Source organism: Paenibacillus sp. FSL R10-2782, assembly GCF_038592985.1.
Classification (GTDB): Bacteria; Bacillota; Bacilli; order Paenibacillales; family Paenibacillaceae; genus Paenibacillus; species Paenibacillus terrae_C.
The window spans coordinates 2,652,050-2,709,720 of record NZ_CP151951.1; the positions used below are offsets into that span (position 1 = coordinate 2,652,050).

The window sequence follows — 57,671 nt, forward strand, 5'->3', positions numbered from 1 at the left end:
GCTATGCAAATGAAAGCGCAATCAAAAAAGAAACACATAAGGGGGATATAAACCAATGAAAAAAACTTACAAACGTTGAAGTGCAGTATTGCTAGTGCTTACCATGTCCGTTGGATTGGCCGCTTGTGGCTGGGATAACTCAAACTCCTCTGAAGCGAAGGCGGGAGACGGAACGATCAAATTGAAGGTATATGCGCAGCATTTCGATGACAATACCGCAAAGCCGTTCGATTATGCAGTGGAAGAGCTCAAAAAGGAAATGCCAAATGTCGAGATTGAACTGGATTCTGCTGTTCAGGACGGATACCAGAAGCTGAAGACTTATGCAGCAACGGGAAATATGCCGGATATCTATTTCACGGATTGGCCGACCCAAAGGTAGCAGCCTTCCTTGCAACAAAATCAGCCGAGTACAGATATACCCAACTTGGAAGTCCAATCATTTCGCCTAAGGTCGATAAGCAAATTGCCTCCAATGTTCCAGCAATGATGCAGCGGGTCGCCAAAGAGTTGCTGCCAAACGCCCAAAAATATGCTCAACTTCTGAGCAATACAAAAATTCAGAACGTAATTAATGACAATACCCAGAATCTGATGGTGAACAACTTCTCGGCAGAGGATTTTGTGAACAATTTGAACGGTTCATTGGAGAAGGAAAACTGATAATCCAGGGACAAGGCAACCCTTGGCGGCTTAAGTCGCTAGGGGAGGCTGTTCCGAAGATAAGGGATGGAAGCAAGACATGAAAATATTTGGGGAACAAACCGGCGCTGGCACTGTTTCTGCTCCCTGCTTTGATCCTGTACAGTGTGATCCTGATTTATCCGGTTCTGCAGACCGTTCTTCGTAGCTTTTATGATTGGGATGGCCTTAGTACGCCGACCTTTTTCGGGATTGAGTAACTACCGGGAGCTGTTCTCCGATCCTCTACTTGCCAATTCGCTTCAGAACGGATTGATCTTTGCAATTGTGCTGGCGGTCTTTCAGATCGGCTTGGGAACTCTATTGGCGCTGATCTGTGCGGACCCGCGTACACGCGGGCGGAAAATACTGAAAACAGCTTATTTTATCCCGGTGGTTCTATCCGTGACCGTGGTATGCCAACTGTGGATTGCAATCTACGACCCGACCAACGGACTGATCAACCGGCTGTTCGATCTCTTGAATATCCCATATCAGCAAAATTGGCTGAGCTCTCCGACAGCTTCAATCATTGCCATCGCCTTCGTTAACGTCTGGCAGTTTATGGGGTATCAATTCTCGCTGCTATATGCAGGGGTAAAACCAGTACCCGAGGACTACTTTGAAGCCGCGACGATTGACGGCTGCAGCAAGTGGAGGGCGCACCTGCATGTCACGCTTCCTTTGATGAGGGAAACGTACAAATTCTGCTTTATTATTGCGATTACCTCTGGAATTGGTGCCTTTGTGCAGATGCTAATTATGACAAACGGAGGACCTGGTACTATAAACTATACATTGACATTCATGATTTATCGTTATGCCTTTATGGAGAGCAACTATGGCTATGCATGTGCTGTATCCGTGTTGCTTGTGCTGATCTCGCTGTGGCTGTATCTGATTGTTTCCGTCTATCCGTTGTTCTGGATGGTTTCCTACTCGTTGAAGAACAATGATGTGATTTTCGTCACCAACCCATTCGGATTACCAATGCATTTTCGTTACGAAAATTATATCAATGCCTGGACGCAATTGAATGTTCCCCGTTATTTTCTGAACAGTCTTGTCGTATCGATGATCTCGACTCTGTTCATCCTTTTGCTGGCTCTGATGTTTGCCTTTGCAGTTGCTCGCATGAGGTGGAGGTTTCGTTCTGCCATACGGACATATATGATCATAGGAATGTTTATGCCGCTACAGGTTATTATGATACCACTGGCCATTTCTGGTTCGAGATTTTCACCTTACGAATACATATGGAGCTCTTATTCTTCCCTATATCGCAATTGGACTTCCTTTCTCGTCAATGGTTTTCTTTGGTTTTCTTGTAGGAATCCCTAAGGAGATCGAAGAGGCGGCATGCATAGATGGAGCTAGTATTTATAGCCTGTTCCTGAAGATCATTTTGCCGCTTGCCTTGCCTGCAATTGCGACTGTAGCCATTTTTCAGTTCTTGAACAACTGGAATGAGTTCACTTTGGCCTATATTCTGATTTCTGATGAGAATATGAAGACCTTGCCGTTAGGTTTGCTTTTCTTCCAAGGCTCCTACAGCACGGATTGGGGGGCCATGGGGGCTGTTATGACTATAGCTTCCCTGCCGATGGTACTTGTCTATCTATTCTTGAGTGAACAAGTGGAGCGGGCGATGACAGTAGGTTCCACCGCGAAAGGATAAAAGGAATCAGGTTGAAAGCCCTTAGGAATCCGCTTGTACAACCGTCGAATTCATGTGGCCTGTCAGTCGTTGTGGCGGGAAAACCGTTTGCACCGGTGCAATGATAATAGCAGCGAACAAGACTTTGATCAGATCTCCGATAACATAAGGATAGAAACCCTGAATCATGGCTTCGGAGAACGACATTTTATAGGCAAAGGCAAGCCAGGGCACACCTGAAACATAGATCAGCATTGAACCAAACAGCTCCAATACGATAAAAGCCAGGAAGTAACCGAAGAAGCCTTTCAGTTTGATTCGAGCGAGTAGCCATCCAATCAGGAGAGCGGATATGGGCCACATCATGACGTATCCTCCTGTAGGACCCAGTAGAACGGCCAGCCCTCCGGTTCCATGCAAAAGAGGGAAGCCAAGTGCAGTCAAAATTACGACCAGAGCAATGCTTAGAAAACCGTACAATGGGCCCAGCAATCCTCCAGCCAGCATCACGGCAAGAGTTTGCAATGTAATCGGGACAGGCGAGAAACCGATCGGAATGCTTATGTATCCGAAAAGGACCAGTATGGCCGCCATGAGTGCGCTAAATACAGTACCTCGCAAAGATAATTTCATGTTTGAACACTCCTTTCGATTTTGGTAGTCTTATTGTTAACCAAATAAATATAATTTGGTTAACGATTTGGATCGTACCACAAATGAATCAAAAGGGAAAGGACCCATTTGCGATGCAAAACGTTATACCATTAATCACGCTGGAGAATGCTCGTGTTCATTATGAGTCAGAGTCTGGACGTGTTCGTAAGGCGGTTGATGGAGTTTCCCTGAAATTGCATGCCGGAGAATGGATGAGTGTAGTAGGAGCCAATGGAAGCGGCAAAAGTACGTTGGCCGGGCTGTTGATTGGGTTCACTCCGTTATCCGGTGGAGCAAGGCAGGCTTCTCCAAAACTTGTCGTTCGTGGAGTCCTGCAGCAGCCTGATGCGCAGATATTCGGTGACACCATTGAAGAGGAATTTCACTTTGCCCTGTCGCCATTGCTTGGATCCGTAGACGAACAATTACGGCGTAGAGAACACGCATTACATACCGTAGGGCTTGACTTTTCGCCGGGTGCGGCAATCTCACAGCTTTCTGGAGGGCAAAAACAATTGCTCAACATTGCGGTAGCGCTGGCAGCCAAACCGGACGTACTCATTCTGGACGAGCCAACAGCCATGCTGGATACCGGTGCGAGAGAACGAATGGAAGCCATTGTGCATGCTGTTGTCCGCGAGGGGACGGCGGTAATCTGGATTACGCATCATCTGGAAGAAGCCACCTTTTGTGATCGAATCATTGCTATGGAGCGAGGACGTTGTGTGTATGACGGAGTGCCTTCGTCCTTCTTTTATGGGCGTGAGAAGGAGGTGATCCTTGCCAAAGAAGATGAGCAGCGATCACCTTGTGAGCGACTTGGGCTTGATCCACCTTTTACTGTGCAAACGGCGCTCCTGCTGAAGCAGCAAGGCATGCTCCGTCATGCCACTCCACTGCGACCTGAGCAGCTGGTTAAGGAGGTAGCCTGTTGCATATCGAATTGAATCATTTAAGTGTAGCAGCGCCGGAACCCCATAAACGTGCACTGCTTCAGGATGTGTCCGTTACAATGAACAGTGGGGAAATCACCCTGCTGGTGGGTTGCACAGGGTCGGGTAAAACTACGCTGCTGCAAACGATAGCTGGCCTAAAACCACCAAATGCAGGGAGTATTCTGCTGGATGATGAGCCCTTCTGGCAAAACGGAAAAGTGCCGCAGTCTATTCTTTTGCGGATGGGGCTGGTATTTCAATTCCCGGAGCAACAACTGTTTGCCCGCAGCGTTCAGCGTGAATTCGCGTATTCTCTGCGTCCATATCGATTTACCGAGGAGCAAAAGAAACGCCAAATTTCCAGTGCCCTTGAACAGTGGGACCCGCCAGCAGGCAAAGAGTCGGAGCGGCAGTTCAATCTGGACAGATCGCCATTTGCACTAAGCGGAGGGGAACGAAGAAGACTTGGTCTTGCATTGGGAACCGCTGTCGAGCCGCATTGGCTGCTTCTGGATGAACCCAGCGTCGGATTGGAAGCGCAAAGTGTAGTGCTTCTGCTCAAAGCGCTGGATCAGCATCGGCATGCAGGTGGGGGAGCCGTTGTGGCTACGCACGACTTGGATACGTTTTTGCCGCGTGCGGATCGGGTTCTTTTGCTTCGAGAAGGGTGTCTGATCGCTGATCTGACACCCAAAGAAATCCATTCACGGCCAGACCTGCTGCAGCAGGCTGGGCTTGGGCTGCCACCTTCCATGCGACTGGCACAGCAATTCGCTGTGGCAGGTATTGAGCTGCCTTTTACCGCATTGACGCCGGAGGAGATGGCTGAACATATTGTTTTTTTCAGGTTACATGGATGGGATATGGTGCAGGAGCTCAAGCCGGATGATGAGCTGCGTGCAGCAGAAAAGATGGAACAGGAAAAGGTGCATACCAATGAATCGGCAACTTCTGCACTGGCTCAAGGTAATGTAGCCGCAGAAATTATTAATCTGGCATCAGCGGACAGCCAGGCAGTTTCAAGCATCGGATTGTACGGTGCCATCGACCCGCGTCTCAAATGGATTTTGTATATTTTGCTCGTAACTGCGTCGATGCTTCAACATCGCTGGCTGGGACTGTCATTCACATTGGTGCCAGTAGCGCTGGCACTAGCTGCTCTGCCTCGACAAGCTCTGGCTGGCTGCGTGAAGTTAATGAAGCCGTTATTGTTGTTTTTTCTCATATCCACGGTTTTGTCAGGAACAACTCTTTCAACAGAAAGGGGCAGTCTCCAGTTCGGTTTCTCCCTGATACAGGCGGAGGCTACTTTGCTGAATGTGTACCGCTTGTTAATTGTTACCTTGGCCAGTCTCTGGTTTTCGCTGACTACGCCATATGGACGCATGGTGGAAGGATTGAACTGGGTGCTTGGTGTTGGCAAAAGATTGAGGCTTCCCGTTACCTCGTTTGCACTTGCCGTATCGTTAATCTTTCGGTTCATTCCGATGATCTGGAATGAATGGCAGCGATTTTCGCTGATTGTCCGGGCACGCGGCAAAGCTGCACTACGACCAAACACGGTGCGGGTGCGGGATCTTGGACCGATGGTGATTCCCTTGCTGATGTCGCTGTTTCAGCGTGCGGAGGACATGACGATCGGGATGGAAATGCGGAAAGTTAAAGAGCATTCCCTGCTAGGAACACGTTCCGTCTTGCTGGTATGGTCCAAGCGGGATACGATGATCTGTATCACAGGCCTTATTGTTTTTGCATTATTTATATCCATTCGGAATCTCTGAAGAAGAAAATTATTGCGACAGAACCAAACCTGAATCAGAGCCTGAAACGCAGTGCTTTTCAAACATCATGCATAAATAAATTCGTTTTTGCTCAAAATAGGCTTGCTTTGATCATCTCAAAGCGGATAGGGAGGGGCAACGATGAAGGATAAATTTTTGCAGGAAGAAAAGCAAGAATATACGGATGTATCTACGGTGGAGTCACAGCGAAATGATCTGGTTCTCGAAGAGTTCCCTGAAGGTCCTTACGGTTCAGCTCTGATGTCTGAATCTCTTGGAAAAAGCTCGCCGTGGCGAGTAGATCAGAGAACCGCGCATCGTTTTGATTATGAAAATCATGAGTTGCATGAGGAGGAAGTTCGGGATTATCCCGGCCAGGACGTTTATGACGAATCAGTTCCCAATAACGTGATCAAACCTTAATACCCACAATGATTAGTCATGATATGATGTTATAAAATAGATGATAGCCTCCGGCAGGATAATCTTGCCTGGGGCTATTTTCAGTTATACTGCTCGAAAACAAACTTTTGCAAATTCCACAATATGGGGTATCATAAGCGTAACCAAAGACGAGTTTATTGAAAAGGAGAGGCTTTCATGAATCCCATTTTAAATCAAATTGGTACTGTGTTTATCCCTGTCAATGACATTGAAAAAGCGCGCGATTGGTACTGCGAGATATTGGGATTGCCTGCGGATGGAGAGATTTTATTTGGACATTTGTACATCGTTCCGATGAATGGAACACGTATTGTGCTGGACAGCAAAATCTATGCCAAGAACCATACGTTTAAAACGCCGGCATTTCATTTTGATACTCATAATATTGAAGAAGCCTATGCATTTATGCAATCTAAACATGTAAATATAACGACAACCATAGAGCATGACCAATGGTTTAACTTTCAGGATCCTGACGGAAATCTGTTGATGATATGCAAGTGTTAAATGAATAAATGGTAAGCCCTCCTAGTATACAATAATTGAAGTATTGTATCGTTTGTTAGCCAGTCAGAGTCTCTAAACTTCTTGCCGACGTACTATCAAACAGATCTTCATATGACTGCAAAAAAAACAGGTGCAATCACCAAATTCAGTCTTCTTGGATAGTGTGAGCCAGACAGAGGCCTAATAACAATAATTATGCAATCGCTTACATTTCTATAAAATTCCGTTCTTTAAAAGGAGGGTATGTCATATGATCACATGTTAGAATCTCAGGAAGTGAAGTGTTGGAAACCAAAGCTGGCCATCATCTAGCGTAAAGGAGAGAGCTATATGTGTACCTTTATGAAAGAACGCACATGGTTATTGAAAGCATGCGAGTCGGTATTCATCGTGTTTCTTACAGCAATGATTCTGTGCGGCATTCTAAGCCCAAATACAGCGAGTGCAGCAACAAGTGTTTATACCATCTCGGCTTTTACCAATAGTAGCGAGTCCAATCTGTATATCTACCAATCCTATAATGCCACGAATTATGGCCTCCTTAAAGACTCTGCATACACCCCACCGGAGGGCCTAATCCGCGATCCCAGCATCATAAAGCACACGGATGGCCTGTATTACGTGGTCTACACCACGAACTGGTCCGGCAATACGATCGGCATAGCGTCAAGCCCGGATAAGGTGAACTGGAATTTTGTCCGCAACATCCCATTATCCTTGCCTAGCGGAATCGCCCACACCTGGGCTCCCGAATGGTTCGTGGACAATAATGGCAGCTTGAATGTCATCGTGTCTCTATCGCCGGGTAACTATCAAAACTTCAGACCTTATGCCATTACGGCAGCAAACAGCAATCTTGCTTCTACGGCCTGGTCGGCTCCGGTCGAGCTTGCAGGCATTGCCCCAAATTACATCGACACTTTCATCGTTAAGACCGGATCAACTTATCATGCGTTTACAAAGAACGAAACAACCAAATACATCGAATATGCCATAGCGCCCTCTCTAACTGGCCCTTATACTTTCCAGGGCACCGGAGACTGGGCAAACTGGGGGGCTTGGGTAGAAGGTCCTGCACTGGTCCAGCTAGACAACGGAACATGGCGCATCTATTTTGACGGTTATTCCACGCAAAAATATTACTACAGCGACTCTTCTGATGGGTTCAAGACATGGACTGTGAAAAAGGAACTCCCAGGTTTGACCGGATTAGTCCGACACATGACCGTGTTAAAAGAAACCGGGCAGCCGGGTGATGTCCGAGCGCTGGAGTCTTACAATATGCAGGGCAATTATATCCGACATTACAACTATCAGGCACGAATTGATGAGAACGTCAGCCCTGTGGAAGATTCGAAATTTAGAATCGTTCCAGGCCTTGCGGATACTTCTGCCATCTCATTCGAGTCTGTCAACTTCCCAGGATATTATCTACGCCATAAAAACGATCTGATCTACCTAGAAAAAAATGATGGTAGCCGGGCCTTCACAACGGATGCCACGTTTCGACGCAAGGATGGGCTTGCTAATTCGGCCTGGACGTCGTACGCATCATACAATTATCCTGACCGATACCTGAGACATTACGATAAGCTGCTCCGCTTGGACCCGATCGTTACGACGATCGACAAATCGGATGCTACTTTCAAGGAGACCGCGGAATAATGGGGCAGGCACAGTCTTGTACACCATTGAAGTTGTAAGGGGAGCATGTACCCCCATTTACTTTATACCTATTTCAAATTTATAAAGGAGTGAACGCAATGAATTGGTTCAAGCGAATAATTGCCTTGCTGATGGCAGGCAGTCTGGTTCTGAGCATCCTCGGGACGAAAACGTCCGCCGCAGGGTCTGATACAGCCGTGGTTGATCCCTCACAGCAGTATCAGACCATTGAAGGCTGGGGGACTTCGCTTGCGTGGTGGGGGAAGGTGGTAGGCTCATATTCCAATCGGGATGAGTATGTGGAAAAAATGTTCAGCCCAACGAATGGACTCGGCTTGAACGTCATCCGTTATAACATTGGAGGGGGAGAAAATCCGTCATCCCAATACCTGGAGTACCGAAAGGCTGTTCCGGGCTATCAGCCTTCGCAAGGGGGATATGACTGGAATGCAGACGCCAACCAAAGATACATGCTTCAGGCAGCCAAATCCTACGGGGTCAACGTCTTCGAAGCGTTTGCGAACTCGGCTCCCTACTGGATGACGATCAGCGGTAGTGTATCGGGAGCTGCGAATGGCGTTAACAATCTCAAGCCGGAATATTATGATGATTTTGCCGATTATCTCACAGAGGTCGTTAAGCACTTTCACGACGAATGGGGGATATCTTTTGATACATTGACTCCGCTTAATGAACCGATCTCGACATGGTGGAAGCTCGGTAATGACCAGGAGGGAATGCATTTTGATCGAGCAGAGCAGAATGCTATACTGGGCCAAGTACAATCTTCTCTCACGGCCAAAGGGTTATCTACCAGGCTGAGTGCACCGGAGGAATACAATCTGGAGGACTCAACCAGTTCCTTTGCCGGATACAGCCCGGCTGTGAAGTCGGCCATCGCGCAGATCAATACCCATACGTATGGGGGGAGCAACCGAACGGCCCTTCGCAATGCGGCCACCTCGGACAATAAACATCTATGGACTTCCGAGTACGGGGACGGGGACGCCAGTGGATTGACGATGTCGCGGACGATCCTGAAGGACATACGCAATATGGGAGCAAGTGCCTGGGTTTACTGGCAGGCAGTTGACAGTGCTGAGGGATGGGGATTTTTCAAGAACGTACTTAATGACACACAGACGATCAGCTACACTGTGAATCAGAAATATTATGTGATGGGCAATTACAGTAAGTTCATTCGCCCGGGGTACAAAATCATCGGTATGAGTGACGCTAATACGCTTGCCGCTTACGATGCAGCTTCAGGCAAGCTAGTTCTGGTAGCCACCAATTCGGAATCCACAGATACGACCGTTACGTATGATCTGAGCCGCTTTACTTCGACAGGCACGTCTGCCCAGGTGTTCCGAACATCCTCCAGCGAGAATCTCAAGACACTGGCGAACATCGCGGTACAGGACAAAAAGTTAACGGTCACAGCAAAAGCGGGTTCGGTTACCACCTACGTTATATCCGGCATGGCTTACACAGGTAGCAAAGGATATGACTCCAGTGTCATCTATAAACTGGTCAACCGCAAGAGCGGTCTTGCATTGGATGTGAACGGAGCTTCGACCACGGACGGCGCATCGATCGTCCAGTGGAATGATAACGGAGGAACCAACCAGCAATGGAAGCTGGAAGCGACAGGAAAAGGTTTTTACAAGCTTCGGAACGTCGGCAGTGGCTTGCTGCTGGATGTGAACCAAAGCTCCACTCAAGGGGGCGCCTCCCTGATCCAGTGGCAGGATAACGGAAATTATAACCAGCAGTGGATGCCTGTGGACGTCGGGGGCTATCTTGTTCTGGTTAACCGCAATAGTGGTCTGACGATGGATGTGAATCAGGGGGCTGTAACCGCAGGTGCGGCAGTCATTCAATGGGCCGATAATGGGGGCTCCAATCAGCAATGGAATCTCGTGAAAATAAATTAGCATTCATCAAGTGTCGAGTTCACTTTTTTACGGTATATGTGCATTATACTAATTTTGTCAGCCAAAAATATGAACCTGGAGATCAAAAGATGTTGTCAGGGGATATGAACACGTACGCATAAGAAGTCGCCATATTGGCGGCTTTTTGTTTTCAAAATTTACTTCCTTATTATTATATCATTTTGCAATAATATTATATTTATAGGCGAAACTCATGCGAGTATAATGACATTATATTTATATATAAGAAGTGTTTATTGTGTACTAGTATTTGATTTACATAATAATTCCAATTTATTTAAATGGAGGGGAATTTATATGAATAATAATTTATTTCAACCAAATGTAAGGGGAAAATTAAGATGGATGAATGAACCTGAGCACTGGGAGTACACCGAAGAAGATAGATTGATCATTGATGCACCGGCTAAGGTTGATTTTTTCAAGGATCCTGGGGGAACACATGTAGCCCATTCGGCTCCTTTTCTACATCTTCAGGTTGATTCATCATTTCAGCTTACGACACAGCTTCAGGTAGACATGCGTCATCTTTATGATTCAGGATGTTTGATGTTGATGGCTGACGAGAACAATTGGGCTAAACTATGTTATGAATTTAACGGCAATGATGCTACGATTGTGTCTGTTGTAACTAAGAATGGCTCCTCCGATGATTGTAATTCTGAGCGTGTTGTGGTTGATAACCCGCATTTAAGGATCACGAAGATTGGGAAGATTATATCTTTTTACTATTCGCCTGATGGTGAGGATTGGAAGTTAGTCCGCTACTTTGGAATGGAAATTACTGATCCGTTTATAGCGGGTGCACTGGCCCAATCACCGATGGGATCAGGTTGCCGGGCCAATTTTAAATATTTAAACTTAACGATTCCCAATGAGGATAGCAGGTTTTAGGCATTTAAGAAGTCGCCATATTGGCGGCTTTTTTGTTATGGCTTTAGCCAGTTGAGTGCGTGAAACGCGCGAAACAAAAAACCACCCGCTATGCGGGTGGAGGAATCGAGGGTTTCACCACTAAGACCATTCCAATAAAATTGAGATGTTCAGGCTCAAAAGAAAGGAATGGTCTTAGATGGCAAACAAGAGCTACAGCCTAGCTCACACAAAGTGGATGTGCAAATACCACATTGTATTCACCCCGAAGTATAGACGGAAAGAAATCTATAATCAAGTGAGAAAAGATTTAATCGAAATCTTCAGACGTTTATGTAAGTACAAGGGAGTAGAAATTATAGAAGGTCACATGATGCTCGATCATGTTCACATGTGGGTAGCGATTCCACCGAAAATTGCTGTCTCAACGTTCATGGGATATCTAAAGGGAAAAAGTTCGCTAATGATATTCGAGAAGCATGCTCAGCTCAAGTATAAATACGGAAATCGAAAGTTTTGGGCAGAAGGGTATTATGTAAGTACAGTGGGCCTAAATGAAGCAACGGTAAGAAAGTATATTCGTGAACAAGAAGCACATGATCAAGCACTAGATAAGCTGAGTGTAAAAGAATACGAAGATCCATTTAGCAGTAACAAGAGCAAAAAGAAGTAAAACCAGTTTAACTGGTAAGTGAAAGTGACAAATAACACTGAGCCTGAACAGTTTTTCGGTCAGGCTAGCGTCTTTAGGCGCAGTTTGGCAACAGGGGGTTATACCCCAAGAGCAAACCACCCGTTGGACGGGTGGTCATGATTTTCAAGAATAAGTTTCTTCTCCAAGCTTCAGGATTTGCTGGACATAGTGAGGACATTCCACTGCTTAGAAACAGCAGGAAAGTATGATTATACTGAACCAAAGAACATAATGATGATGCCATCGGCAGATCAAAAGAGACTTGACATGTAATGCGTTACACAAATTACAGTGTAATTGTAGAACATAACAACAATCATCTCATAAAACATCATTCGTTTAAACAAGGGAGACAGAATAGTAATGAATAGAGCTACTCAAAAAATTGTGTTTATCGACATTGACGGTACACTTGTCGGTGATGACGGTATGGTGCCTGAATCGGCACAAAAAGCCTGCAAAATAGCACGCGAGAATGGCCATCTGCTTTATCTGTGCACAGGTCGTTCGAAAGCTGAAATCTACGACGCTATTTGGGATATCGGATTTGATGGTCTTATTGGAGCAGGAGGGGGATATGTAGAATCTGGAGATGAGATTCTTTATCATAAAAAAGTCACGCCTGAGGATGTTCGGCATATGGTGGATTTCTTTAATACACATGGAATTGATTTTTATCTGGAGTCCAATTCGGCTCTCTATGCTAGCCAGAATTTAAAACCTCATCTGGAAAGGCGGATCTATGGAGATGTTGAGAACGACTCTGTGGCCAGAGAAAAAATGGAGCGTTTCCCCCATCCATTTATCGCGGGTTTGACATATGGAGAGACTGATTTGTATAAAGACGATGTAAATAAGGTCTGCTTTCTGGAAAGCGCTGTACCCTTTGAATTTATTAAGGGAGAATTCCAGGGAAGATTTGAGGTCATCCAGTGCACCGTCCCGATCTTTGGAAAGGACAGTGGAGAAATGATGATTCCTGGTATTCACAAGGCAATCGCCATTGCTGATTTGCTGAATCATTTGAGCCTGCCCCAGGAACAGACGATTGCCATTGGAGATGGAATGAACGATGCCGAGATGCTCGAATATTGCGCCGTAGGCATTGCTATGGGCAATGCAAATCCGGGTTTGATGGAAATTGCAGATGATATTACTGACCACGTTGAGGAAGACGGACTATATAAAAGCTTTGTAAAATACGGTTTGATATCTGAATCATAACTGTGTTTTCCTCTTTGGAGGCGATTATGTAAAATTGGGACAAGGACAGGCGCCTATACTCCGTAATTGCTAGTTATTTATGATACAATCGAGATATGGAAGGGGATGGAATTGCTGGTGTATGTCGATCAGACCCTTCCTAAAAGGAGGAGTTAGCACGTGACCAAAAACATAATGAATTGGGAGACAGGCAATTGGATCAACCAGCCTTTGTCAGCCCGGCAAGAGGGCAATCATCTGAAGGTTGTACCGGAAAAGGGAAGGGATTTTTGGAAAAAGACATTATACGGTTTCGAATATGAGGATGGTGCTGCTCTGTTAGCTGACTGGCAAACAGACAACGCGGTGGAGGTGTCATTTCTGCTGACATCCTTTACAGAGCTTTATGATCAAGCAGGTATTTTATTATATCACGGACCAGCGCAGTGGATTAAAATAGGAATTGAAATCAACGATGGAGTTCCTCAACTGGCCGTAGTAGTAACGGACGGTTATTCCGATTGGTCTTTGGCTGCTGTACCGGAATGGAAGGGGGAAGAAGTTACCATTCGTGCTTCCATTATGAAGGATGCCGTGATTATTCGGGCACGCACTGAGCACCACGGATGGCGAACCATTCGTGTGGCCCGTTTCCCGTACGCTTCCGGTAATCAAGCAGGTCCCTTTGCTTGTTCGCCGACCCGAGACGGCCTGGAGGTTACTTTTACCCGCTGGGCTTTCACCGAAGCTGATCACGATTTGCATGTAGACCCTCCAGTCAAGAAGTAGAGTTGAAAAGCTTGAGGACAATTCCTCAAGCTTTTTAGTATCAATGTCTATATATCCAAAGGCAGATCCTCAACATTTTTCTTGCAGACTACATTTGTATTACTTATAATATATGAATAAGTGATCATATATTAGTTTAATTTGCAAGTCATCAGAATTTTATAGAAGAGAGGGCAGGTAGATGAGTAAGAAAAGTCACACACACCACCATAATACGGCATGCGAACATGACTGCAACCAACATCCTCAACATAATCATTCTAAAGGCAGTGAGCATTCACATGCTCACGGGTATGGGCATTCCCATAGCCACGGGCATTCTCATGGACATGGAGCGAACAAAAATGCTTTGAAGTTATCATTCTTTTTAATTGCCGGTTATATGATCATAGAGTTTATTGGTGGATTACTGACTAACAGCCTAGCGCTGTTATCTGATGCTGGGCATATGTTGAGTGATGCGGGTGCATTGGGGTTAAGTTATTTGGCGATGACCTGGGGACAACGGCAAGCGAGCAAGTCAAAGACGTTTGGCTACAAACGATTTGAAGTACTGGCTGCTTTTATTAATGGCTTAGCACTTGCTCTGATATCGATTTATATTTTCTGGGAAGCTTTCGAACGGCTTTCTGCCCCGCCTGGAATCATGACTTCAGGAATGCTGACAATCGCAGTGCTTGGCTTGGTCGTCAATATAGCTGCTGCTTTTATACTTATGAGAGGAGATACATCTGAAAATCTCAATATTCGCAGTGCCTTTTTACATGTAATAGGGGATTTGTTAGGCTCTGTGGGTGCGATTGTGGCTGCATTGCTGATTATGTTCTTTGGCTGGAATTTGGCTGATTCGATCGCCAGTATTTTGGTGGCGGTTCTGGTGATCATCAGTGCTTATCGGGTGACTCGGGACTCCATTCATATTCTGATGGAAGGTACACCCCTGAATATGAACACAGATCAAATTAAGCAATCCCTGCTTGATCTTGAGCATGTTGTTGAAGTGCATGACCTTCATGTATGGGCGTTATCATCGGATGTTCCATTGCTGAGTTGCCATATCATCATCCAAGATCCAATGTACAGCAGTGTTGTAATGGAACGGGCACAGGGGTTGTTGAAAGAGGAATACAAGATCAAGCATATTACAATACAGATGGATAGACCGGGAATCCCGTGTCATATTGAACATTATTAGCAAGAAATTCAGAAGAGATCTACGTGATGTGGGTCTCTTCTGCTGGCTACAAGCGGCGAGGAACCTATGCGCAAAAGGATAATGCGGGAGATCCCTGTGCGCCACGCGTGGACCTAAGCAACCGGGAATAATAAGAAATGTGAATGTGTACCGATTCCGCTCTGACATCCGGAACGCTTGTCAAGCGACGTCATCGAAAAGCTTCTTGACAGTTTGATAATATTATAGTTATCATGGACATATAAAGTCTTTGATTGATTGCCATCAATCAGGGTCTATCTCCCACATAACTATCGAAAATACTCACGCTGCTGGTGAAAACTGAACTGATCGAGTCGGATCCGGGTGCCAACGGAGGTATCGGTTGAAGGGAAGAAAGTGGATATTTCTTTTCTGCACATCATTCATGCAATGGAAGGCACTGCTTACTGTTCTGAATGCTGTGGCAGTGAAGATCCACGATTTGATTATTTGTAGATAACATATATCTGCAAAGTCTTTATAATATTCATGCAAAAAGGAGACTGAGACAATGTGCAGCGAACCCATTACCAATGAATGGAACTCGGGAACGTATGATGATAAGCTGAATTTAGTAGCTGAGCTGGGAGGAGGGGCCTTGTTCTTACTGCAGCCCCGACCCGGGGAGCGAATCCTAGATGTGGGCTGCGGATCTGGGGACTTGACCGCCAAGATTGCAGCCGCCGGAGCAATACCCACAGGTCTCGACCTGTCGGAGGAAATGGTAAAGCGGGCCAGACAGAAGTACCCTTTTCTGAATGTTCAGGTGGAAGACGCTTGTCATTACCGGACGGATACCCCCTTTGACGCTGTGTACTCCCATGCGGTTTTGCACTGGATCAAGGATGCTGATGCTGTCGTTCGCTCTATCTGGCTGGCCCTCCGGGAGGGTGGGCGATTCGTTGCCGAATTCGCAGGTAACGGCAATGTCGCCGTTCTGACAACCGCCATGGAGCAGACGCTTGAGGCGCATGGTTATGCGTGGGCTGGAAGGAATCCGTGGTATTTTCCCACCATTGGAGAATACGCCAGCCTGCTGGAGCAGGCCGGCTTCCGTGTCACGTTGGCTCAGCACTTCGACAGACCCACTCCGCTCAGGACAGATACTGGGGTTCGGGGCTGGCTGGACAAGTTCGCCGATTATTTCTTCTTGGACGTCACCCCCGCAGACAAAGTATCCATCTACCGCGCCATTGAGGCAAAGGTTAAGCCATCCATAGACCAGGGAGGTCAATGGATGGCCGACACCAGCCGATTGCGCATCGTAGCCATCAAGGAACACGCTTAAGTAGGACATATAGGGATGTACTTGATTGACCTTGAAAGGGAAGCACCCCTCTACAGCAGGAATGCTGTGGGGGTGTTTTTTTTATGGTTTATCGCCAACTCAGTCTTCTCATAGCACTCTATAGTGATTCTGATTATGACGATAAGTAGTCTAAAAGTAGCGTTCTGGGAAGGATATCTCCTTGTATGACTACGAAATGCCACCTCATCATTTGCAGTTGAATACAGAGAAAACAGGAAGAGCGATATTTTCCACCAAAATAGATAATAATATACCCCCTTTCTTGGATTTTTTATCTTTATAATGAAGACGCATCCATAACAATCAAAGGAGTTGGTATGTTTTGACACGTAACAAATGCTTAAGAAGATTGTCCACCGCCATGTTAACGGTGCCTATGCTCACGATGTTCGCTTCAGGTGCAATGGCAGAGCAGGAAATGAACGGACATAAGCCTCCGGTTTCTACTGGAAGCGGCGTGTTTTATGAAATTTATATTAATTCTTTTTATGATTCGAATGGAGACGGACACGGTGATTTGAAAGGAATTACACAAAAGCTTGATTACTTAAACGACGGCAACCCCCGTTCGGGCAAGGATCTGCAGATCAGCGGCCTCTGGCTCATGCCCCTAAATCCGTCTCCAAGCTACCATAAATACGATGTAACCGACTACTATCAGGTCGATCCCCAGTATGGGAATCTGAATGATTTCCGCACCTTGATGAAAGAAGCGGACCGAAAGGGCATCAAGGTGATTATGGACCTTGTTATTAATCATTCGAGCAGTGAGCACCCTTGGTTCAAAGAGGGTAGCGTCAACCCGCAAAGCAAATACCACGACTATTACGTATGGGCGGATGAGAACACAGATCTGGAAGAAAAGGGCTCGTGGGGTCAGCAGGTATGGCATAAGAATCCGAATGGCGAAGGGTATTTCTACGGCACGTTCTGGTCGGGAATGCCGGATTTGAACTTCGACAATCCCGAAGTTCGCAAAGAAATGATCAAGGTAGGAAAATATTGGATACAGCAAGGTGCAGATGGGTTCCGGCTCGACGCGGCAATGCACATTTTTAAAGGACAGACAAAGGAGGGTGCCGATAAAAACATCGCCTGGTGGAATGAGTTCCGTTCCGAGATGGAGAAGGTAAATCCGAATGTATATCTAGCGGGGGAGGTATGGGACAAACCGGAGACAATAGCTCCTTATTACGGACCGCTGCATTCCCTCTTTAATTTTGACCTGGGCGGAACGATTTTGAATTCCGTGAAAAACGGCCGGGATCAGGGTATCGCTACATTTGCCGAGAAAACGCTGAAACTGTACAAATCTTACAATAAAGCGGCACTCGATGCTCCGTTCCTGAGCAACCATGACCAGACTCGTGTCATGAGCGAGCTGGGAGGGGATGTGCAAAAAGCTAAGCTGGCCGCTTCCATACTTTTGACGCTTCCGGGTCAGCCGTTCCTCTATTACGGGGAAGAAATCGGCATGAAGGGAGAGAAGCCCGATGAGTATCTGCGGGAGCCTATGCGCTGGTACAAGGGAGCTGGCCCCGGTCAAACGACGTGGGAGGAACCCAAATACAACACAGGCGAAGTATCGGTGGAAGCGCAGCTGCGGGACGATGATTCCCTGCTGGAAAGCTACCACACGCTCATCCGTCTAAGGGAAGAACATGAAGCTCTCCGCAGCGACAGTCTGCAACCTATCCAAACAGGTTTTGCCAGCGTGACCGCATTTAAACGCACTTCAGGCAAAGAAACATTGTATGTATACCATAACCTGTCTGGAGAGCCGGTTACCCTGCAGATGAAAGATTTGGATAAGGGTAAGTGGAAAGTGGTCTTCTCCACCTCGAAGGATGTGAAGGTGAAGAAAGGAATGGTCACGATTCCGGCCTACAGTTCTCTGATTACTGGAGAAGACAGATAGAGCTGAACATACGCAAACTTACCGTTCAAATGAAGCGGATATATATCGACGAATCCATGTTGGGGTGTTAAGAGCACCCCTTTTTTTTATATGAGTTTTGCTGCATCCGAATAGAAGATATTGAACGTCAGGAGAGCAGTTATATGTCAACACTACGCGGAGGAATGAACGGGGAACGTATTCGATTCAACTAGGCCAATTCAATGTAAAGCACGCCCGTTAGAGTACACACAGGGCAGAATAAATGACATTCTCCAGTGTGTAGTCCAAGGGGCGCTATTTAATGCTCTCATCCATATTAAAGATCGGGCGCTTCCATATGATTATAAAGGGGATAAGCCTTCTCGTACATTTAATTTTTTGTCTTGGCAGGCAGCTACTCCTCGAACGGCAGGCTTTCTTTAATTGCCCACAGGTCGTTATAGCTAAGAATCCGACGATCGGCTCTGGACAGGTCCTGCCGGCCCGAGCCGGGGTTGTGGAAGCCGATGCAGCGCATACCCGCACTCTTGGCTGCCTGGACACCGTTCCGTGAATCCTCAATAACGATGCAATGGGCCGGGGCAATGCCAAGCTGCTCGGCGGCGTATAGGAAGATGTCCGGTGCCGGCTTACCCTGCGATACTTCTTCTCCAGTGATTCGAATATCGAAGTAACGGCCAAGCCCTGTCTTTTCCATGATGAGATCAATCAGCTCCCGTGGAGAGGAAGAGGCCACCGCGACTGGAATCCCTCTATCTTGCAGCCAGTCCAGCCACCGCTCCAACCCGTCAATTGCCACAAGGCTCTCGTGTGCAATCATCGTCTGCATCACATTTTTCCGGTGATAGGACAGAGCCTCTTCCACTGTATTGGTGAGCTGATGTCTGTCCAGCACCTGGCGCCACATGGATTCGAGTGTCACTCCAACATAGGTGTGGTGCTCATTTTCCGTCATGGACGCACCGAAATGGGCAAAGGAGCTACGCTCGATCTCAAAATAAATCGGTTCGCTGTCTACCAGCACTCCGTCCATATCGAAGATGACCGCCTTGACCGGAACGGACGCTAATGAGCCTCCCAAGCATTCATTATTTGGCTGCGCATCATGATGAATGGTTGTCATGTCCATTCTCCCCCTTGTTTGTATCCGGATTTAGTTACCGGAGCCGTTCGATTGCAGCACAACCTTGATCGCCTGTGAAGAAGGCTGAAGTGTCCGCTCGCTGATATTGCATCCGAGGGTCAGAAAAGCCTCACGGTAGTCTTCCAGCGGATAGGAGTGGGTAATGATTTTTTTGGCGGGAACGATCTGCTGCTCAATCAGGTAATGAGCCGTGGAGAACGTTCCCAGGGAATCAATCGAGCCAATGATTTTGAGGCTACGATCAACTACCTCTTTCGGATTGAACGTGCTTGTCCCATCTCTCAGCCCCACCAGCATCAGATATCCGCCGCTCGTAAGCTGGGACAGTACCTGTGTACCGACCACGCCTGTGGTATCCACAATCATGTCTACCTGATTTTTTAGCGGTGCCAGCTCATGAATGGCTGATTCCATTGTGGCGTGTACGGACCACCGATCAGGGGCCACGGAATCAGCTATGGCGAGCCGTTCTTCCGAGATGTCAACGAGGCAGCCTGTGACACCTTTGGAAGCAAGAGCATAACTGTACAGAATTCCAATTGGGCCTGCACCAAGAATGATGGTTGTGAAGTTCGGCAGCAGGTGAATCTGGTTGATTCCGGTCAGCATACAGCTCAGCGGTTCGGTCAGTGTTGCTTCTTCGTAGCTGATATGATCCTTCAGCTTGTACAGAAAACGATCCTCCGTCACATAATAATCGGTGAACGTCCCGTCGGCGCTGACTCCGGTCTCGGTTACGGATTTATGTGTGCAATGATTCTGTCTTCCTGTTCGGCACATATCACATTGACCACAGTAGTATGTCGGATCAATCACGACCCGGTCCCCGGGCTGCATTGAACTAACGGCTGATCCTACAGCGATTACTTCCCCCGCTGATTCGTGGCCCAGGATAGTGGACGACACGGCATGATATTTGCCACTGATGATGCCTAAATCCGTACCGCATACGCCTGTCGCCCGGATCCGGACGAGTACATCGTTATCTTTTTTAATCTCCGGGATAGGTCTTTCCTCAAGTGCGACATCCCAAGCTGATTTGTATACCAGTGCAAGCATAAATAAGTCCTCCTTTTTGCCTATTGGGCAGATAGTTAGTGAAGGGTCGCCAGAACCGCGTCAAGCCGTTTAACAATTTCGACAATCTCATCTTCTGTAGCCGTGAGGGAAGGTCTCACTTTGACCACATTGCCATAACCGTAACGGGAACCTCTGAGAATTAATTGCTGTTCGTCAAATACACGATCGATAATCCCATTGCTTTTCACTGCATCCGGGGCATCGTCCTCGTCTACAATTTCCAGTCCCCACATCAGTCCGACGCCACGAGCCTCACCAATGCAATCGTGCTTGTCGGCCATCTCCGTCAGCAAGGATCCGAGCAGGCTTCCTTTAGACCGGACGGCTTCCAGAAAACCGGGCTCGGTTACAACCTCCAGCGTGAATTTGGCTGCCGTGACCGAGATTAGATTGCTACCTGAGGTGAAGGAGTGCTCGTGCTTCTCGAGGACATTAAGCCGAGACTGCATTAATACCGCTGCTACCGGTACACCAATGCCGCCGAGACCCTTGGCGAGAGTAATGATATCTGGTTGGATATCAAACAGCTCACTTGCGAACATGTAGCCTGTCCGCCCAATCCCGGTCTGCACCTCATCAGCGATCAGGATCAGCCCGTACTCGTTGCACAGCTGACGGAGACGCTTAAAATATCCTGCAGGTGGGATGATATTGCCTCCGTTGCCCAAGATGGGTTCAATAATCATGCAGGCCACAGAGCCTGAGCTTGCATACTCAATGGCATCCGATATGGCTTCGACGCATTGATAGCCACACTTGTCAGGCGAAGAATTAAACGGGCAGCGATAGCAGTAGGGAGCAGGTAAATGCAGGGAATTTGCTGCAGCCGAGTTGGGAAATTTCCTCCGCCGGAAGGCGTTACCGGATATACCTGTTGCGAACTGGGTCTGTCCATGATGGGACAGGTACAGGCTGATTATATCGGATGCTCCGGTATATTTCTGGGCCAGCTTCACAGCGCATTCGTTCGCTGTGGAGCCGGTAATATCTCTCATCCACCCCGCGTCGATGCCGTTTGGCGTATACTTGATCAGATGATCCAGGACTTCCTCGACGTAGGGCTCGGTAAAGGATGAGGACATGTGGACAAGATTAGCGACTTGTTCCTGTACTTTGGTAACGACATGAGGGTGATTATAACCGAGCGACAGATTGAAGGTGCCGGATACGCCATCCAAATACTCCTTTCCTGAATCGTCAATCAGAGTAATGCCTTTTCCGTATCTGAAGCGTTCTTTGGTTAAGGTATGCACAATACTTTCCCTCCATATCAGAATATACATTTCTCTAAGTACATCCTTATAAAGTGTACAGCCCCTGTTACAGCATAACGCGGCGGGCCTCACCTCCCCCAAGAATAAAGTGATCTCATCCTTCCTTGCCCTGATGGACAAGGGAGTCAACTACCCGGCTGCCCCTACCATTCCACAGATGCGAGAGAATGACCCCTAGCAGCAGAATCAGGCTGAAAGCCGCCAGAATCCAGAGGGTAGCCGTCACCGACCATTCGCTCATGCTCCAGCCTGTTACATATTGAAGCACCGCGCCGCCAATTCCGCCCGACGCAATCAGAATGCTGGTCGTTCTCTCGGTCATTCCCGGAATCAGCACGTTCGCATAGACGAGGGCGATACAGAAGAGTCCGGACATGAACAACCCTGCACCAAAAATTAGAAGGTATGTAGCCCACTGGCTGGATACAAACGCCATAGCAACCAGGAAGCAGAAAGTCCCGATTGCGCTCCACAGCAGGAAAGGAATATATCCTGATGACTCTGCAATCCTTCCTGAGAACATGCGGCCGATGATCATTGCAATCCAGAGTATGCTGACACCCAGCGAGGCTACGGATTCCCGAAGCTGCAACGTCTCGATCAGAATGGAGGGCAGGAAGTTCATGAGTCCCAGTTCAAGACCCATGTAAACAAAGAAGAATACAATGAATATTCCCAGTAACACACGATGCTGTCCCGAGTACCGGGCTTGTTCGACCGATCGCTCAGAGGTTCGGAGGTCTGCTTGGGTAAGGTGAGAAGAGGCGGAAGCAGGCATGGTAAGCCAGAACAGCCCCAGAATAAACGCCAGAAGGGAGATGGTGTAGAAGGTCAGATGCCACATTCCAAACCAGATATACAGGCTTACCACCGCCGGAATGAGCAGTGCACCAAGTGCAAAATAGACATCCAGCTTGGACATGGCTACGGCTTTCTGCTCCTCGGTGAACTCAATCGTGAACGCTCCGATGGACGACTCAATGATGCCTGAGCCGAAGCCAACCCAGATGGTCATCACGATGACCCAGGTCCATGAGGGGAGTACACCCAGGAAGGCATACCCTGCCACGATACTGACCAGGGCAATAGACAGCATCGACTTGCGACCGATATGCAGTGCCATGAAGGGGGAGAGCAGAACGCCGACAAGAAATCCAGAAAACTGTAGGAACAGCAGTAATCCGCCATCGCTGTATCCTCGTCCATAGTGTGGCAGCAGTATCGGTAGTAATGCCCCAAGAACCACGCTGGTGACGCCGATTAACAGATAGAAAGCACAACTTAAAGCGAATAGTCTCTTCAAGGTCCGTCCCTCCATAAGGTTGTATTTTTATATGGGTTTTGTTTCTTTACTAGATTATACCTTTTTTATGGAAATGTATATATATATTTATATAAAAAATGCTAAAAATGATCCAAAAAATCTTACACGTATTTAACATAAATCGGCATGATCTTACGGATATTCGTCATGTTCCATGTCACTGTGATACGCACTCAGCTGTGGATACACATCTAAACCCCCAGACCCGCCGCAGGCTGGAGGTTTTCTCATGGTATTTTTCGGAATCGGGAAATTGTCGGCTTCAGGCTGTGAAAGCCCGCTTGTCCTTCAGTAAGTCTGGCTAAGTCCGCTTTGCCATTGACCCTTAAGGTGCTTCCCTTTCCTATGTTCATATGATTCTTGTTCATCTTTGCATCGAGGTGAGGGTATATATCAATAGGAACCCCGAACAGACTTCAGTCTCCACTTGTGCCACTAAATCTTACCCACATCTAGCTGTGCGATAAAAGATAGCCAACTGTACGGTATAATTGGTGCGATTACGAAAAAAAATACTCATGATCGCACTCCTTTTTCGATTTATTTCCGTTATCATTGTATGAAAAAATTGTAATTAGGATGTGGACAAACATACGAGAGAATTTACCTTGTTTAAGTTATCATTAGAAAGCGCCAAAATATCAGGACTCGCCGTAATAGAAAACGATGCACCGTTGAGCATACTGGCTGGTGTACACTAACACCACGGTACGATTGAATGACAGTCCAAGGGGGGATGGTTCACCTGTGGCGGAAGGTATTTATAAACGCCATACAGTCTGAAAGAGTGGATTAATTGCATGTTCACTTATAGTAGAGAGTTTTATCTTATGGCCTATTCAAAAATCTACGCTAAAGAGGAAATATGACTGTCGGTTCCGGTGGAGAAATCATGGATGGAATGAGTAATTTAATCTTTGCTTTTTTCGTTTGTAAAGGTGTTATCTTAATAAGGTAAACGTTACGATATTCCATCTGTATGAAAAGGCAACATGATTATTAATAGTCATGTATGCGGCTTTTTTGAATTTACAACAAAAGGAGTCTACCAAAATGAATTTGTATTTAGAAATTCCGGAGCTTGACAGACATTTTCCTTTCCGGAGTTTTATTAATAAAGGCGACGTGCTTTGCTATCCTCATTGGCATAAAGAAATTGAAATTATTTATGTGACCCAGGGAACCTTGGATCTGGGAATTAACGATAATTCGATACGCATGAAACAAGGTGAAGTTCAATTTATAAATGGTGGTGATGTTCATTATTTCCTGGCTTCTCCCGACAGCGAACGGGTGGTTATTCAATTTGATTTGAGCTTTTTTCAAGAGGTATTCACATTAAACGATCAGAAGCGCCCTCTTAGAGATATATTTACGGAGATGGAGCAATCAAGCTGGAACTGGCCAGAAGAAACAACTGCTAAAATGCTGCCGCTGATTCAAAGCATTTATGATGAGACCGTCGACCACCAAGAAGGTTATGCCTATATGATCAAAGCCAAACTGTTTGAGATGTTGACTCTTATTTTGCGGGAAGTGCCAAGAAGCACTACGCCTAGGCTTCCCGAAATCTCTGAAAGTACCTTAACACAATCAAAGGACATGCTTTGTAAACTGGAACGTATTTTTGAATATGTGGAATGCCATTATCATGAAACTATTTCGCTGAAGAATATAGCTGAATATATGGGTTTCAGTCCCTATTATTTCGCCAGACTGTTTAAGAAGAATACAGGGATGACCTTTATAGCATTTTTGAATGAATACAGACTGAATAAGGCCAAATGGATTTTGCTGAATGAAGACAATCCGATCACTGAGGTCGCAGAGGCTGCAGGTTTCAGCAGCGTGAAGACGTTTCATCATTTTTTTAAGGAAGCGACAGGAACATCACCATTGAAATACCGCAGGGCAATATTCGGGAATAAAACGGCAAGAACTGAGGAAGAAAGTTTTTCATGAGATTTGTATGATTGAGCTATCCAACGAAGTGAAAGGAGAGTTACGATGAAATAAAAAATTGGGATTATTGGTTGTGGGCTTATTGCAGTCGGTAAACATATGCCTGTTTTGAAGCAGATCAAGAAAAGCAAGTATGGTTGCTTTTTGCGACATTTCCCCCGAACGTGCTGAGAAGGCAAAAGCCGATTTCGGATGTGATAACTCGGTGGTATAATGTGGAAATTTTGATCGCCTCCAGGGAAGCCGGAAAACACGTCTTGTGCGAGAAGCCAATGGCCAAAACGACCGAAGAAGCGCGGGTCATGATCGATGCCTCCAAACGGACCGGTAAGAAGTTGACCATCGGTTATCAAAACCGCTTCAGATAGGATTCCTTGTATCTACATAAGATTTGCGAACAACAGCAATTAGGGAAATTTATTACGCCAAGGCAAAGGCTATTCGGCGTCGTGCGGTTCCAACGCCATGACCAGCCGTATAGCGATATCAAGAAATGGAAGTGGGAGAACAAACTTGTTCCCTATTTGGAAGGAAATCGGCAAGCTGGCGGAAGAGCATAGCGTGAAGATCGGCATCGAGCTGCATGGCGGATTTTTGTGCCATACACCGTATACCATTCTGAAGCTGCGAGAAGAAACCTGCGATGCGATTGGCGTAAATCTGGATCCAAGCCATTTATGGTGGCAGGGGATTGGTCCCGTAGGCGCGATCCATCATTTCCATGCAAGGATACTTATCTGGATCAGGACAACATCAACATGTATGGATTGCTGGATATGCAGCCTTACGGTGATGTGCAGACCAGAGCCTGGATTTTCCGCTCCGTAGGCTGCGGTCACTGCTTGTCCGAATAGTCCGACATAATCAGCGTTTTTCGGATTTTTGTGTATAATATGTAATAAGCCTCAAACACGAAGATCCTATGATGTCCGTCGAAGGAGAATTTAATCCTGCAGTAACCATCTGCAATCGATTTTGATCCACGAGTAACCGCTTGATATGTATTGGACTTAAATCAGAAGTGGGAGGAAATTGAAAATGGGCAATCGGATATATAATGTAGTTATTATCGGTTATGGAGGCATGGGAAGCTACCATGTTCAATTGATCGAACCTGTTCAGCAGCTTGCCATTGGCGGTGTATATGATATTGTCGATTACCGGATGGAACTGGCCGCCGCTGGCGGCTATAAAACCTACGAAAGTCTGGATGCCGTTCTAACCGATCAGGCCGTGGATATTGTTTTGATAGCAACGCCTAATGACGTTCATAAAGAAATAGCGATCCAGGCACTGCAAGCCGGAAAACATGTCATTTGCGAAAAGCCAGTTACGATAACGAGCGCGGATTTCTTGGATATTGTCGAGGTGGCGAAGAAAGAAAACCGCGTGTTTACGGTACATCAGAACCGCCGATGGGATGAAGACTTCCGAATTATCAAAGATATGATCGGCAAGAAGACCGTGGGCGAGCTTTTCCAACTGGAATCGCGGGTTCAGGGGGCTAACGGCATTCCAGGTGACTGGCGGCAACTGAAGGCGTACGGTGGAGGAATGCTACTGGATTGGGGAGTGCATCTGTTGGACCAGCTACTTCAGATTACGGACAGCCAAATAGAAAGCGTAGCTGCTAAGTTAAGCTATATTTTGGGAACTGAAGTGGATGACGGCTTTACCAGCTTTATTGAGTTCAAGGACGGCCTGACAGCGGTCATTGAAGTGGGTACGACCAATTACGTAAAGCTGCCGCGTTGGTATATTAAAGGAACTGAGGGTACCGCAGTGATCAGGGATTGGGACTTGAGCGGAGAGATTGCCACCCGAAATCCGGATGTTGCTCATGTAGAACCAAAACCGATTCAAGCAGGCCAAGGATTGACGAAAACGATGGCGCCGCCGTCAGAGGAATCCACTCTGAAGTTCCCGATTGAGAAAATACCTGTGGCAGCAGAAAGCTTTTATGAAAATTTTGTCTCCGCCATCGAAGGAAAAGCGGAGCTTGCGATCAAAAGCGAAGAAGTGCATCGTGTGCTGGTACTGATTGAGACGATTTTTGAGGCGGCAGCAACCAAAAGCGTGATTCGAAGAACGATTTAAATCAGCTCTATTTTCGATTCGCCATAAGTGAGATATATAGGATCCTATATTTTGAGAACCTGTGAAAAATATTGGATCCTAAAGTTTCTCATAGGTTCTGGAATGAATGATTCGATGAGGGCATAAAGCAAATGGAATTTTAAAATTAGACTATTCACCAAAAAGAGGAGAGCGGAAAAAAACAACCTCTTTTTGGTGAATAATTCCACTTAAACATCCCCCAAAGTAAGTGACCAATTAGGGCATCAAATGCCTAAACATAAGCCCCAGCTTTAACAGCAGCAGGTGGTCGGTATTCTTCAAATCCAGATTCAGCAGCCCCGATATTTTCTCCAGCCTGTACAGCACCGTGTTGCGATGGATAAACAGCTCACGCGCGGTTTCATTCACTTGGCCGTTGTTGGCGAAATAGGCTTCAAGCGTGTGCATCATCTCGCCAGCGTATTCCTCGTCCTTGTCCAGCAGTGGACGGAACAAATAAGAGCAGTACCTGCTCATGACCTCCTGCGGAATATGCTTGAAGAGATAAATGAATTCCAGGTCGGCAAACATGACAACCGGTTCGCTTATACCGAGCTCTGTGCTGATTCTCTCGGCCTCGGCGCACTCCCGGAAGCCGTCGATGAACTCCTCCATACCCATTCTCACTTTACTGATAAAACATGTCCTTGCTCCTGCTCCGTGGTCCCATGCATGCATCAAATCTGCATACAAACGTGCGGAGTTCTCATACTGTCTGCGCTCCTTGGCCTCCTCTTCCAGAATGGGAAAGAGGGAATATATGCGGTTCATCACATAGAAATGATGGGATTCCAAGGAGGCCGCTTTCGGATGGTCCTGAAGCTTACTCTGAATCTCCCTCAGTCTGCGGCGCTGACTCTCATGGTCCCACGGATCAGCTCCTGTGGAGGATATCATGCATACGTAGGGTGTGCTCCACAATGTGCTTCCCAACGCTTCGGCAAATTCAAGCACCGTCTTCCGAGAGGCGTTTCCCTTCAAGTAACGCTCCATGGTCGCGCCAAGACGACTGCTTGCCGCAGAAGTCTCCTGATTCCGGATGACCTCCAGATGATAGGAAAGAATAACGGCAGCCTGGTGAAAAATACCCTCCATATCATGTGCTTCCAGCAGATTTTCGGTCTGAACCAGCAAGTAACCGTATGATTTTCCGTTTTTCAGCAGGGGGACCCGATACAACAGGTTATCTGCCGCCTTATAAAACCGATGGTCCTGATGCCAGGGCCAGTCGTTCAACAGCTCCATTTCGGAACAGCGTGTCACGTTATACAAGGCCTGTCCCTCAGAGGTGACGATGGCTACTGGACGCCCCAAAATGCTTGTGATGCTTTGAAAATAATTGGTGTACTCATCCGCCTGCATCGCAAAATCAACCAGCTTTTTCTGCGTTTCAAGCAATTCATTCAGCCGGCGGGTATCGCGTTGGAACTCGGATTGGAATAGAGCGGTGATCTGCTCGGAGAAGGTGAATTCAAAAGGCAACTCAATCAGGGGGAAGCCCAACCGGTCGGCTTCAAGCAGGGCAATCTCTGGAATTTCCGCCCAGTAGCGGCCAAGCTTGATGCCAAGCCCGGAGGCTCCCCGTTCATTCAGCTTTTGCAGCAAATTGACAAATTCCTCGGGTGAATCCCTGATCGCATAAGCCGTAGTCAGCAGCAGTTCCCCTTCTTTCATCCAATTGATCACATCCGGCGCATCCATCAAATTAATGGAACTGATCGTTCGGAAAATTCCCTTTTTACCGGCCGCCAGCTTCCCTTCCGATAACGGATAGACCGTCAAGGCATCCTCTACAGTTAAATGCATTTTTAATCACTCCCATGATGCGTATATGATTCAGATGCCGAACACGACGTAACCTTTTAAGCCATTATATAGGCTTTCCTCGACTTTCTGCAATCCTTTTGCCTTTGTTATGTAATATAATCTAACACACATTACTTTTAATTCTGTTTTCAAACCAACGATAAGCCCATTTTGTTAGATTTAAAACCAAAATTGTGTAAGAAATATTTACATTCATATTTTTTAGCTTTATGATAGGACACAACTTCAAAGAGAAGAGGGGAATTCAGATGCAGCTTACCCAAAATCAACAGGCTGCGGCCAAACAGGACAGCCGTTCCATGCTTGTTATCAATGATGTCGGCAAAATCTACCCCAATGGCACTGTAGCCGTACAGCATGCGGATCTGCATGTAGGGGAAGGGGAATTTCTCTGTTTTGTCGGCCCTTCCGGTTGTGGTAAATCGACTATTTTTAATATGATTGCCGGTTTGACGGAACCGACCTCCGGTCATCTGTCCGTGCTGGGCACCTCACCGAAGGAAGCGCGCAAGCAGAATGAGATTGCCTTTGTATTTCAGGAGCATACTCTGCTGCCATGGGCCAAGCTGATTGATAATGTCACCATGCCTCTTACTTTGCGCGGCATATCCAAGAAGGAGCGTATTACCGAAGGGGAGCGGGTTCTTGAACTGGTAGGCTTGAAGGAATATATGAAGGTGCTGCCCCGTGAGCTGTCAGGCGGAATGAAGATGAGGGTATCGATTGCACGAGCGTTGATATCCAGACCCAAGTTACTGTTAATGGATGAACCGTTTGGCGCCCTTGATGAAATTACCAGGCAGACACTGCAGGATGAACTGCTGAATATTTGGGAACAGGACAAAAAGATGTCGGTTCTGTTCATTACGCATAACGTGTTTGAAAGTGTGTTTCTATCGACAAGAGTAGTGGTGATGACGCCCCGTCCCGGTAAAATTTCGGACATCATCGATATTCCGTTTGCTTATCCGAGAGATGATGAATTCCGGACACGTCCGGAGTTCGGTGAATATGTACGCAGCGTGTCCGCTGTGTTGAAGCATTGATAGCCAGAAATGAGAGGAGAGGGAAGAAAAATGGAAGAGATGGCAGCCAGTTCGGCCGTTGAAACGGCGGTAGGTATCCGGGCTTCTGCGAAGGAAATTGCCCGCAGTGGTTATCCATCAGGCGAGGATAAGATCCTGAGCCTGCTAAAGAAAGTTCTGCCGCCATTAGTCGTGTTTGTCCTGTTTATCGGCGGATGGGAGGGGATCGTGCGGACGATCGGAATGCCTCCGTATATTTTGCCCAAGCCATCCGATATTGCGGCGGCGGCGGCCGAGAATAGTACGAATCTGATTACGTCGGTAAGCACAACCATTGTAGAGGCGTTGATCGGTTTTGCGATCAGTGTAGTGCTCGGTATTTCATTAGCCATTCTGCTGGCGCTGTCCAAAACGGTGGAAAAAAGCGTCTATCCTTACGCCATTATCCTGCAAACTATTCCGGTCGTAGCGGTAGCGCCGATCATTGTGATCTGGTTCGGAGCAGGAATCAATGCCATTGTGATCATCTCATTCCTGATCAGCTTTTTCCCGATTTTATCGAATACGCTGATCGGATTGAACTCAACGGATCAGAACATGAAAAATTTATTTTATTTGTATAATGCGAGCAAGCTGCAGACCATTTGGAAGCTGCGATTTCCGGCGGCGCTCCCGTACATTATGGCGGGGCTGAAAATTTCATGCTCCAGCTCAGTTGTCGGAGCAATCGTGGGCGAATACATTGCCGGCATTGGCGGCGGACAGGGTGGACTCGGATACGGGATTACCGTTGCGGCAACCCGCCTGCAAACTCCTTATCTGTTCGCCTGCGGTTTAGCGGCATCCGTCTTGGGAATAGCATTTTTCCTGATCATCAATATGGTGTCGAACAAGCTTTTGAAGTCTTGGCATGAGTCGGCAATGAAATGATACCAGAACCGGGAGAGGGATCCAACATGTCCAAACATCATATGAACTTACGTTACAAGAAGTGGTTGCTGTCGGCTACAGCTTTGATCATGCTGCTTTTGAGTGCATGCTCCAATTCCTTCGCTCCAGAATCCTCCGCCCCGGCGAAAGGGGAAGCCGGAACAGAATTGAAGCATGTGAGACTGATCGAGGGCTGGTACTCCAAAGGGGAAGATGGAGGCTATTTTGGGGCATTGCAGCAGAACTACTATAAGGACAAGGGGATCGACATGACGATTCAGCCGGGAGGTCCTGAGGTGTCAACCATGCAGCTTGTCGCTGCGGGCAAAGCTGAATTCGGCATCTCTTATGCGGATGAAATTTTGAAGGCGCGGGAACAGGGAATCCCTGTTGTCGGTATCCTTGCCGGATTTCAGAGCACACCGCAGGTTCTAATGTACCACAAAGGGCAAGACATCAAGGATTTCACCGACCTGAACGGCAAAACCGTATACATCGGTACAGCGGTGCCTTATTGGGAATATATCAAGAGCCAATACAATCTGACGGATGTAAAAGAAATGAAGTATAACGGACAGCTTGTCAATTTTATCAATGACCCCAATTCGTTGAATCAGGGTTACATCACGAACGAGCCTTACGCGCTTTCCCAGCAAGGGGTTGAGGTGGACTATCTGAAAATCGCCGATTCCGGTTATGCGAACTATGCGGATGTTCTTTTTACAACCGAAGACTACCTTAAAGAGCACCCCGATGTCGTAGAGGCTGTGGTGCAGGCAAGCCAGAAGGGTTGGAGCTATTATCTTGACAACTATAAAAAGGTAAACCCGCTCATTCAGACCTACAATCCGGATATGACGGTAGAAGCAATGAATTATGAGGCGGAGCAGGAAAAGCCCTTTATTCTTAACGAGGAATCCGAGGCAAACGGTATCGGTTACATGACAGAGAAACGCTGGAGCACCCTGCAGGATCAGATGATCAAGGGCAAAGGATTAACGAAGGCACAGGATGTTACCCAAGCGTTCACGGCCGAATATCTGATGAAACCATAAGTGTGAACCGAAGTATGTATAGCCTCAAACCAGAATTTTCAGGAAAATGAGGGAACTTAATATGTTCAAACTTGGAAATCGAAAGAGCTATTGGCAAGTGTCCGAAACGCTGGTGGATCTAAGGCGGACACAAAAGTACGGCAAGCCCGTAACTCTTCCTGCACAGCCGCAGGAAGTCATATTTGATCTGGAGCATACAGCGGTCATTGTCATCGATATGCAGAATGATTTCTGCACACCGGGAGGCTGGCTGGATTCCATCGGGGCAGATACATCGCTGCTCCTGAACCCGGTCAGCCGGCTTAACCGACTGCTGCCCAAGCTGCGTAAAGCGGATGTGCCCGTCATCTGGGTAAATTGGGGCAACCGGGAGGACCGGATGAACGTGCCGCCATCTGTGCTCCATGTGTACAATTCAGACGGACGGGGCAACGGAATTGGGGACCCGCTACCGGGGAACGGCTCCAAGGTGCTGGAGAAAGGCAGCTGGGGAGCAGCTATTGTCGATGATTTGGATGCGTCCCCTGATGATATCTATGTGGATAAATACCGCATGAGCGGGTTTTGGGACACACCATTGGACAGTATACTGCGAAATCTGAATATTCAGACGGTGTTGTTTGCCGGGGTAAATCTCGATCAGTGTGTCATGCATACACTGCAGGACGCGGCTTGCCTCGGATATGACGGTATACTTCTGGAGGACTGCTCGGCAACGAGCTCCCCGGCCTTCTGCTTGGAAGCCACCTTATACAATATCAAGCAATGCTATGGCTTCGTCGCTGATTCCACCTGGCTGGTGGAGGAGCTAAACGGGGCAGCGGCCCGTAAAGAGGGAAATGCACCGGAAGAGCCGGCTCCTCTGGAAGGGTGAGCGGAAGGAATGGGGTGACTTGATGAAAGATCAATGGAACGCTGTTGTCAACCAGGTGACGGTTGAACCGACAGGACAGGGAACGCTGAGTGGACTCAGCTTTATGGTCAAGGACGTGTTTGCTGTCCGTAATTATACGAACGGCGCGGGCAATCCGTGTTGGCTGGAGACGCACAGCCCGGCGGCGGAGCACGCGGAAGCGGTCAGCCTGCTGTTGCAGGAGGGGGCGCGACTAACGGGTACGACTCATACGGATGAGCTGATGTTCAGCCTGAACGGTGAAAATGCCCATTACGGAACACCCGTGAATCCGAAGGCCCCGGACCGTATCCCTGGTGGTTCATCCAGCGGATCGGCGGTTGCCGTCGCCGCAGGGCTTGCCGACTTTGCCCTTGGAACGGATACGGGAGGATCGGTACGTGTGCCGTCTTCATACTGTGGAGTTTATGGAATGCGTCCGACGCATGGCAGTGTCTCCGAGAAAGGCGTTATCCCGCTCGCTCCCAGCTTCGACACCATCGGCTGGATGGCACGCGATCCCGAGACGTTGCGCCGGGTAGGTGAAGTGCTTCTGCCACAGACAACCTCGGGTTCCGGCTTTAGCCGTGTGCTGATCGGTGAGGATGCCTGGGAGCTGGCTGACACGGAGAGCAAAGAGGCGCTTACCACTTGGCTGGAGTTGCTGTGCGGCTTGGCTGAGAGCCATGAAGCTGTTCGCATCGCCCCGCAGGGTCTGCCTGAATGGATGGCCATGTTTAGGACGATCCAGGGCTACGAAATATGGCAGGAGCATGGGGCCTGGATTGAACGTGAGCAGCCAGTCTTCGGAGCGGACATAGCCGGGCGGTTCTCCTGGGCAGGCACCATTGAACGTGCTGATCAGGAGAAGGAAGCAGAACGTCGGATTGAGATGCGCAATCGCATGGCCGACCTGCTTGGAACGGATGCGGTGCTTGTGATACCGACAACTACCGGAGCGGCCCCGAAGTTGGGACTAAACGGGCCGCCAATTGAAGAACGAAGAGTGCAAACGATGCGTTTGACCTGCATTGCCGGCTTGTCGGGACTGCCGCAGCTTACGATCCCCGCTGCCGAGGTACTGGGCTGCCCGATCGGTATTTCCCTCATCGCTGGCCCGGGACAGGATCGGCGTCTGCTGGAATGGGCCGCATCCCTTGTTCCGGCAGTAACAAGGATCAAATCATCGCTCGATGTATAAGAAGCCATTAAGCCATGTGAAAAGAACATCAAAACCGCAGAAGAAAGGGTGTCAGTTATGTTTCAACGATATGAAGGAACGGTATGGGAGGAGCGCTTTTTGCCCCGTCTGACAAGCAAACAGGTCAAAGAACTGCCAAAGGAGAAGGCGCTGGTTATTCTGCCGGTCGGAGCTGTGGAGCAGCATGGATCCCATCTGCCTGTATATACGGATACTTTGATTGGAGAGGCGACATTAACACAAACGCTGGAGCGCGTGCGGCCGGATAAGGAGATTTGGCTGTTGCCTCCGATCTCGTATGGCAAAAGCAATGAGCATATCGGGCTGCCGGGCACCATTTCCTTGTCTGCGAGTACGCTGCATGCCATAATGCTGGACATTGCAGAAAGTCTGAAGGCCAGCGGTTTTCGCAAGCTACTGCTGTTTAATACGCATGGGGGCAATATGGATTTGCTGAATACCGTATCACGGGAAATCCGGATCAGAACGGGGATGATGGTTTTCTATCTCAGTCCAAGCAGTCTGAATGTCGCGGAGGACCTTCTGTCTCCCGAGGAATTGGAATATGGAATTCACGGCGGCGATTATGAAACTTCTCTGGTCCTGTCCATCAAACCGGACTGGGTGCAGAAGGAGTTCCTTGTCAAAGAGCTTCCCGATATGTCCTCGTACCGCTTTCTTACATTAGAAGGAAAAATACGCTTCGCCTGGAAGATGGCTGATATATCCGCTAGCGGCATTGCCGGAGATGCTACGATGGCCACGCCTGAGAAAGGAAGAATCATCCAGGAACGAATTACGGCGATTCTGTCGGAGGCGCTGGAGGAGCTGTGTGATTTTGAAATCACCGATGTCCGCGGGACTGAGCCGGTTCAGCAGTCGACAGGAAGCCGTCCGTGAAGCTCGTCAGTCTTAAACACGGCGATGGGGAGCGGGCTGCGATTGAGCATGATGGGCGATTTTTTCTACTGGAGGAGATCAATAGGGCGGAAGAAAGCACATGGGGAACTTCCGTCATGGAGATATTGCAGCAGGGTCAGCTGGAGGAGCTTGTCCAGTGGTATCAGAGGCCCAAAAACAGATTATGGCTATCAAGCCCTTTCATACCGACGGAGGAGGCCATACTGGCTCCTCTCTTCCGCCACCCCCGCAAAATATGGGGAATTGGCATGAATTATGTACAGAAAGCGATTGATCTCGCATCCACTCCTCCAGAGCTTGAGCCGGTCTGCTTCATGAAGCCGGACTCCAGCCTGATTGGGCCGGAAGAGTATATCCGGCTGCCGGCTCAGTCCGTGAATGTGACATCCGAAGCGGAGCTTGGTATTATTATCGGCCGAAGCTGCAAAAATGTGCCGGAAGAACGCGCGCGGGACGTCATCGCCGGTTTTGCTGCAACACTGGATATGACAAGCCAGGACATTCACGCACGGAATCCCAGATTTCTACAGCGATCCAAGGTATTCGACACATTTTTCAGTCTCGGGCCACAGCTAATAACACCTGATGAAATAAGCGATTTGCAGAGCCTTGCCGTTGAAACTGTGTTGAACGATGAGGTTATTCATAGCAATACCGTGTCTCGTATGATTTATCATCCATGGTTCATTGTCTCGTATTTTTCACAGATGATGACTCTCTATCCGGGCGACGTGATCATGACGGGCACACCGGGGTCCGTTCGGATTCAGCACGGAGATGTTGCCGAATGCAGAATCAGTAGCTTTACGACGCTTCGTAATCCTGTAGCGGATGCAGAATACAACCATCAGTAATTTTACTTGGGGAGTGGTAATGAGATGAACAAGTACAGACAAAAGGGATTTGCTGTTTTACTGGTAGCAATGTTTTCCTTATCAACATTGCTGGTGGCTTGCGGAAATCAGCAAACTGCTCAAAATGCCGCTGCCGAGACATCGGGTTCCACGGAGAAAAGCGAGGAACTCACGGCAGTCACACAGGTGACGAACTGGTTTGCACAGGCGGAGCATGGCGGTTTGTATGCGGCAAAGGAGCAGGGATATTACAAAGAGGCTGGTCTGGATATGACCATTCAGGCAGGCGGACCGCAGGTGTCTCCCACACAGATCGTGGCTTCCGGCAAAGCGCAGTTCGGACTTACCACGGCGGATCAGCTGCTGGTCGCCCGTGAAGAAGGAATTCCTTTGGTAGCGATTGCGACAATTTTCCAGAAAAGCCCGCAGGGACTCATGGTTCATGCCAATCAGAATATTTCCTCCCTTGCCGATTTGAATAACCGTACCGTTTACGTGGGGGCAGGCTCGGTGTTCTGGGATTATGTGAAGAACAAATACCAATTGAATCATGTGAAGGAAATGGCTTATACCGGTTCCCTGGCTCCTTTTATCCCCGATGAAACGGCTGCCATTCAGGGTTATGTAACCAGTGAGCCGTACGAGATGAAGCAGCAGAATGTGGACGTTAAATTTCTGCTGCTGGCAGATGCCGGTTATAATCCGTATTCCAATGTGCTGTTCACGACAGAGCAGTATATTCAGGACCATCCTGATCTTGTGCGTGCCTATGTTGAGGCTTCGATGAAGGGCTGGGATTATTACAAGACCAATTATGATAGCGTAAATGACGTCATTTTAAAGGAAAACCCGGATTTTACGAAAGAAAAGCTGAACTATGCGGCGGAAGCGCTCATCCCGTTCGTATATGAAGGTGATGCGGCGGAACACGGTGTCGGCTATATGAAAGAGGAGCGCTGGGCAGAGCTGGGACAGCAGTTGATGAAGATTGGAGCATTGAAAAAAGAACCCGATGTCAGCAAGGTATTCACGGATAAGTTCCTGCCGCATTCTTAGGAGGAGAAAGGTCCTCTAGGTGGGTTGAATGAAAACATACGGGAGGGGAACCGAATGAATGAACATTGGACAGCCATTCTGAAAGAACGCATTGATCCTGAGCTGCTACAGTGGGAGGAGCCAGCAATCGCCAAATATTCGATGGATTATCATCACTTCTCCCCTGTACTGACCAGTCAGCTACAGGGCAAGGTCGCCGAGTGCATCGCCAGTCCACGCACCGAGGAGGAGTTTGATACTCTGCTATCCATTGCCGCGGAGCTGGGGGTTCCACTTACCGTCAGGGGGAACGGCACTGGCAACTATGGCCAATGTGTTCCGGTCACAGGCGGAATCGTGCTGAATCTGGCCAAGTACAATAAGGTGCTCGAAACAGGAGAAGGCATAATGCGGGTTCAGGCTGGGGCAAGGCTGGGCAAAATGGAATCCACTGCGCGCAAGGCGGGCTATGAGCTGCGAACGATGCCTTCCACCTTTCAAACTGCGACGATCGGCGGTTTTTTGAGCGGTGGTTTTGGCGGCATCGGTTCGATTAGTTGGGGAACCATCTGGGACGGGCTGGTACGTTCCCTGAAAATCAAGACCGTCGAGATTCAGCCCCGTACCATTGAGCTCCAAGGAGAAGAGGTGCTGCCTTACCTGCATACCTACGGTACGATTGGCATTCTGTCCGAGGTGGAAATCAATCTGGCCCCGCGGGTGGAATGGATGCAGTGGGCAGTAACCTTTGATAGCTTTGAACAAGCTTTTCGCTTCGGGCAGTTGGTTGCTGAAGATACGTCCGTTGTCAAGAGGCTCATTTCGATTCATGAATGGCCGATTCCATCCTATTTTGTACCTCTTGATATTCCCGAAGGGCGTACCGCTGTGCTGCTTGAAATAGACACGGCCTGTGAAGCGCGGCTGGAGCGTGTCATAGTAGAAAACGGTGGGTTATCGTCTAAAAAGGTCTCCGCCGAGCAGTATCATAAAGGCGTCGGTGTATCAGACTTTACATGGAACCATACTACCCTGTGGGCGCGCAAGGCAGACCCGGGCTTGACCTATCTGCAACTGAATTTTGATCCTGCCCATGCCCTTGAGCAAATCTCGGCTATGAAAAAAGAATATCCGGAAGTGATGAATCATATAGAATTTGCCCGGCAAAACGGAAATTTGCTGATTTCTGGCCTGCCGCTGGTTCCCTTCACAACGGAGGAACGCCTGAATCAACTAATGGAGTGTTACGAGGAAAACGGAGTTGTAGTCAATAATCCGCATACCTGGGATTTGAAGGAGGGCGGACGATCATACGCCCACGACCGTTTGTGGGAGATCAAACACAGCAACGATCCGAAGGGAATTCTGAATCAGGAAAAATTAAAGCATCCGGCTGTCAGCGGCATCTGATCAACGGGTGACGGGAGATTGGCCACACAGCAGCAGCAAGCGTACCATACGGATTTTTATAGTAAATCCGCGATCTACAGCAAAGGAGCGAGTCGCATGAAATTTGGAAATGTGGTCATCCGCCGCAAGGTTCCTTGCACGATGCGTGACGGTGTAACGTTGTATTCAGATATATACATGCCTGATGAGACGGGAAAATATCCCGTACTGCTGATGCGCCAGCCTTACGGCCGGTCGATTGCCTCCACCGTTACACATGCCCATCCCGTCTGGTATGCCAATAAGGGATATATCGTTGTAATCCAGGATGTCAGGGGACGGGGAGAGTCGGAAGGCGAATTTGATCCGTTTGTACAGGAAGCAGAGGACGGATTTGATACCATCGAATGGGTAGCAGGTCTGCCCGGCTCGACCGGGAAAGTAGGCATGTACGGTTTCTCTTATCAAGGGCTCACACAATGGGCTGCGGCTTCTCTTCACCCGCCTGCGCTCAGAGCGATTGCGCCGAGCATGTGCCCGGCAGACATGTACCACGGCTTATTTTACCCACATGGCTCCTTCGCGCTTGGCAATCATCTGCCGTGGGCTTTCCAGCTGGCTCGTGATACGGCGCAAAGGGCGGGTGACTTCGAGACAGCCGAGCAATGCTCAAGGTTTATGCGCAGCCCCGAGGAGATACTCTGGAAAATGCCGCTGAATGAAAGACATCCGATTCTGGAGCAATACTTTCCCGCATTTTATGATTGGATCGATCATATAGCGTACGATGAGTACTGGGAGCGGATGAACTGGATCGACGAGATCGTCGGGGCGTCGGTGCCAGCTTTGCATATTGGGGGCTGGTATGACGGTTTCCTGATGGGTACGCTGCAGTCATTCGAGGCTCTGCAAGCTACTGCCACTCCGAATTGCTTTCATCGGCTCATTGTTGGCCCGTGGGCCCACATTCCATGGGGGCGCAGAGCGGGCGGAATCGACCATGGAGAGCAGGCGGACGGCGGACATCATCTGGAGCAGCTGCGCTGGTTTGATTATTGGCTGAAGGGCAAGGAAGACACGGAATTGTCTGGAGAACCGCCGATCCGTTATTTTGACCCATTGAGTCATGAATGGCATATGGCGGAACAACTGCCTCCTGTACTTGAGAATGAGTCCTCTCCGTCCGAATGGTTCTATCTATCGGGGTCGCAGACCCCGGCAAACGGTGCGGCAGGAGGCGGCAGACTGGAAAGGCGTAAGGAAGACGTGGAGGAGGCTGTGCCGGATGTATTCGTATACGACTCGCGTCTGCCGATGCGTCTGGACTCCTACCTGCCGTCCGACCGCATTGCCATTCAGGAAAGGCAAGAGATTCTGGTATATACGGGAGGGCCGCTTGCAGAGGATATCCCGATTTTTGGGTCCCCGGAGTTGTCCGTGCAGTACCAGACACTGGGAGGTCCGACGGATCTGGTGGCCGTCCTCACGACCGTATCCGAGAATGGAACGGCCCGGCTGCTCAGCGTGGGCCGTATGGAAATCTGTAGTGAAGGAGCAGAAGCCTCCAATGAATGGACTACTGCGCGGATCAGGTTGCGTCCCTTGGCAGCCACCCTGTCGGCTGGCACGTATATCCGGCTTGAATTGACAGGCAGCGCCTTCCCATTGTTCGCCCGGCATCCGAACGGTGTCAGGGGTGAGACGAACAGCACGGGAACAGGCGGGCTGAAGATTGCCACCACGGCTGTGCGCAGTACAGAACAGGACATATCCTGTTTGAAGCTGCCAGTGAAAAGATGAAAAGCGAGACATAAATAAAAATCAATCAAAGTGAGGTTGAATGTATATGGTGAACATTCCAGGACTGGTTGCCGGTAATTTTGAGAATTGTCCCGTCCACAAAATTTCCGTACAGGATACGAACAAGTTCATACTGCTATGCGACAGGGAGCAGGTTCCTTTCACTTCATTTGTAGAAATCTTCGAGGTGGGAGGCAGAACTCCATCCAATGAACACCGGGAAGCTTATGAATATTTTTATGTACTGAAAGGGGATGGGATTGCTAAAGTTGGCAGCGAATATGAGACTCCGATCCGCCAAGGCTCATTCATTATTATTCCGCCAGGCAACCATCACGATATTATCAATACGGGCAACACACGCCTATATTGTCTGACGACCATGGTACCGGACGAATTGTTCTCGGATATGATCAAAGCAGGCCCTGCCGCCGAGCTGGATGAGGAGGATCTGGCCGTGCTTCAGGCGCTGGCTACCGCGCAATGAGTACGGGGCTGCATTTCATTAATGTACACCTTCCGCATCGCGAAGACCCCCATCTGTATGAACTAAAGGCGGAGGGTGGGAAATGGGTTAGCATCCGGCGGCAAGACCATTTCCTTGATGCGGGGGATAACGCCGCTTCCCGTCTGATTGCTCCGCAGCAGGCCGGACCGGACCTGAAACGGCTGACAGACGCGGATTGCATTGATCTGCGGGGCGGCATTATGCTTCCCGGGCTGGTCGACTGTCATATGCATCTGGACAAAGCCTTTTCACTCGAACAGGTGCCGAACCGCTCCGGCACGCTTCAGGAAGCCATTCATAATTACAGCCAGGCCGTACAGAGCTTCAGCAAGGAGCAGTTGGCGGAGCGCATGTGGACGGCCGCCAGAATGGCGCTGAGCTACGGGACCACGACCATAAGGAGCCACCTTGACTTCCCTGTTCATCTGGGGAGAGAGGTGGCCTTTAGGACGATTGAGGCGGCCTTGGAGGTACGGGAGAAGCTAAAGGGCAGTATGGCGATCCAATATGCGTTGATGGTTCCGTTCCGCGCCAATCATGAAGCTGCGGATGAGGCAGTCGAGGAAGCACTGCGTATGGGGATTGATGTACTGGGCGGTGCCCCTCATCTGGCAGACGACCCTGAAAGGGAGATTGACAGGGTTTTTCGGCTGGCAGAACGTTTTGGGGTACCCGTTGATCTGCATGCGGATGAAAGTGACGATCCCGGGAAAAGAACTGTGCTAAGCATAGCAGAGCATACGATTGGCTGCGGTTATCAAGGCAAGGTGACGGCAGATCATCTGTGCTCGCTGTCTGCGATGACGGAAAAGGATGCACAGCATGTGATGGAGAAGATGAAGGAAGCCCGTCTGAACGCGGTAACGCTGCCTGCTGTGAACCTGTATCTTCAGGGACGGGAAGATCGCGGCCTGGTAAGACGGGGCACAACACGAATTCGTGAGCTGCTTGCAGAAGGTATTCCGCTGGCAGCGGCCTCCGACAACATTCAAGACCCGTTCCATCCGTTCGGGCGCGGGGATCTGATACAGATCGCCCAAATCACATCGTATGCGGCCCATATGGGCAGTGAACGGGATCTAGTACAGCTGCTGCGGATGATCACGGATATACCTGCTGGGATTACAGGCTGCGAAGGGTACGGAATAGAAGAAGGGCATGCCTGCAACTTTGTTGTAACGGATGCGGCTGATGTGACGCAACTGCTGTCAGGCACAAAAATGAGCCGTTGGGTGTATACCTGCGGCGGCTGGCAGTCCGCTCTGCATGCAGCTCAGGCATATGCGTAAGGCCGCATAAACTAACGGCATCAAACAGAATTGAATTGTCAGTTATAAAGGGGAGAGGAAGTGGGGGCATAATGGTTGCATCGATTACAGGAACACAAACGATGGTTGTCAGCCCTCATTATTTGGCAAGCGCGGCCGGATCGCGTATTTTGCAGCAGGGGGGTAACGCTTTTGATGCCGCCGTGGCGGTGAGCGCCTGTCTTGCCGTCGTATACCCACATATGACGGGACTGGGTGGCGATTCCTTCTGGCTGACCTATAGCAGCCAGGAGGGAAAAGTCAGGGCCTATAATGCGAGCGGCCGTTCGGGCAGCCGGGTTACAGCCGCCTGCTTTGCGGGCGAATCCGCCATCCCGCAGCGGGGACCTCGCAGCGTCATTGCCGTGCCGGGCATGGTGGACGGCTGGGATGCCGTACTGCGCGAATACGGCTCAAAGACGCTGGCAGAGGTGCTTGAGCCCGCGATCTACTATGCGCTGGAAGGCTTCCCGCTGTCGCCGAACCAGCATGTCAATACGGCCGAGCGCTTCGAGGTGCTGGAGGCTTATCCGCAGACGGCGGCAATCTATCTGCCCGGAGGGAAGGTCCCCGAGCAGGGTAGCCGCTTTGTGCAGGCTGCTTTGGGAGGCAGCCTGCAGCAGCTTGCGGATCACGGTCGGGACGTATTTTATTCAGGCAGTGTTGGTCAGGAGATTGTTCACTCACTTGCGGAGCAGGGCGGTCTACTGACGCTGGAGGATTTTGCGAGGCACAGAGGTGAATGGGTGGAGCCGATCAAAGGGAGTTACCGTGGTCTTGATCTTTACCAGGTTCCACCGAACTCACAGGGTTTTACCGGCATTATGGCGCTTCATATTCTCGAACAGTTTGATTTGGGCAATATAGAGCACGGTTCCTTTGATTACTATCACCTGCTTGTAGAGGCACTGAAGCTGAGCTTCCACGACCGCAACCGGTATTTGACAGACCCTCGATTTTCCTCCATCCCTCTGGACCGTCTGCTGTCCAAGTCCTACGCCGCGGATCTGGCAGCCTGCATCGATATGGGCCGCTCCCTACCGATGGATACCCAGCCAGTAGGCAATGATACGGCATACGCAGCGGTAGTAGACGAAGAGGGTAATGCCGTCTCCTTTATCCAGAGCCTGTATTTTGAATTTGGCTCGGCGGTGACAGGAGGAGATACCGGCATTCTGCTGCAGAACCGGGGTTCGTTCTTTTCCCTTGATCCGTCGCATGTGAATAGGCTTGAACCCGACAAGAGAACATTTCATACGCTGATGCCGGCGATGGTCTGTCGCAATGGGAAGCCGTATATTTTATATGGCACCCAGGGAGGGGAAGGTCAGCCGCAGACGCAGACCGCGCTGCTGACCCGCATGGTCGATTACGGCATGGACCCGCAGACCGCCGTGCATGAACCGCGCTGGGTGTGGGGCCGAACCTGGGGGGAAGAAACGCAAGAGCTGAGACTGGAAGGCCGGATCGCTAAAGAAGTGCAGCGTCGTTTGAAGTTGGCCGGGCACGCGGTAAAACCGGTTGAGGATTTTGCTGGAGCCATGGGGCACGCGCATGCCATTTTGATTGATGACAGTGGCTTACGGCTCGGCGGCACGGACCCCCGCTGCGATGGAGCGGCCATCGGCTGGTGATCCAGGAACGGGGCATGCCCTAACAGTACACATTAAAAACACCCTGATCGGGAAGGAAACTATTTTCTTTCCTTCATCAGGGTGTTTTTTGCTGGCTCTTTGTCCCCGCCCGGATATGTTGCAGTTAACTTGAAATAAGCTCGTACAAGTCGCCCTGTAATTGGAGATTTCCGGGCTTGCCCCCTTGAAGACTGCTTTCGTGCGATACACTCCAGGCATGCGCTCGTCCGGAAACCAGGGCGGCTGTTGACTGACGACGATAAACACGCCCTGCCATAGTTCGAGCCAGAACAAGTGGCCATGCCAAGCGGGCAATGGACCTTGCTCGTGGCGTGTGGACACTGAAACTTCAAATGTCCGTTCTCCAGACCCAATAGGTCATGGCAAATCCCATCGAACAGCGTGGTGTGCCTTTGCTGGTCATCCCTTCAGGACGCACCTTCTCGTTACGAAGATTAAGCCGAACTTTCATCTTATTCATCTGTTGCCTGATCTTCAATCTGTTTTTTTCGGAGATGGTGTTACTCCAGGAAGTTCGCGTCTTATAGGCAAGCTCATTCTCGATCATATAGGAATACGGTATTAGCTCTTTCAAGTCGTCCTGCAATAACGCTCGCAACTTCGCAGTTGATAGCACCCTACGAACTGGGGGCATGTGCTATACTTTGAAGATTTTTTTGGACAACATGGATTATGTATTTCCATTTTAAACCACAAAGAAACTAAACATTTTACAGTATAAACTTAAATTTTTGCAGGTTAAATATGAAGGAAGCTATGATAAAATCACTTTTGTAATCGCTTACAAAAAATCATTGTAAAGAAATGCTGTTTTAGGTCTGCTACGGGCTGCACGGCATCCTAGTAAGGCTTAATGCAAATTAACCAAAGAGGAGGAATGTCTAATGAAACAAAAAAGAATGAGGTTATTTTAGTAATTTTAATTTGTTTTTCGCATACAGGACCAGTAGGAACCGCCAGTAAACTACAGTGCTGACTACCAGCCAGATGCAATTCATATTTATGTGTCTATGGGTGGATGGTTGACCCACTAGTAGAATTTCACATCGTCAACAGATGGGGCAACTGGCGTTCGCCAGTAGTGGGAGTGCAAATTTGATTAGTAATACACTTACGATCGGCGGAGGCGGTGGTACGAATCCAACTCATCCAAGCACAGGTACGAAAATGGAAGCCGAGAGTATGACCAAGGGCGGTCAGTACACCACGAATATCAGCTCGCCGTTCTCAGGAGTCGCTTTATACGCCAACAAGATTCGGTAAAATACACGGAGTATTTCGAAAGTGGTACCCATAATTTCTCACTCCGTGGTGCTTCGAATAAATCCAATTTGTAAGGAGGTAGAACCATGTTTAAAGTTAAAACAGGAAAATGGGTGGCGATCGGGTCGCTCATCGTGTCTGTGTTCATGGGCTCGCTGGTGATGTCCGACGACGAGGCCCTTGCGGCTGATTGTTCGAACGGCTATGTAGCATTAACCTTCGACGATGGTCCTAATCCCAACACCACAACAACACTGCTTAACGCACTGAAGCAAAACGGCTTGCGCGCGACGTTCTTCAACATTGGACAGAATTCGCAGAATTACCCTTCACTCGTACGCGACCAGCAGGGAGCAGGCATGTGGATCGGCAACCATTCATGGTCGCATCCATATATGACACAACTGAGTACCTCACAAATGTCATCGGAAATTACACGCACGCAACAAACGCTGAAGTCCATTACCGGCACGGCACCGAAGTTGTTCCGTCCGCCGTACGGCGATACCAACGCGACTTTGAAGTCAATCGAGACCCAAAACGGTCTTACCGAAGTGCTGTGGAACGTTGACTCCCAAGACTGGAACGGCGCCACCACCGCCCAGATCGTAGCCGCCGTGGGCAAGATGAAAAACGGCGACGTGATCCTGATGCATGACCAATATCAGACTACGCTCCAAGCGGTTCCGCAGATTGCTCAGAACCTCAAGAACCGGAACCTATGCTCTGGCATGATCTCGCCGAGCACCGGCCGGGCGGTCGCACCTGACGGTGGAAGCACTGGAAGTGGGCCAAGCACAGGTACGAAAATGGAAGCCGAGAATATGGCCAAAAGCGGTCAGTACACCACGAATATCAGCTCGCCGTTCTCAGGAGTTGCTTTATACGCCAACAATGATTCGTTGAAATACACGCAGTATTTCGAAAACGGTACCCATAATTTCTCACTCCGTGGTGCTTCGAATAACTCCAACATGGCCAGAGTTGACTTAAAAATCGGTGGACAGACAAAGGGAACCTTCTACTTCGGTGGGAGCAGTCCTGCGGTCTACACCTTAAACAATGTCAGCCATGGAACCGGAAATCAAGAGATAGAGCTCGTTGTAACAGCCGATGACGGGACATGGGATGCTTACATTGACTATTTAGAGATCAACTGAAAACCCCGAAGCGGTAAATAATCCTTTCAAACAAAAAAAGGTGGAACTTTTCTATTCAAGAAAAATTCCACCTTGCTGTTCCAATCTATTTTTCAGGAGCTTCCTCGTCTGTTTCTTCACTTTCACAATTCAACTGCCACTCTATTCCGAATTTGTCTTTAAGACTACCATAGCATTTACTCCAAAATGTTTCTTGAAGCTCCATGCCTACTTCTCCACCTTCTTTCAGTTTATCAAATAGTGATTTAATTTTATCCATGTCCTTATTGACGAAGGAGAGGCTTATATTGTTTCCGACAACAAAAGGCATGCCAGGAAAAACATCAGAAAACATAACATTACTCCCATCGATATCAAGGCGTGTATGCATGACTAAATCTTTTGCTTCTTCTGGCAGCTGATATTCAGGGTTAGGCGGCGTTTGAGCAAAGGTCATGATTTCTGGTTTGTCCGTTTCAAATACTTCTGCGTAAAATTCCGCTGCTTCACGGCAGTTCCCATTAAAATTAAGGTAAACATCAATGGACATGCGATTCACTCCTTCGGGTTAATGAGTTGAACAGACTGTGGCTTTAACATTTATTATTTACCTGTACATAAACAAAAATACTAACGTCGAAGGACAGTTCATCGGCATAAACAAAACAAGCTGTCCTTAAAAGGCGGCCTGCTTTGTTCTGTTTTTCATTCAAATGTTGAGCAAACTTATGCAAGAAACGGCAGATATGTTTATTGGATGATCAAAAACAGGACATATGTATTTTGTGATACAAAAAAGTATCAAGATTTAAAGAAAAGGTTGACAAGAAGCAAGGAGAAATTTACTATTTTATAGTAACGATAATGATTATCAATATCACTAATTTTAAGTAACGTTGCAATGACTATATTACTAAAGGGGTTTTAAAGAATGAATAGCAAGATGAACAAGAGGCTTTACATATTGTTATGTGTATTTACTGTTTCGATCTTGGTTCTTTCGGGCTGCGGCAACGCTGGAGGTACCTCCGAGTCCTCTACCAAGCAGTCTGCGACCGACACGAAAAAGGAGGCAAGCACGGACTCTGGTCCCCGTACCGTATCCACAGTCATGGGGGATGTTGAGGTTCCTGCCAATCCTCAACGTGTGGTGGTCAACTGGTATATTGGGGATGTATTTACATTGGGAATGACACCAGTTGCGGTATCAGGCTGGTCGCAAAAAACCATGCCTTTTTTCGATAAGCTAAATGGAGTTCCAAATATTGAAAAGTGGGAATCCGAGGAAATTATGAAGTATGATCCTGACTTGATCATTACATATGACACAAAGGATTATGACAAGCTGTCCAAAATTGCGCCTGTCTTGGTGATGCCTGACAATAAAATGACAACACTTGAGCGGGTTAAATTCTTAGGACAGGCCACGGGTCATGAAGCAGAAGCTGACAAGGCGATTGCTACCTTTGAAAGCAAGCTCAATGACGCTAAGGAAAAATTAAAATCCGACATTTTCAAAGACAAAACCTTTAGTATATTCGAGGATTGGGGTAGCGACTCCTACGGAGTATATTATGAAACAGGCTCACGCGGCGGAACGTTGCTGTATAACTATATCGGACTTCACAAACCGGAAAAACTCGAAAAGTTAGTTAAAGATTCAGGAGAGGGCAGAGGGTCTTTATCTTATGAGGTGGCTGCTGAATATTTTGGCGACTATGTCCTCTGGTTCAAGCAGGAGGGTAAGGAATCTCAGTTTGCCAAAACGAAAATATGGAGCAGTATCCCGGCCGTGAAAAATGGGAATATCATCGAGATTCCAGCGGATTATGCAGGCCTGTTCTACTACTCTGACGTTTTGAGCATGACGGGGCAATTGGAATATATCACAAATAGATTGCTGGAAAAGACGAAGTAAGCAAAGCATATAATTGACCCATTAAGGATGTAATGTATGTCTACTCATAAAGAGCAAAACAAAAAAGGAACACTTCATTTTCTGGGATATATGATCTTGGGGCTGATCCTGCTGCTGCTTGTAACCGCAGCTTCTATAACATTTGGAGCCGCGGAAATGAGCTTGAAATTAGCATGGGGCGCTGTGTTTCAGTTTGATCCTGGTATTACAGAGCATCAAATTATTCACACTCTTCGTTTCCCGCGTACGGTTGCTGACATCATTGTAGGGTGCAGTCTGGCCGTTTGCGGGGCCATTATGCAGGGAACTACCCGTAACCCGCTGGCAGACTCCGGGCTCATTGGTATTAGCTCAGGATCGACATTTGCTATTGCATTATGTATGGCCTTTTTACCGGGTCGTACCTATGCAGAAACGATGGTGTATTCCTGTCTGGGTGCGGCAGTGACTACTGGAATTACGTATTACATTGCATCTATAGGTAAACGGGGGATGACCCCTCAGCGTCTGGTGTTAGCCGGAATGTCGATCTCCATGCTTTTTGGTGCGTTTAGTTCTTTTATTGCTATTAAATATAAGATCGGCCAAGCACTTGATTATTGGACGGCAGGTGGGACAGCCAGCGCCCAATGGAACGAATTGGCTATCATTGCACCCTTATTCATATTGGGCGTGATCTGTGCCATTATTCTTTCTCCCTCCATCACAATCTTAAGCTTCGGAGAGGATGTTGCATCAGGCTTGGGTATTCGTGCCAATAGAATCAAAGGCTTTTCGACCTTAATTGTCTTGGTGCTCACAGGGCTTTCTGTCATTGTGGTGGGTCCTATTGGTTTTGTGGGTCTGATTGTACCGCACATCATGCGTCATCTGATCGGAACGGATTATCGGTATATCATTCCTGCTTCAGCACTGTATGGTGGAGTTTTTTTAGTAGCAGCGGATTTGCTGGGAAGACTTATTAACCGTCCCCATGAAACACCGTTGGGTATTATCTTTGCATTGGTGGGTGTACCTTATTTTCTCTACCTTGTGCGTAAGCAAAGGAGGGAGTTTAGTTGAACCAGCCTCGCAATGCAACTGCCAGAAGTATAGGGATTATTGTATTGTTAGTTGTGCTGACGATCCTGGTGGCGATACTCAGTATGAATGTGGGCAAGATGAATCTGTCCCCTATGGAAGTATTCAAGGTTATCATCGGTGAAGGGACTCGCAAGCAGAATCTGATTGTGTTTGATTTTCGCCTGCCGCGTATCGTTCTAGGTATATTGGTCGGCATCGGTATGGCTATTTCGGGTTGTATTATGCAGAGCTTACTTAAAAACGACATGGCCAGTCCTGGTACGCTGGGAATCAGTTCTGGCTCCGGTTTGTTCGTACTTTTGTATGTTACTGTATTCGCCAGTGAGGGATTGTTTTCGCCTATCGTCCTGCCGGGACTGGCCTTTGCAGGGGGCATTGTAGCGGCAATCCTCATTTTCTTGTTCGCCTATAGGCGGAGGAAGGAAATTTCGCCGACCGGCTTGATTTTAACAGGCGTTGCTATGGGCAGTGGTTATTCCGCATTGTCATTGATGATTACACTGAAGCTAGATGAGAAGCAATATGATTTTGCTTTGCGTTGGCAGGCTGGAAATCTGTGGGGAGATGACTGGAGCTACATTATGGTACTGCTTCCTTGGGTACTCATCATTAGTTTTTACGTCTTTTATAAGTCGTACACTCTTAATGCGTTGAACCTGGGGAACCAGACGGCATCGGGACTGGGGGTAGCGATCAAAGGGGAATTTATTGGTCTTACTATTGCTGCGGTGGCGCTTGCTTCGGGTAGCGTAGCCCTTGGCGGGAACTTCTTTTTTGTAGGTATGGTTAGTCCACATCTGGCGCGCAAGCTGGTAGGGCCTAATCATAAGCTGCTGCTGCCTACAACAGCGTTGGTAGGAGCACTCGTTATCCTGATCGCGGATACGATCACCCGAACCATTAGTTTTGGTGTAGATATCCCGACAGGCATCATTATCACAATCCTGGTGACTCCTTATTTCCTCTATTTATTGTCGAAGGCCAACTGATTCATATATAGCCAAAAGGCGTTAACCGATGTGAGCTGTGAGCTTACTTCGGGTTAACGCCTTTTTAATTTGAATGATAAAATAGTGAACTTCATATGTTGTTATGACATATTTATGTGAGCATTTATTTTAAAAACAAGCAGGCATTATATCCGAAGTATGGTATGATAGCTTAGTTAAAACTGAACGACTACTATTGGAGTGATCATATGGGTGCAAAAAGCAAGGGCGGCGGAACCGGCAGAGGTACAGGTAGTAAGGGCTGGACACGCTGGAACAAAACAGCCAAGCCCACAAGGGTGAAAAGCGCTGCTACAGGCGCACCGGGAAGTAAACCCGCAGGCGGCGCAAAAGGTGGCAGCACCAAACCAAGTGGTAATAAAAGCGGCGGCAGAAGTAAGTAAGCTGGACAAGTATATCGTCGTTCAAAAAAGTGAACACCTGATTTGGCAAAAGCAATCAGGTGTTTTTAATTTGAAGCAAGCAGGTGAATAGTGCGAATCAATAAGTACATAAGCGAAACGGGGTTCTGCTCACGCCGGGAAACGAATAGATTGATTGCAGCCGGGCGAATTACGATTAATGGCACAGTTTGCGAAGCTGGAGCGAATGTAGAGCCGCAGGATTCCGTACTGATTGATGGGGAAACGATTCCGGTTAATAATAGCGAGCCTGTATATTTGGCCCTGAATAAGCCCATCGGCATTGTATGTACGGCGGCGGAACAGGTTGCTGGCAATATTATTAGTTATGTAAACTTCCCTTCACGGATTTTTGCCATTGGCAGGCTGGATAAGGCATCGGAGGGGTTGATTTTACTAACGAATGACGGAGATATCGTTAATAAGATGATGCGTTCTGAGCATGGTCATGAGAAAGAATATGTGGTGACCGTAGACAAACCTGTTACAGGCGAGTTTACGCAGGCCATGTCCCGCGGTGTTGAAATATTGAACGTCATCACCAAACCATGTGATGTTTACCAGCAAGGTGAATATGAGTTTCGCATTATTTTGACCCAGGGCCTGAACTTGCAAATTCGTAGGATGTGCAAGGCTCTGGGATACAGCGTGCTAAAATTGGAGCGTATTCGAATTATGAATATTACACTGGATCATCTGGAACGAGGGAAATGGAGACATCTGGATGGTGAAGAGCTAAAGGTGCTTCTTTCTACGTTGAGATAGCATGTTGATACCTACTGAAATTTGTACGTCATCTAACTACATTGATTTTGTAGGCTTAAAAGTATTGGGTATTTCTGGGGCTCTATCCTACGGGAGAGAGCTTTTTTTGGTTCTTTCTATTTAGTAAATAGTCTGTGCTTGTGTGATGGAAATTGACCAGTAGTCCTTCAATTATTCATAGCGAAATATTCGCTAGAAATCAATATTGATATTTCCAATAGGATATTCTTATTTTGGGGAATAAAAGGCACCTACGAATCCGAAATGTACAGAAAGCTTATATCAAGAAGGAGAAGATGAATATGAGTATCTTGGAGGATTTATATTACGGCGAATGGTATCCAAGTGAACGAATCAGGACGAAAAACCCTGAGCTTGAACTAACCCATCAGAAAATATCCGCTTCTATGGAAAATCTAAAAGCAAGATTACCAGAACACGACTATAAATTAATTGAGGAGTTATCGGATTTAAATGATGTTCTAATTTCTATATTATCTGCTTCTGATTATATTTCTGGGTACAAAACGGGAGCTTTGATGATGTTAGAAATATTTGATGGGAGAAATTATCGAAACTAAGGTATATCTTTGTAAAGTAAAAAGAAAGGCCGGACGCAATACCATACCGGAACGGGTAAAACGAATGAACTACACCGACCCCATAATTGGAGTCGGTTTTTACTTGCTGTTTGGACAACCGGCGCTGAAACCTTAACTCATAAACCTTGGCTAAGTCCTAATATCTGATCATTCACATTTACATTACTTAGTCCCCCGTGATAACAAACCACGGATGCAATGTCGAAATCTAAATACTTTTTCAATGAGAGACGAGCGGCATTCATATCCAGTGTGGTCGGGACATGAATGCCCCCGAGAATCCCGTTTACACTGTACATCGAATCCCCGGCAATGAGGGTCTTACTTTGTCTTAAATAAAGGCTGATATGACCAGGGGTATGCCCAGAAGTATGGATGATGCGAATCCTGCCGCAAAACGGCAGTTCCTGACCATCTATTAAGGTATCGTCCACTTTCCCCTTCGGGGGATTCTCAAGGTGATCATCTTTTAAAAGAGGGATCTCCCCCTGAATATACGGCTTATCCAGTTCGTGAGCATATACTTTAACATTATGGCCGCACTCCTGCAAAATCTCAGGAAGACTGCCTATATGATCCACGTCCTGATGCGTCAAAATCACAGCTTTTAGTTTGTTTAACGACACGCCTACCTTTTCTATGGCCACGCGTAAATCTTCAAATTGCCCTGGGAATCCGGTGTCTATTAAAACAGCCATTTCTTGATCCCACAAAAGAATGGGGTGAATAATATTCCCATGATAATCTAGATGAAGCATTTCTACTCCCTTTGAAATTTCCATAAGATCGAGCCTCCGTAAAATGAAATTTATACATACAGCATTGCATCATTCGATTCCTAAACCTTTTTTTTCACCTCACGTGATTTGCTCGACAACATAAGGAACATAAACGCTCATTTTTTAATACCCCCACTTTCCTGTTTTCAGTTGATTTCTCCTTGTAAACGTACTGAGAACGTAAAAAGATACGGAGGTTCTAATGGAAAAGCTAATCTATACAAATGAAAGACAATATAATCAACATTGAGAACTTGTAGGAATTACAGGCGGTCCTGAACGTTACTGTCTGTCGCTTACGAAATCCAATTGGGATGCGGAAGAACTGGCGCAGGACACTTGGGTAAAAGGATTAGTAAAGTTAAATAGCTTCGAGCATACCAATCCCAAAGCGCTTTTACTGTGGATTGCTAAGAACACCTGGATTGATGATATACGGAGAAAAGGGAACAAGCGAAAGTGAAGTGCACCCCTTAGAATAGACATTGGATAACCCCCCTGGTTTGTCCGATGAAATTCTAGGGGGTGTATTTTTATGGCGATTAAAGGACAGAGGTTTAAAACATACTCGGATGAGATCAAAAAAGAGGCCATTCGTTTACATGTGGAGGAAAGATGGACTTATCGGAAAATTACGGAGCATTTTGAGATTCAAGATCACGGGAGAGTGAAGAAATGGATGAAGAGATACCGAGAGCTAGGGGAATTTGGGCTACTGGATCAACGGGGGCGTCGTAAAGAATATATCGATCAGGATAGATATGTTCAAAAGCTCAAACGGGAAAATGAAATGCTAAAAAAGTGTTTGGAAATCTGGATGCAGGAGGTAAAACGCACAAATATAGCGTCATTGAGAGCGCCGCAAAGGATTATGCCGTTAGCGACCTCTGCAAACTCTTTGCTGTCTCCAGAAGTGGATATTACGCTTTCTTGAAACGTAAAGGAGTAGAACGGGACCAGGCCGCGAAAGAACTCATCCAAAAGGTGTATGAACGGTATAACGGAGTCTACGGTTATCGCCAAATTCAACTGTTCCTGCTACACGCCCATGGGGTTTGGATGAATCATAAGAAGGTACTCAGAATCATGCAGGATCTAGGAATTCGTTCGAGAATCCGCCGAAAGCATCGTTGTAATTATGTTTCTTCTGAAGGAGGTCGGGTGGCAAAAAAAATATTGAAACGGGATTTCAACGCGGATGCTCCCAACCCAAAATGGGTGACAGATATTACGCAATATCGTGTAGGCGAGAAGTGGCTCTATCTCTCAGCCGTGAAGGATTTGTTCAATAACGAAATTATCGCTTATCAAATGAGCACCAGGAACGACAATGAACTGGTTCTCCGAACCTTTCAGCAGGCGTGGACTCAGCAAAAAGACGTGACCGGACTGATCGTTCACAGCGATCAGGGATTCCAGTACACGTCCCATGCATACAAAGGTTGGCGCCCGAATCAGCATGTCTCGCCGAGGCAATTGTTATGACAATGCCTCCATGGAGAGCTTCTTCTCGCATCTCAAAACGGAAGGACTCTATCCTTATGATATCCGAAATATGGATGAGGCACAAAGGAAAATGGAAGATTAAATTCGATTTTATAACCAACATCGGCCACAACGAAGGCTAAACAAACTGCCCCCGGTAGAGTACCGGAAGCGGCTTATAGTCTAGGGTCTTTTTTCAATGTCTATAGAATGGGGGCTTGACCAAAAGTAGCTATGCCGATAATGGACCTTTTTATTTTAACGATGCAAGTTCTTGTCCCGAGCTAAGTACATCGTTAGCCGTAAAGGACAAGAGCTTATATTCATTGCCGATGAGATAGTTACAGACTGCCGCTGCTTTTATTTGTGCTATCGCCTCCCATTAAAACTAGAACGTCGACACCGCAAATTTTCACTCCGTATTCATTTTAGTTCCAACTCCATAAACACATCGGCTCTTACATAGGACATGGACCCGAGCTTCTCAACGGGAACGTGCTTGAACCCAATCGATTCGTAAAGATGGACAGCGTTCGGTAGCTTGGTACTGCTGCCTAAAAAGAGAGAAGTTGCGCCAAGCTCGCGTGCGCGGTTAATAGCGGCATGGATGATTCTCCGTCCGTATCCGCTCCCCCGACACTCGGGTGTCACGCTCATCTTTGAGAGTTCGAACACGCCAGCTCCGGTCGACACGAGTGCAACGCATCCAACGATGGAATTGTCTGCGCGCGCGATGAGTACGTCTCCTCCTCTGTTCATGATGTTTCCCACTGGGTCATTGAGGATAACCCGGTCCGCCTCTTCGAAGGTGAAGATGCGGGCAATCCATTCCTCGTTAAGGGTTTTGAAGGCCCAAGCTTCTTCGGACGTCTGCATAGAAGTGATCGTGAGTACTGTTTCAAGCATGCTATCTCCTCCTCTTGTATGGTTTACTTCTACTGTAGAAAAAATCAAACAATTGATCAATGTCGATTATTTGATTATGATCATAGATGATATCTATGATTGGACGGTGGAAACCCAATGGAACATCGATTATTGACCTATTTTTTAATGGTCTGTGAAGAGCTTCATTTTACGCGAGCGGCTGAACGGTTGTTGATCAGCCAGCCGACGCTCAGCCATCAGATCCAACTGCTAGAGCACCAGCTAGGCATGCCGTTGTTTACCCGTATTGGTAAGAAGATTTATTTGTCCGAGGCAGGATGCATTTTGAGAAGCCATGCGTTAAACGCTTTTCACGAGTTGGACCAAGCTCGGGCTGCGATCGAAGAGCTTAGAGGCATGAAGCGAGGCCGCCTGCGGATTGGCTGTGCGGGCAACCATCTACTTTTGTCAGCCATCGCCGCGTTTTATCAACAGTATCCGGAGATTGAGCTGTCTGTTCAGGAATTGGCGACCGAGGAAGTAAAGGAGGGACTGCTCACCAATCGGGTCGATCTCGGTATTGTCTATCTACCGCTGGATCACAAGCAACTTGAGAGCATTGAGTTGTTCGAGGACGAGCTTCAACTTGCCGTCGCGGCAGGGCACCCACTCGCGGCGGCGGATGCCGTCTCCCTCGCAGAGCTTCGAGCGCATCCTCTTGCCATGCTTCAGCCCAAGTTTCTCGTACGCCAGTTTTTTGACAGGTATTGCGAGAATGCAGGCTTCCATGTCAAGCCGATCCTGGAGCTCTCCACTCTGGAATCGTTACTACAGGTCGCGATGGCAGGGGTTGGTGCAGCTGTACTGCCACGATCTTACCTCCAAACAGTTAACCAGCCTGCTATCAGCAAAATCTGCCTCAAAGATCCTGCTCCCATACGGAAAATTGGTCTGGTTTATCGCAAAACCTCCTATCTCAGTGCTGCAATGAAGACGTTTATCACCCAAATGATGGTGTGATAATTCTTGACGCTTTCTAAAAAACACATAATCTTGTTTACTACCCCTAGCTTAATACTGCTGTCAGTTTATAACTTTATTCTCAGGGTCTAACACTTTATTTTCTGCTAACAGGGAACACGCTGAACAAGTATGGTTGCTCTCAGTGGTGATTTAAGGAAAAATACAAAGGACGGGAAGTGTACTACCTCAGCAATTACGGGTACGCGCCGTACGCTTCTTCTAGACGCAGGTAACTCGCCAGCACATGCGCAGTTATTCCGAGAGGAACTGGCGAGGTACTGACTAGACTTGCAGGGCTGGATTGGTCTGGAATATGTCTCGACCTCGAAGGAATTCTGCAAAATCCCGAAACCGTGGATAAAGACAAATCAGGCTCTATTGGATACCTTGAGGCAGCGGTGCTGGGGGTTGCACTTGCTGTTAATACCGTTAACACCGCTAATTCATAGTCGTCCTTCCACTATTGCAGTGGAGAGGTGGCTTTTTCTTTGTGTGTTGTTCAGGTCCAGAAGGCAAATTTCATTGAACACCCAAATATCCCTGATCAAAAAATAAAGTCTTGGCAAACCGTGCAGGAATGATGCCAATTGTATGGGCCACTTGTTCCAAAGTGGAGTTTATGGTATTATATTCCTGGATATCGTTTTCCCGACTGTGCAGCCTAAAGCTCACTTCTACTTTACCAACGACATAATATTCCTTTGTAATTATGTAAACGTTTTCAATTTTAGCTCGAAAGTTAAAATTTTCAATCGGTAAATGATAAAGAAGGGAGGGGAATTTGGGAATACGATCGGTAGTTCGTCAATATACAGGGTTGCCTATGAACCAGACACTATATTTGAGCACAAACAGCTCGAATACACCATCTTGCGTGAAGACGACAGTTATGGCTTGCCATCGGTGAATTAAGGCGCTGATATCCAAAAGAATGCCTAGAACCGTGCAACGCAGTTTGCTGGATGTACCGTAACCAAGGTAATTATAAAAAGCTATTAAATGGAATTTATTGGGCGAAAATAAAAATGATGAACTGGCTAATTCGGCTTGATTCGAGTCTTTATGGAGCTATGCAGCATAGCAGTTTATCAAAATGATCGTAAAAATCCAGTTATTGGAACCTAGTCCTCAAATCTTGAAAGCGGTTTCAATTTTAGAGGGGAGGCTATAACATCTGCTAAAAATGTTACAAGTCCAAGTTTCGGAGCACCAACCTTCAAATAGGATACAAAATTACTAATTAAATCTATGCATAGGCAATTTGTAAACTTTTAATAGACATGAAATATAAAAATGGAGGTAATATGTTTATGATTAAAAAGTTTTCGGTGTTTTTATTAGCTTTTACATTATTGCTGAGTTGTTTACCAATGGTACCTGTACATGCTGCTAACAATGCAATTGTAAAGCTTCCAGGGAATTCAAATCCTCTTATGGACCATAAATTGGGGGCGGATCCCTATGCGTTGGTCTATGATGGACGGGTTTATATCTATATGTCAAGTGATGCATATGTATATAACAGTAATGGAACGGTGAAAGAGAATGATTTTAGTGAACTAAATAAAATATTCGTCATATCTTCTGCTGACATGGTGAACTGGACAGACCACGGTGCAATTCCGGTCGCAGGATATAATAACTCAAATAATGGAAAAGGTATTGCAAAATGGGCATCACTCTCATGGGCACCGGCCGTTGCACATAAAAAAATAAATGGTAAGGATAAATTTTTCCTTTATTTTGCAAATGGTGCCTCAGGTATTGGT

General features: G+C 47.6%; 52 protein-coding genes and 7 pseudogenes (1 of these 59 cut by a window edge). 49 read left to right on the forward strand and 10 right to left on the reverse strand.

The genetic code is table 11. From position 1 onward, the window contains the following. Positions 1–94: 94 nt before the first annotated feature. The 4 genes from NST83_RS11995 (at position 95) to NST83_RS12010 (ending at position 2,359) form a co-directional block, all read left to right on the forward strand. Positions 95–382 (forward strand): hypothetical protein, encoded by a 288-nt coding sequence (locus tag NST83_RS11995; protein ID WP_342417745.1) that lies wholly within the window; start codon positions 95–97, stop codon positions 380–382. Then, on the forward strand, positions 364–663 hold the full coding sequence (locus tag NST83_RS12000; RefSeq protein WP_342417746.1) for a hypothetical protein: 300 nt from the start codon (positions 364–366) through the stop codon (positions 661–663). Before NST83_RS11995 ends, NST83_RS12000 begins: the two co-directional genes overlap by 19 nt. Positions 664–864: 201 nt before the next feature. Beyond that, the gene (locus tag NST83_RS12005) at positions 865–2,022 is read left to right on the forward strand and encodes an ABC transporter permease subunit (protein ID WP_342417747.1); all 1,158 of its coding nucleotides are present in this window, start codon (positions 865–867) and stop codon (positions 2,020–2,022) included. Further along, positions 1,961–2,359 carry a carbohydrate ABC transporter permease gene (locus NST83_RS12010; RefSeq protein WP_342417936.1) on the forward strand — a complete coding sequence of 133 codons (399 nt, stop codon included), beginning with the start codon at positions 1,961–1,963 and terminating at the stop codon, positions 2,357–2,359. Before NST83_RS12005 ends, NST83_RS12010 begins: the two co-directional genes overlap by 62 nt. A gap of 21 nt (positions 2,360–2,380) precedes the next feature. Here the strand turns inward: NST83_RS12010 and NST83_RS12015 are convergent, their stop codons facing one another. Then, positions 2,381–2,971: a biotin transporter BioY gene (locus NST83_RS12015; protein ID WP_342417748.1), complete on the reverse strand. Its 591-nt coding sequence runs from the start codon at positions 2,969–2,971 to the stop codon at positions 2,381–2,383. An 83-nt stretch (positions 2,972–3,054) separates the two neighbouring features. Between NST83_RS12015 and NST83_RS12020 the strand changes: the two genes are divergently transcribed. The 14 genes and pseudogenes from NST83_RS12020 (at position 3,055) to NST83_RS12085 (ending at position 18,284) form a co-directional block, all read left to right on the forward strand. Next, positions 3,055–3,939: an ATP-binding cassette domain-containing protein gene (locus tag NST83_RS12020; RefSeq protein ID WP_342417749.1), complete on the forward strand. Its 885-nt coding sequence runs from the start codon at positions 3,055–3,057 to the stop codon at positions 3,937–3,939. Continuing rightward, a complete protein-coding gene (locus NST83_RS12025; RefSeq protein ID WP_342417750.1) occupies positions 3,924–5,708 on the forward strand; it encodes an ATP-binding cassette domain-containing protein in 1,785 nt (594 codons plus the stop codon). Before NST83_RS12020 ends, NST83_RS12025 begins: the two co-directional genes overlap by 16 nt. A 141-nt stretch (positions 5,709–5,849) precedes the next feature. Then, positions 5,850–6,131 carry a hypothetical protein gene (locus tag NST83_RS12030; RefSeq protein WP_342417751.1) on the forward strand — a complete coding sequence of 94 codons (282 nt, stop codon included), beginning with the start codon at positions 5,850–5,852 and terminating at the stop codon, positions 6,129–6,131. Positions 6,132–6,308: 177 nt separating this feature from the next. Then, entirely contained in the window at positions 6,309–6,659 is a 351-nt protein-coding gene (locus tag NST83_RS12035; RefSeq protein ID WP_342417752.1) for a VOC family protein, read from the forward strand. 330 nt (positions 6,660–6,989) lie between these two features. After that, complete coding sequence (locus NST83_RS12040; protein ID WP_137063071.1) at positions 6,990–8,324, forward strand: glycoside hydrolase family 43 protein; 1,335 nt, start codon at positions 6,990–6,992, stop codon at positions 8,322–8,324. Between the two features lie 98 nt (positions 8,325–8,422). Beyond that, positions 8,423–10,261, forward strand: coding sequence for an RICIN domain-containing protein (locus tag NST83_RS12045; RefSeq protein WP_342417753.1), 1,839 nt, complete (start codon positions 8,423–8,425; stop codon positions 10,259–10,261). Between the two features lie 318 nt (positions 10,262–10,579). Continuing rightward, complete coding sequence (locus tag NST83_RS12050; protein ID WP_342417754.1) at positions 10,580–11,176, forward strand: DUF1349 domain-containing protein; 597 nt, start codon at positions 10,580–10,582, stop codon at positions 11,174–11,176. 178 nt (positions 11,177–11,354) lie between these two features. Then, on the forward strand, positions 11,355–11,828 hold the full coding sequence (gene tnpA, locus NST83_RS12055; RefSeq protein ID WP_342417327.1) for an IS200/IS605 family transposase: 474 nt from the start codon (positions 11,355–11,357) through the stop codon (positions 11,826–11,828). 384 nt (positions 11,829–12,212) lie between these two features. Continuing rightward, on the forward strand, positions 12,213–13,073 hold the full coding sequence (locus tag NST83_RS12060; protein WP_342417755.1) for a Cof-type HAD-IIB family hydrolase: 861 nt from the start codon (positions 12,213–12,215) through the stop codon (positions 13,071–13,073). A gap of 159 nt (positions 13,074–13,232) precedes the next feature. Beyond that, a complete protein-coding gene (locus NST83_RS12065) occupies positions 13,233–13,841 on the forward strand; it encodes a DUF1349 domain-containing protein (RefSeq protein ID WP_342417756.1) in 609 nt (202 codons plus the stop codon). Between the two features lie 181 nt (positions 13,842–14,022). Then, positions 14,023–15,036, forward strand: a complete 1,014-nt coding sequence (locus tag NST83_RS12070; RefSeq protein ID WP_342417757.1) for a cation diffusion facilitator family transporter — start codon at positions 14,023–14,025, stop codon at positions 15,034–15,036. 254 nt (positions 15,037–15,290) lie between these two features. After that, a pseudogene (locus NST83_RS12075) lies at positions 15,291–15,456 on the forward strand (Rrf2 family transcriptional regulator); the annotation flags it as partial. 112 nt (positions 15,457–15,568) lie between these two features. Then, a complete protein-coding gene (locus tag NST83_RS12080) occupies positions 15,569–16,345 on the forward strand; it encodes a methyltransferase domain-containing protein (protein WP_342417758.1) in 777 nt (258 codons plus the stop codon). A gap of 343 nt (positions 16,346–16,688) precedes the next feature. Then, the gene (locus NST83_RS12085) at positions 16,689–18,284 is read left to right on the forward strand and encodes an alpha-amylase family glycosyl hydrolase (protein WP_342417759.1); all 1,596 of its coding nucleotides are present in this window, start codon (positions 16,689–16,691) and stop codon (positions 18,282–18,284) included. 376 nt (positions 18,285–18,660) lie between these two features. On the opposite strand, the gene NST83_RS12090 is transcribed toward NST83_RS12085, so the two are convergent. The 4 genes from NST83_RS12090 to NST83_RS12105 all read right to left on the reverse strand — a co-directional run bounded on the left by NST83_RS12090 (position 18,661) and on the right by NST83_RS12105 (position 23,067). Next, positions 18,661–19,389, reverse strand: a complete 729-nt coding sequence (locus NST83_RS12090; RefSeq protein ID WP_342417760.1) for an HAD family phosphatase — start codon at positions 19,387–19,389, stop codon at positions 18,661–18,663. Between the two features lie 30 nt (positions 19,390–19,419). Beyond that, complete coding sequence (locus NST83_RS12095) at positions 19,420–20,469, reverse strand: alcohol dehydrogenase catalytic domain-containing protein (protein WP_137063080.1); 1,050 nt, start codon at positions 20,467–20,469, stop codon at positions 19,420–19,422. A 35-nt stretch (positions 20,470–20,504) separates the two neighbouring features. Then, complete coding sequence (locus NST83_RS12100) at positions 20,505–21,743, reverse strand: aspartate aminotransferase family protein (RefSeq protein ID WP_342417761.1); 1,239 nt, start codon at positions 21,741–21,743, stop codon at positions 20,505–20,507. A 115-nt stretch (positions 21,744–21,858) separates the two neighbouring features. Continuing rightward, positions 21,859–23,067 (reverse strand): MFS transporter, encoded by a 1,209-nt coding sequence (locus tag NST83_RS12105; protein ID WP_342417762.1) that lies wholly within the window; start codon positions 23,065–23,067, stop codon positions 21,859–21,861. A gap of 1,074 nt (positions 23,068–24,141) precedes the next feature. On the opposite strand from NST83_RS12105, the gene NST83_RS12110 reads away from it, so the two are divergent. From NST83_RS12110 to NST83_RS12125, 4 genes and pseudogenes are all read left to right on the forward strand, one after another. Beyond that, the gene (locus NST83_RS12110; protein ID WP_342417763.1) at positions 24,142–25,050 is read left to right on the forward strand and encodes an AraC family transcriptional regulator; all 909 of its coding nucleotides are present in this window, start codon (positions 24,142–24,144) and stop codon (positions 25,048–25,050) included. A gap of 99 nt (positions 25,051–25,149) precedes the next feature. After that, positions 25,150–25,513, forward strand: a pseudogene (locus tag NST83_RS12115) (Gfo/Idh/MocA family oxidoreductase); the annotation flags it as partial. A 13-nt stretch (positions 25,514–25,526) separates the two neighbouring features. Continuing rightward, positions 25,527–26,040: pseudogene (locus NST83_RS12120) on the forward strand (sugar phosphate isomerase/epimerase); the annotation flags it as partial. 48 nt (positions 26,041–26,088) lie between these two features. Beyond that, on the forward strand, positions 26,089–27,147 hold the full coding sequence (locus NST83_RS12125) for a Gfo/Idh/MocA family oxidoreductase (protein WP_342417764.1): 1,059 nt from the start codon (positions 26,089–26,091) through the stop codon (positions 27,145–27,147). A 237-nt stretch (positions 27,148–27,384) separates the two neighbouring features. Here the strand turns inward: NST83_RS12125 and NST83_RS12130 are convergent, their stop codons facing one another. Continuing rightward, positions 27,385–28,974, reverse strand: a complete 1,590-nt coding sequence (locus tag NST83_RS12130; protein WP_342417765.1) for a PucR family transcriptional regulator ligand-binding domain-containing protein — start codon at positions 28,972–28,974, stop codon at positions 27,385–27,387. 269 nt (positions 28,975–29,243) lie between these two features. Between NST83_RS12130 and NST83_RS12135 the strand changes: the two genes are divergently transcribed. The 13 genes from NST83_RS12135 (at position 29,244) to ggt (ending at position 43,546) form a co-directional block, all read left to right on the forward strand. Beyond that, positions 29,244–30,041 carry an ABC transporter ATP-binding protein gene (locus NST83_RS12135; protein ID WP_342417766.1) on the forward strand — a complete coding sequence of 266 codons (798 nt, stop codon included), beginning with the start codon at positions 29,244–29,246 and terminating at the stop codon, positions 30,039–30,041. 30 nt (positions 30,042–30,071) lie between these two features. Next, positions 30,072–30,950, forward strand: a complete 879-nt coding sequence (locus NST83_RS12140) for an ABC transporter permease (protein WP_342417767.1) — start codon at positions 30,072–30,074, stop codon at positions 30,948–30,950. 26 nt (positions 30,951–30,976) lie between these two features. Beyond that, positions 30,977–32,005, forward strand: coding sequence for an ABC transporter substrate-binding protein (locus tag NST83_RS12145; RefSeq protein ID WP_342417768.1), 1,029 nt, complete (start codon positions 30,977–30,979; stop codon positions 32,003–32,005). Between the two features lie 61 nt (positions 32,006–32,066). After that, positions 32,067–32,879 (forward strand): cysteine hydrolase family protein, encoded by an 813-nt coding sequence (locus NST83_RS12150; protein ID WP_342417769.1) that lies wholly within the window; start codon positions 32,067–32,069, stop codon positions 32,877–32,879. Between the two features lie 22 nt (positions 32,880–32,901). Continuing rightward, positions 32,902–34,098: an amidase gene (locus tag NST83_RS12155; RefSeq protein ID WP_342417770.1), complete on the forward strand. Its 1,197-nt coding sequence runs from the start codon at positions 32,902–32,904 to the stop codon at positions 34,096–34,098. A 57-nt stretch (positions 34,099–34,155) separates the two neighbouring features. Further along, positions 34,156–34,998 (forward strand): creatininase family protein, encoded by an 843-nt coding sequence (locus NST83_RS12160; RefSeq protein ID WP_342417771.1) that lies wholly within the window; start codon positions 34,156–34,158, stop codon positions 34,996–34,998. Continuing rightward, positions 34,995–35,873, forward strand: a complete 879-nt coding sequence (locus tag NST83_RS12165; RefSeq protein WP_342417772.1) for a fumarylacetoacetate hydrolase family protein — start codon at positions 34,995–34,997, stop codon at positions 35,871–35,873. The genes NST83_RS12160 and NST83_RS12165 overlap by 4 nt, the downstream gene beginning before the upstream one ends. 24 nt (positions 35,874–35,897) lie before the next feature. Next, the gene (locus NST83_RS12170) at positions 35,898–36,929 is read left to right on the forward strand and encodes an ABC transporter substrate-binding protein (RefSeq protein ID WP_342417773.1); all 1,032 of its coding nucleotides are present in this window, start codon (positions 35,898–35,900) and stop codon (positions 36,927–36,929) included. Positions 36,930–36,983: 54 nt separating this feature from the next. Continuing rightward, on the forward strand, positions 36,984–38,318 hold the full coding sequence (locus NST83_RS12175; protein ID WP_342417774.1) for an FAD-binding oxidoreductase: 1,335 nt from the start codon (positions 36,984–36,986) through the stop codon (positions 38,316–38,318). Between the two features lie 96 nt (positions 38,319–38,414). Then, positions 38,415–40,097 carry a CocE/NonD family hydrolase gene (locus tag NST83_RS12180; protein ID WP_342417775.1) on the forward strand — a complete coding sequence of 561 codons (1,683 nt, stop codon included), beginning with the start codon at positions 38,415–38,417 and terminating at the stop codon, positions 40,095–40,097. A gap of 46 nt (positions 40,098–40,143) precedes the next feature. Then, positions 40,144–40,584 carry a cupin domain-containing protein gene (locus NST83_RS12185; protein WP_342417776.1) on the forward strand — a complete coding sequence of 147 codons (441 nt, stop codon included), beginning with the start codon at positions 40,144–40,146 and terminating at the stop codon, positions 40,582–40,584. Continuing rightward, entirely contained in the window at positions 40,581–41,894 is a 1,314-nt protein-coding gene (locus NST83_RS12190; protein WP_342417777.1) for an amidohydrolase family protein, read from the forward strand. Before NST83_RS12185 ends, NST83_RS12190 begins: the two co-directional genes overlap by 4 nt. A gap of 71 nt (positions 41,895–41,965) precedes the next feature. Next, the gene (ggt, locus tag NST83_RS12195; RefSeq protein ID WP_342417937.1) at positions 41,966–43,546 is read left to right on the forward strand and encodes a gamma-glutamyltransferase; all 1,581 of its coding nucleotides are present in this window, start codon (positions 41,966–41,968) and stop codon (positions 43,544–43,546) included. A 272-nt stretch (positions 43,547–43,818) separates the two neighbouring features. On the opposite strand, the pseudogene NST83_RS12200 reads toward ggt, so the two are convergent. Further along, positions 43,819–44,012 (reverse strand): annotated as a pseudogene (locus NST83_RS12200) (DDE transposase); the annotation flags it as partial. A 584-nt stretch (positions 44,013–44,596) separates the two neighbouring features. On the opposite strand from NST83_RS12200, the pseudogene NST83_RS12205 reads away from it, so the two are divergent. Together NST83_RS12205 and NST83_RS12210 are read left to right on the forward strand one after the other, a co-directional pair. Next, positions 44,597–44,901, forward strand: a pseudogene (locus tag NST83_RS12205) (xylanase deacetylase); the annotation flags it as partial. 15 nt (positions 44,902–44,916) lie between these two features. Beyond that, on the forward strand, positions 44,917–45,990 hold the full coding sequence (locus NST83_RS12210; protein WP_342417778.1) for a polysaccharide deacetylase family protein: 1,074 nt from the start codon (positions 44,917–44,919) through the stop codon (positions 45,988–45,990). 85 nt (positions 45,991–46,075) lie between these two features. Here NST83_RS12210 and NST83_RS12215 read toward each other — a convergent pair whose 3' ends face one another. Beyond that, positions 46,076–46,519: a VOC family protein gene (locus NST83_RS12215; RefSeq protein ID WP_342417779.1), complete on the reverse strand. Its 444-nt coding sequence runs from the start codon at positions 46,517–46,519 to the stop codon at positions 46,076–46,078. Positions 46,520–46,900: 381 nt separating this feature from the next. On the opposite strand from NST83_RS12215, the gene NST83_RS12220 reads away from it, so the two are divergent. From NST83_RS12220 to NST83_RS12245, 6 genes are all read left to right on the forward strand, one after another. Then, positions 46,901–47,887 (forward strand): ABC transporter substrate-binding protein, encoded by a 987-nt coding sequence (locus tag NST83_RS12220; protein WP_342417780.1) that lies wholly within the window; start codon positions 46,901–46,903, stop codon positions 47,885–47,887. Between the two features lie 36 nt (positions 47,888–47,923). Next, entirely contained in the window at positions 47,924–48,949 is a 1,026-nt protein-coding gene (locus NST83_RS12225; protein WP_342417781.1) for an iron ABC transporter permease, read from the forward strand. Further along, on the forward strand, positions 48,946–49,959 hold the full coding sequence (locus tag NST83_RS12230; RefSeq protein WP_342417782.1) for an iron ABC transporter permease: 1,014 nt from the start codon (positions 48,946–48,948) through the stop codon (positions 49,957–49,959). Before NST83_RS12225 ends, NST83_RS12230 begins: the two co-directional genes overlap by 4 nt. Positions 49,960–50,168: 209 nt before the next feature. Continuing rightward, complete coding sequence (locus tag NST83_RS12235; RefSeq protein WP_342417783.1) at positions 50,169–50,363, forward strand: DUF3934 family protein; 195 nt, start codon at positions 50,169–50,171, stop codon at positions 50,361–50,363. Positions 50,364–50,453: 90 nt separating this feature from the next. Continuing rightward, positions 50,454–51,146 (forward strand): pseudouridine synthase, encoded by a 693-nt coding sequence (locus NST83_RS12240; protein ID WP_342417784.1) that lies wholly within the window; start codon positions 50,454–50,456, stop codon positions 51,144–51,146. A 302-nt stretch (positions 51,147–51,448) separates the two neighbouring features. After that, the gene (locus tag NST83_RS12245; RefSeq protein WP_137063106.1) at positions 51,449–51,727 is read left to right on the forward strand and encodes a DUF6809 family protein; all 279 of its coding nucleotides are present in this window, start codon (positions 51,449–51,451) and stop codon (positions 51,725–51,727) included. Positions 51,728–51,864: 137 nt separating this feature from the next. Here the strand turns inward: NST83_RS12245 and NST83_RS12250 are convergent, their stop codons facing one another. Continuing rightward, positions 51,865–52,530 carry an MBL fold metallo-hydrolase gene (locus NST83_RS12250; protein ID WP_342417785.1) on the reverse strand — a complete coding sequence of 222 codons (666 nt, stop codon included), beginning with the start codon at positions 52,528–52,530 and terminating at the stop codon, positions 51,865–51,867. A gap of 221 nt (positions 52,531–52,751) precedes the next feature. Here NST83_RS12250 and NST83_RS12255 point away from each other — a divergent pair. The 3 genes and pseudogenes from NST83_RS12255 to NST83_RS12265 all read left to right on the forward strand — a co-directional run. Beyond that, positions 52,752–52,972: pseudogene (locus tag NST83_RS12255) on the forward strand (RNA polymerase sigma factor); the annotation flags it as partial. A gap of 90 nt (positions 52,973–53,062) precedes the next feature. Then, a complete protein-coding gene (locus tag NST83_RS12260; protein WP_342417786.1) occupies positions 53,063–53,461 on the forward strand; it encodes a helix-turn-helix domain-containing protein in 399 nt (132 codons plus the stop codon). Continuing rightward, positions 53,377–54,012 (forward strand): IS3 family transposase, encoded by a 636-nt coding sequence (locus tag NST83_RS12265; protein WP_342417938.1) that lies wholly within the window; start codon positions 53,377–53,379, stop codon positions 54,010–54,012. The genes NST83_RS12260 and NST83_RS12265 overlap by 85 nt, the downstream gene beginning before the upstream one ends. Positions 54,013–54,435: 423 nt before the next feature. Here the strand turns inward: NST83_RS12265 and NST83_RS12270 are convergent, their stop codons facing one another. Beyond that, entirely contained in the window at positions 54,436–54,918 is a 483-nt protein-coding gene (locus tag NST83_RS12270; protein ID WP_342417787.1) for a GNAT family N-acetyltransferase, read from the reverse strand. A gap of 117 nt (positions 54,919–55,035) precedes the next feature. Between NST83_RS12270 and NST83_RS12275 the strand changes: the two genes are divergently transcribed. From NST83_RS12275 to NST83_RS12285, 3 genes and pseudogenes are all read left to right on the forward strand, one after another. Continuing rightward, a complete protein-coding gene (locus NST83_RS12275) occupies positions 55,036–55,899 on the forward strand; it encodes a LysR substrate-binding domain-containing protein (protein WP_342417788.1) in 864 nt (287 codons plus the stop codon). Between the two features lie 326 nt (positions 55,900–56,225). Continuing rightward, a pseudogene (locus tag NST83_RS12280) lies at positions 56,226–56,333 on the forward strand (sporulation membrane protein YtaF); the annotation flags it as partial. An 879-nt stretch (positions 56,334–57,212) separates the two neighbouring features. After that, on the forward strand, positions 57,213–57,671 hold the beginning of the coding sequence (locus NST83_RS12285; protein ID WP_342417789.1) for a carbohydrate-binding protein. It continues 1,437 nt past the right edge of the window; only the first 459 of its 1,896 coding nucleotides appear in the window; its start codon is at positions 57,213–57,215; its stop codon lies beyond the right edge, outside the window.

Excerpts from the sequence above, each read along its gene's own strand:
- NST83_RS12005 (WP_342417747.1), top strand. The coding sequence starts at position 865 with ATGGCCTTAGTACGCCGACCTTTTTCGGGATTGAGTAACTACCGGGAG.
- NST83_RS12015 (WP_342417748.1), bottom strand. The coding sequence starts at position 2,971 with ATGAAATTATCTTTGCGAGGTACTGTATTTAGCGCACTCATGGCGGCC.
- NST83_RS12020 (WP_342417749.1), top strand. The coding sequence starts at position 3,055 with ATGAATCAAAAGGGAAAGGACCCATTTGCGATGCAAAACGTTATACCA.
- NST83_RS12030 (WP_342417751.1), top strand. The coding sequence starts at position 5,850 with ATGAAGGATAAATTTTTGCAGGAAGAAAAGCAAGAATATACGGATGTA.
- NST83_RS12035 (WP_342417752.1), top strand. The coding sequence starts at position 6,309 with ATGAATCCCATTTTAAATCAAATTGGTACTGTGTTTATCCCTGTCAAT.
- NST83_RS12040 (WP_137063071.1), top strand. The coding sequence starts at position 6,990 with ATGTGTACCTTTATGAAAGAACGCACATGGTTATTGAAAGCATGCGAG.
- NST83_RS12045 (WP_342417753.1), top strand. The coding sequence starts at position 8,423 with ATGAATTGGTTCAAGCGAATAATTGCCTTGCTGATGGCAGGCAGTCTG.
- NST83_RS12050 (WP_342417754.1), top strand. The coding sequence starts at position 10,580 with ATGAATAATAATTTATTTCAACCAAATGTAAGGGGAAAATTAAGATGG.
- tnpA (WP_342417327.1), top strand. The coding sequence starts at position 11,355 with ATGGCAAACAAGAGCTACAGCCTAGCTCACACAAAGTGGATGTGCAAA.
- NST83_RS12060 (WP_342417755.1), top strand. The coding sequence starts at position 12,213 with ATGAATAGAGCTACTCAAAAAATTGTGTTTATCGACATTGACGGTACA.
- NST83_RS12070 (WP_342417757.1), top strand. The coding sequence starts at position 14,023 with ATGAGTAAGAAAAGTCACACACACCACCATAATACGGCATGCGAACAT.
- NST83_RS12080 (WP_342417758.1), top strand. The coding sequence starts at position 15,569 with ATGTGCAGCGAACCCATTACCAATGAATGGAACTCGGGAACGTATGAT.
- NST83_RS12090 (WP_342417760.1), bottom strand. The coding sequence starts at position 19,389 with ATGACAACCATTCATCATGATGCGCAGCCAAATAATGAATGCTTGGGA.
- NST83_RS12095 (WP_137063080.1), bottom strand. The coding sequence starts at position 20,469 with ATGCTTGCACTGGTATACAAATCAGCTTGGGATGTCGCACTTGAGGAA.
- NST83_RS12110 (WP_342417763.1), top strand. The coding sequence starts at position 24,142 with ATGAATTTGTATTTAGAAATTCCGGAGCTTGACAGACATTTTCCTTTC.
- NST83_RS12125 (WP_342417764.1), top strand. The coding sequence starts at position 26,089 with ATGGGCAATCGGATATATAATGTAGTTATTATCGGTTATGGAGGCATG.
- NST83_RS12130 (WP_342417765.1), bottom strand. The coding sequence starts at position 28,974 with ATGCATTTAACTGTAGAGGATGCCTTGACGGTCTATCCGTTATCGGAA.
- NST83_RS12135 (WP_342417766.1), top strand. The coding sequence starts at position 29,244 with ATGCAGCTTACCCAAAATCAACAGGCTGCGGCCAAACAGGACAGCCGT.
- NST83_RS12140 (WP_342417767.1), top strand. The coding sequence starts at position 30,072 with ATGGAAGAGATGGCAGCCAGTTCGGCCGTTGAAACGGCGGTAGGTATC.
- NST83_RS12145 (WP_342417768.1), top strand. The coding sequence starts at position 30,977 with ATGTCCAAACATCATATGAACTTACGTTACAAGAAGTGGTTGCTGTCG.
- NST83_RS12150 (WP_342417769.1), top strand. The coding sequence starts at position 32,067 with ATGTTCAAACTTGGAAATCGAAAGAGCTATTGGCAAGTGTCCGAAACG.
- NST83_RS12155 (WP_342417770.1), top strand. The coding sequence starts at position 32,902 with ATGAAAGATCAATGGAACGCTGTTGTCAACCAGGTGACGGTTGAACCG.
- NST83_RS12160 (WP_342417771.1), top strand. The coding sequence starts at position 34,156 with ATGTTTCAACGATATGAAGGAACGGTATGGGAGGAGCGCTTTTTGCCC.
- NST83_RS12170 (WP_342417773.1), top strand. The coding sequence starts at position 35,898 with ATGAACAAGTACAGACAAAAGGGATTTGCTGTTTTACTGGTAGCAATG.
- NST83_RS12175 (WP_342417774.1), top strand. The coding sequence starts at position 36,984 with ATGAATGAACATTGGACAGCCATTCTGAAAGAACGCATTGATCCTGAG.
- NST83_RS12180 (WP_342417775.1), top strand. The coding sequence starts at position 38,415 with ATGAAATTTGGAAATGTGGTCATCCGCCGCAAGGTTCCTTGCACGATG.
- NST83_RS12185 (WP_342417776.1), top strand. The coding sequence starts at position 40,144 with ATGGTGAACATTCCAGGACTGGTTGCCGGTAATTTTGAGAATTGTCCC.
- NST83_RS12190 (WP_342417777.1), top strand. The coding sequence starts at position 40,581 with ATGAGTACGGGGCTGCATTTCATTAATGTACACCTTCCGCATCGCGAA.
- ggt (WP_342417937.1), top strand. The coding sequence starts at position 41,966 with ATGGTTGCATCGATTACAGGAACACAAACGATGGTTGTCAGCCCTCAT.
- NST83_RS12210 (WP_342417778.1), top strand. The coding sequence starts at position 44,917 with ATGTTTAAAGTTAAAACAGGAAAATGGGTGGCGATCGGGTCGCTCATC.
- NST83_RS12215 (WP_342417779.1), bottom strand. The coding sequence starts at position 46,519 with ATGTCCATTGATGTTTACCTTAATTTTAATGGGAACTGCCGTGAAGCA.
- NST83_RS12220 (WP_342417780.1), top strand. The coding sequence starts at position 46,901 with ATGAATAGCAAGATGAACAAGAGGCTTTACATATTGTTATGTGTATTT.
- NST83_RS12225 (WP_342417781.1), top strand. The coding sequence starts at position 47,924 with ATGTCTACTCATAAAGAGCAAAACAAAAAAGGAACACTTCATTTTCTG.
- NST83_RS12235 (WP_342417783.1), top strand. The coding sequence starts at position 50,169 with ATGGGTGCAAAAAGCAAGGGCGGCGGAACCGGCAGAGGTACAGGTAGT.
- NST83_RS12245 (WP_137063106.1), top strand. The coding sequence starts at position 51,449 with ATGAGTATCTTGGAGGATTTATATTACGGCGAATGGTATCCAAGTGAA.
- NST83_RS12250 (WP_342417785.1), bottom strand. The coding sequence starts at position 52,530 with ATGGAAATTTCAAAGGGAGTAGAAATGCTTCATCTAGATTATCATGGG.
- NST83_RS12260 (WP_342417786.1), top strand. The coding sequence starts at position 53,063 with ATGGCGATTAAAGGACAGAGGTTTAAAACATACTCGGATGAGATCAAA.
- NST83_RS12270 (WP_342417787.1), bottom strand. The coding sequence starts at position 54,918 with ATGCTTGAAACAGTACTCACGATCACTTCTATGCAGACGTCCGAAGAA.
- NST83_RS12275 (WP_342417788.1), top strand. The coding sequence starts at position 55,036 with ATGGAACATCGATTATTGACCTATTTTTTAATGGTCTGTGAAGAGCTT.